The sequence below is a fragment of the Rhodanobacter sp. B04 genome (assembly GCF_002001125.1).
Lineage (GTDB): Bacteria > Pseudomonadota > Gammaproteobacteria > Xanthomonadales > Rhodanobacteraceae > Rhodanobacter.
In genome coordinates this window covers 283,161-340,519 of the sequence record NZ_MUNV01000011.1, presented here as the reverse complement: position 1 = coordinate 340,519, position 57,359 = coordinate 283,161, and the positions used below count along the sequence as shown (strand labels likewise).

Below are 57,359 nucleotides of genomic sequence, written 5' to 3'. Positions count from 1 at the left end.
GCGGCGCCGACCGCTGCGTTGCGCCCTGCGTGCATCCTCTTCCTGCAGTCCCGCCGCATCCAGCATTACGATGCGGGCAAGGTCCCGGGTCGCCGCCGTGGCCAGGATGCGTCCGCGAAACCCCTCACGGACCAGTTTGGGAATCCTTCCGCAATGGTCGAGGTGCGCGTGGGTCAGCAGGAGCACCTCGATGCTGGCGGGATCGAATCCGAAAGGCTCGAAATTGGCCCGTTCCTGTTCGTGGCCTCCTTGGAACAGGCCACAGTCGATGAGTACGCGCCGGTCGCCGAAACTCAGCAAGTGACACGAGCCGGTGACTTCCCTGGCGGCTCCATGGCAGCTGTAGACGATCTTCTCGATGCTCATGCCGTTACCCCGCTGCCTGCTTCGGTCTCACACAGGCTGATTATCGCTGCGGCGACTAGCGTACTGATATCTATCTGCGACGCATTGGTGATGACGCTGTTGCTGGTGACAATCAGCCCTGCTCCTTCGGCCAGCATACTTTCCTGCGCACCCTCGGCGAACAGGCCATGCAGCGCCACGCACACAGGTGGCAAGGATGTCCGTCCACGCAGGCAGCGCAGCGTCTGAACCATGGTCTCGCCGCTGGCGATGATGTCGTCGAGCACGACCGGCGTGTGGTCGCGCCACTTGTCCGTCTCCGGCAGGTGGACCGTCACATCGCGATCGCCATGACGTTCCTTGCGCGCCACCACGCTCGGTGCGCACAGCAGGTTGGACACGGCGGTCACCCATTGCGCACTTTCGGAATCGGGCCCAACGATCAGCGGCATGGTCACATGCGCATCGATCCAGACGGCCAGTTGCGATGCCGCGTGCACGACGTGCGCCATGCGCGGATATACCTCGGCAAGTGTCGCGTAGCGATGCAGGTGTGGGTCCACCGTGACCAGCCAATCGAAGGTGTGACCCAGCCAACCGCCGAAGACCTTGGCGGAAATGGCTTCGCCGGGATGAAAGCGCGTGTCCTGGCGCATGTAGGCCAGGTAAGGCGCGACCAGCCCGACGCGCGCCGCCCCCAGTTCGCGCGCGGTCGCCGCCGCCATCATCAAGGGCAGCAGCTTGGCGTCCGGGTGGTCCAGCGTGCATACGATCACGGCGTCACCGCCTGGAGCTGGCGGTGCCATTTGCACCAGCGTTTCGCCATCCGGGAAATGGTGCAGCAGCAGCTGTCGGCGTTGATAGCCCGCATGAAGCGACAGCAGCTCGGCAAAGGCCTCGTTGCCGGGCATGGCATAGAGCGTGTTCATGAGGACTCCTCGACGCAAACGATGCAGGGATGCCGTGATACGTATTCCATCGCGTAGGCCAGTTCGCCGGGACTTTGCGCATGGAGCGTGAAAAGCGGTTGCCCGGCTGCCACCGTTTCACCGAGATGCGCGTCGAGCGTGAGCCCGGCCAGCGGCGCGGCGGGCGCGCCGGCCAGCTTGGCGACCCGGGACAGGCGGCGGTTGTCGATCGCGCTCACGCATCCCGGCCGTGCAGCCGGAACGGCTTGCTGATAGTCCGCCTTCCCCGGCGTGCGCATACCGCCCTGCGCGGCGCAGATGGCTTGGAAGCGCTGCCATGCCCTGCCCGTCTCCAGACAGGCTGTCGCCATCGCCAGCGAGGAATCGGCGCTCGCCACACCGCCCAGCTCCAATACGGCAGCAGCGACAGTCAGGGCATGTGCCCGCAGATCGACTGGAGCCTGAGGTTCGTTGCGCAGCACCGCCAGGACATCGTGCGCCTCCAGCGCGGGGCCGATGCCCCGCCCTATCGGCTGGGTGCCGTCGCTGATCAACACACGCAGCTGCAAGCCGAACGCGCTCGCCAATTGTCGCAACAAAGTGGCCAACGCCGCTGCTTCGGCTTGGTCGCGCACTTTGGCGGTCGGCCCGACCGGCACGTCAATCACCACGTGGGTGGAACCGGCAGCTATTTTTTTCGACAGCACGGACGCAACCAGCTGCCCCGCACTGTCGACGTCCAGTGCCCGTTCGATGCGGATCAGCATGTCGTCGGCGGGCGCGAGGTTCATGGCGCCGCCCCAGGCGATGCAGCCTCCGCAGGTTTCCACGACGCGGCGTATCTGTGCCTCGTCCAGATCGACGGGCGCCAGCATCGCCATGGTGTCGGCGGTTCCTGCCGCCGAGGTAATCGCACGCGATGATGTCTTGGGTATCGTGAGCCCCAGTTCCGCCGCGATCGCCACGACGATGGGCGTGGTGCGATTGCCGGCGAGGCCGCCGATGCAGTGCTTGTCGACCACCAGCGGTTGCCGCCAATGCAGCTGCGTGCCGGTCTGCACCATGGCCTTCGTCAGTGCGACGACTTCGTCAAGGCTCAGGCGATCAGCGCCTGCGGCGGTGATGAATGCGGCCATTTCAATGCTGGAATAACGATTGCCGACGATGTCCCGGATGATTCCGTGCAGTGCAGCCTCATCCAGCTTCTGGCCATGGATCTTCGCCCGTACCGAAGCCAGCGAATCCACGCTGGGCGGATGGGCGATGATCACCCGCTCGTCGGGGCCAGGCGAGAGGGAGAGCCATGCGGACTCGGACAGCCCGGCTTCGTCCACACCCAGCAGCCCTTCCCGCACGATGTTCAGCGTCGCCAGCACCCGCTGCATCCCGACGCGCAGCTCAAGGCGTGAATGCGCGCCGAACCCCTCGCTGCGGCAAATCGGCGAATCCTTGCTGAGGTAGACCACGTGCTCATGCCCGGTGTCGATGCCGAGCCGACGCAAGTGGCCTGCTTCGAGGCGCGGCCGGGGAAACGTTTCGAACCCTGTGGTTTGAGCGGGCATCTGCATTCAGACTGGCAATAGTGGCGTTTCCCGCAATGTTTACCCCGCTTCGGGGCAAAGCGACTTGACCCCCATCAATTGGAGGCTGTCTGGAGCCCGCATTGACGCAGCTTGAGCGAAGCAATGGACAGGGCCTGAAGGCACCCGGAATGACGCAAAAAAAGAGACCACGTCGAAGTGATCTCTTTTTCCGTACAACCGGGATTGCTAAGCGACGACCAGATTATCGATGACATTCTGCACGCCCGGTGCACTCCACGCCGCCCATTCGACCGCGCTGCGCTCGGCCAACGAATCGACCTCACCGGTTAAGGTCACCGTGCCACCCTTCACGCCAACTGTGATGCCAGTAGTATCGAAATGTGCGCGACGGTACAGCGCCGCCTCGATCTTGGTCTTGACGCCACGCGGCTCGATGCGCGGACGCATGATGATCTTGTTGGCCACACCCTTGACGCCATACAAGCTGCGGACGCTGGCTTCCGCCGCATTTCGAACGAATGCCCATTCGACTTCGCCAGAAAGCGTGACCCAACCGTTTTCGACGACAAGCTTGACCGTATCCTTCGGAATCGAGGCGTTCCAATCGATGGCATTCGTGGCCGCCTTGGCAATTTCCGTGTCGTTGCGTTGATGCGGCCCAGGCAGCACCACATCCAGCTCGACCGCGATGCTCCTGATGCCTGCGACGCGCTGCGCGGCGCGTTCGGCCGCCCACTTCTGCGTATAGCTGTCGACGTGGCCCGACAAGGTGGCCACCCCCTCCGCTACCTCGACACCGATGCGACTGGCATCCACCGAGGGCTCCCAGTCGAGCTCTCTCAGGATGTCTTCTTGAAGTTGACGATCGTTTTTCATGGATTCTTCCTCTAGTTCCACAGGCGGACGTGCCGCACAGATGCATGCAACTCGATGCGAGGCAGGAGGTCGCCATCGATGCGTAGCCACTGTAGAAATGAGGCATATCCATGGGTTGATCCAGGTCAACCTTGCGGCACATTCGAGCGTGCGCTCCGCGAGGGATGTTGATTTCGGTCAATTCGCCATCGACAGAATGGCAGCATGATTTGCCTGCAGCCGTGGCGGTGGACCTTCGATAGCTGCCACGTCCTTATGGCGCGCAAGAGTTCGAACTGTTCAGGGCGCACGCGATCGTGCGTGGCGCATCAGGCTGGATTGACCTACAGGCGGTATGAGCTCATGACCGATGCATCAACGCACACCCGGCTGCCGTGGACGGTCGAGCTTCCCCAGCCACTACGCGATCGCCATGACACCTCCGTCATCATGGCGCTGCAGCGGCGGTGCACCACGCGCCAGATGAGCTCGGCCCCGTTGCCCACGCAGACCTTGTCGGATCTGCTGTGGGCCGCATGCGGCGTGAATCGCAGTGACGGACCATTCGGCACGGTGGGCCGCACTGCGGCTTCCGCCAGCAATTCGCAGGAAATCGATATCTATGTGGCGACTGGCGAAGGCGCCTATCTGTACAGGGCGATCGAGCACGTCCTGGTCCCTGTCGCCACCGGCGATTTTCGCAGCGGCGCCATGACACCTGGCCAGCGCGGCGCGAATGCCGATGTTCCGGTTCAACTGATCTATGTCGCCGACATCCACCGGCTCACCCACACCACCGGTTTTCGCGAACCCGGGCTGCACGACCCGGAGACGCAGAAATCCTATTACTTCGTCGATACGGGCATGATCGCCGGCAACGTCTACCTGTTCTGCGCCGCAGCAGGGTTGGCCGCATGGTTCCACAACTGCGACAGGACCGGCCTGTCACTGCGGCTGGGGTTGCGTGAAGAGCAGCGGGTATTGTTCGCCCAATCGATCGGGTATCCCGGAACATCGGGATCGGGACACGCGGATCGGCCATGAATCTCTCCGGAAACACCGTGCTTATCACGGGCGGGTCTTCAGGGATCGGCTACGCACTGGCCGAGGCTTTTCTCGCCGCAAGCAGTCAGGTCATCATTTGTGCACGCGACCAGGAACGCCTGCTCGATGCAAGGGCGCAGCATCCCTCACTGCACACCTGGGTCTGCGACATATCCAGCGAGGAAAGCCGCAAGAACATGGTCGATTGGGTGGCAGATCGCTTCCCTGGCCTGAATATCCTGGTGAACAACGCAGGGATCCAGCGCGATATCGATTTCACCCATGGCATCGACGACTTCCAGAATGGGGAAAACGAGATTCGGACCAATCTGGAAGCCGCCATCGTCCTGTGCGGACTGGTCATCCCGGTGCTTGCCAGAAACAAGCGGGCCGCCATCGTCAACGTGTCGTCGGGCCTGGGTTTCGTGCCGTCTGCGCGAATGCCCGTGTACAGTGCGAGCAAGGCCGGCCTGCATGCGTACTCGATGGCCATCCGCAAGCAGTTGTCGCCGGTCGGCATCAAGGTATTCGAGATCGTGCCACCGGCCGTCGATACCGAACTCAATCCGCTGGGACGGGCCAAGCGCGGTCATTTCAAGGCTGGTTTGAGCGCCGCCACGTTTGCGGGGTCGGTCATGAAGCAGCTGGAAGACGACAGGTTCGAAATCGGCTACGGCATGACCGAAGGCTTCATCAACGCTTCACGAGCCGAGCTGGACCGGCATTTCGAATCGATGAACGCGTAGTCGTTTGTTGACCGGCGTCAAGGCGCGTGCCTGCCGGAGTCATAGGCTTTGACCATGTGGCCATCATGGTCATTTGGAGAAGCCAACATGTCGAAGACCTGGCTACTGGTCGCCGATGCCGCCAAGGCACGCCTGTTCGAGATACCCCGGAAAGGCGCGGACCTGGCCGAGATCGCGTGTTTTGCCAACCCCAATGCCCGCTCTCCGGGGCAGCATCCCGAACATGGGCGATCGGGACGCACTCATGAAAGCGCAAACTCGGCGCACCACGCCATCGAACCGCATACCTCGCTGCGCGAAAAGCATGCGATGCAATTTGCCGACCAGCTGCGTGATGCCATTCAGCAAGGACGCATAGAGAACCAATACGACCAGCTGGTGTTGATGGCACCGCCGCGATTCCTCGGCATGCTGCGCGACCGCCTCGATGATCAGACGCGGAAGCGCGTCGTCGCCGAGGTCGGCAGCGACCTGCTTGCGCTCTCCCCCAACGAGCTTCGTGCGCACCTGCCGAGTTGAGCCGGCGAATGAGCGCGACCCACGCCAGCATCGGCGCGGTTTTCGATGAAATGCCGTCGATCCATCCGGAGGCTCCATGCCAACCCCCTTGTCACCCCAGCAGCTGCAGAAGATGGACGCCTATTGGCGTGCCGCCAATTACCTGTCCGTCGGCCAGATCTATCTGCGCGACAACCCGCTGCTGAAAGAGCCGCTGAAGCGCGAGCACATCAAGCCGCGCCTGCTCGGTCACTGGGGCACCACGCCGGGCCTGAACATGCTGTACGTGCATGCAAACCGGCTGATCAAGCAAAACGACCTCGACATGATCTTCATCACCGGGCCGGGCCATGGCGGACCGGGACTGGTGGCACAGACCTATCTCGAAGGCTCGTACACCGAACGCTATCCGGCGATCGAGCGCAACGGGGATGGCATGCGGCGGCTATTCCGGCAATTTTCCTGGCCGTACGGCGTGCCAAGCCATGTGTCTCCGGATACCCCCGGATCGATCCACGAAGGTGGCGAACTGGGCTACTCGCTGGCACATGCGTACGGCGCGGCGTTCGACAATCCGGACCTGATCGTCACCTGCGTGGTCGGCGACGGCGAGGCGGAAACCGGAGCGCTGGCGACCAGTTGGCATTCGAACAAGTTTCTCAACCCCGCACGCGACGGTGCAGTGCTGCCGATTCTGCATCTGAACGGTTTCAAGATCGCGAATCCGACCATTCTGGCGCGCATCAGCCGTGAGGAACTGGTGGACTTGTTCCGCGGCTATGGCTACGAGCCGTTTTTCGTCGAAGGCAGCGATCCGGCCGCCGTTCATCGGGATCTTGCCGCCACGCTCGATGAAATCCTCGCCAGGATCCAGGGCATTCAGCAGGCTGCGCGCGCAGTAGGTGCAAAGGTCGAGCGCCCGCGCTGGCCGATGCTGATCTTCCGCACGCCGAAAGGCTGGACCGGGCCGAAGATTGTCGATGGCCTGCCGGTCGAGGGCACCTGGCGTGCGCATCAGGTGCCGATCGCGCAGTTCGACAAACCCGAACACGTCGCACAGCTCGGGGCGTGGATGAAGAGTTATCGGCCGGAAGAACTTTTCGACGGCACTGGCCAGTTCCGCGAAGAGCTCGCCGCCCTCGCGCCAACCGGGCATCGCCGCATGGGCTCCAATCCGCATGCCAATGGCGGGGATCTGCTGGAACCGTTGGTGATGCCGAATTTTCGCGATCATGCCGTGGCCGTCAATGCGCCGGGTACCGTCGAAGCCGAGGCGACTCGCGTACTCGGTGGCTTTCTGCGCGAAGTCATGCGTCTCAACCTGGGCAGCCGGAATTTCCGCCTGTTCGGGCCGGACGAAACCGCATCAAACCGTTTGGATGCGGTTTATGAAGTTACAGGCAAGGAATGGGTGGCTGACATCGATCCGGTCGATGAGCATCTCAGTGCCGATGGCCGCGTCATGGAAGTGTTGAGCGAGCATCTATGCGAGGGTTGGCTGGAAGCCTACCTGCTCAGCGGCCGCCATGGTTTCTTCTCCTGCTACGAAGCGTTCATTCACATCATCGATTCGATGTTCAACCAGCATGCCAAGTGGTTGAAGGTCGCGCGCCATATTCCCTGGCGCAAGCCGGTGGCGTCAATGAATTACCTGCTCACCTCGCACGTCTGGCGGCAGGACCATAACGGCACCTCGCACCAGGACCCCGGCTTCCTCGATATCGTGGCGAACAAGAAATCGGAAGTCGTGCGCATCTACCTGCCGCCCGACGCCAACTGCCTGCTGTCGGTGGCCGATCATTGCCTGCGCAGCCGCGACTACATCAACCTGATCGTGGCCGGCAAGCAACCGGAACGGCAGTGGCTGGACATCGACGCTGCCGCCAGGCATTGCGCCGCCGGTGCCGGCGTATGGGAATGGGCGAGCAACGATGGCGGCGATCCGGATGTCGTGATGGCCTGTGCTGGCGATGTGCCGACGCTCGAATGCCTGGCCGCCGTGACCTTGTTGCGCGGCTTCATTCCCGACATCCGCATCCGCGTCGTCAACGTGGTGGACCTGATGGTGCTGCAGCCGCAGTCGGAGCATCCGCACGGACTTTCGGACCACGATTTCGACGCGCTGTTCACCACGGACAGGCCGGTGATTTTCGCCTTCCATGGCTACCCCGCGCTGATTCACAAGCTGACTTATCGCCGGCGCAACCATGACAACATCCATGTGCGCGGCTACAAGGACGAAGGCACCACCACCACGCCGTTCGACATGGTGGTGTTGAACAGCCTCGATCGGTATCAGCTAGCGCTGGACGCCATCATGCGCGTGCGCCGGTTCGGTGCTTACGTCAAACAGGCCACCGAACGCTACTGGACGATCATGGAACGGCACAAGCTCTATATCAGCGAACATGGCGAGGACATGCCGGAGGTGGCGTCGTGGCATTGGCCAGCAAATGGCGTTGCGGGCGAACCGCCCTCCCATGTCTAGATGATGCGCACACCCCGCGCGGTTCGCATCAGGCTTTCTTGGGCGTATATGAACTGCACCATCCTTTCGCATTGACAGCCTTGCCCGGGAACAGCTGACAAGGGCCATAACCGCCCGCTGCACCTGTGTAGAACTGACAGTTGGCGCAAGTACTCCCGGCTTTATACAGCGAGTTCTTGGTCGCACTTGCATCCTCGACATAACCGAGCGCCTTGGCGGTGGGATCGGAGTCGGTTACGTGCATCAAGTCGGCGGCATGCGCAAACCCGGCAAAGCTTGCCAGCGCGGCCGTTGCGGACATGGCCACCGTCATCTTCAGGAATTGACGGCGGGACGCCGGATCTTTTTCGCGATATGTCATGGGTGTTCTCCATCAATACTCGGTTGACCGGGGCTCTCGCGCACGAGGGCTGGCCCATGCTTCGCGATGGGCTCGACGGCCACGGTATTTGCGTTGCGTCCGTGCTTCATTGATCTGGATCAAGCGCCCCTGTTTGGCCAGGGGCAGACTTCCATGCGGCGACTTTCGCGCCGTGCCCGGTGTCCCGGGCACGCCGTATTGCATCGAACCGTAAACGCATCGGGGAAGAACATGGCAGTCGAAAGCACATCCCTTCGTGACTCCCACGGCCGGACCAGCGGCATCATGCTGGCATGCATTCTTTGTGTGCTTGCGGCACTGATCTTCTTTTCAACACGCGTCCGAGCCGTCCCCGCATTCGCCAGGCAAACGCATCAACCCTGCGTAGCCTGCCATGTGGGCGGCTTCGGACCCCAGCTGACCCCGTTCGGTCGCCAGTTCAAGTTGCTTGGCTACACGCTGAAGGTAGGCAACGATGCCAAGCTGCCTTTGTCGGCGATGCTGATTGAATCGTTCACACAGACTCGGAAGCCCCAGGCTGCACCACCGGCAAGCGGCTTCGGCAGCAATGACAACTTCGAGCTGCAGCAGGCTTCGCTCTTCTTCGCAGGCCCGATCAGCGACCACCTCGGTGCACTCGCGCAGGCAACCTATTCGCAGAACGGCGGCCTGCTCGGGTGGGACAACTCCGACCTGCGCTACGCACGCACGCTGAATATCGGCAGCCACACCGCCATCTGGGGGGTGTCGCTCAACAACAACCCGAGCCTCGACGACGTGTTCAACACCGCGCCGGCATGGCAGTTCCCCTATACGGGACCGGAACTGGCACCCGGCGCACCAGCGGCACCGATCTTGATGGGCGGCCTCGCGCAGCAGGTAGTTGGCATCAACGGGTATGCGCAGATCGATAGTGCGCTGTATGTCGAAGCGGGCGCGTATCGCTCGCTGTCGCCATCCTTCCTGCGCGCCGTCAACGGCGACTTCAATGGACGCCTGGCCGGCATTACACCTTATGCGCGCGTCGCCTACACCTGGAACCTTCCCAACGGGAATCTCGAACTGGGCGGTTTTGCCTTGAACGTGCGGCGAGGCCTGCCGGGCACCAATGCCGCTGGCGATGCCGTGGCGATTCCCGGCCCGACTGACAAGTTTCGGGACTTCGGCATAGATGCCAGCTACCAGTTCCTGAGCGGCGGCGACCACATCTTCACGGTCAATGCGCTCTATCTGGGCGAACACCAGCGACTGGATGCCACCTATGCGGCGGGTGGATCCTCCAATCTGGACAACACCTTGCATGCCCTCAACATCAACGGCAGCTACTGGTACAAGAACACCTGGGGCGCAACGCTCGGCGCGTTCACCAACGATGGCAGCCGCGACGTCACCCTGTACGGCAACAACGGCAGCCCCAATACCAACGGCGGCGTTGCCGAATTGAACTGGAACCCGTTTGGCCAGGCCAGCTCCTGGGCCGAACCCTACGTGAATGTCCGCTTCGGCCTCCAGTACACCTTCTACACGCGTTTCAGCGGGCTCGTATACAACGTGGATGGCGCAGGCCGGAGGGCGACCGACAACAATACGCTCTATCTGTATACGTGGTTGGCGTTCTGACTCATTGATCACCATTGAGCGCGGCTCAAAAGGCGAATACCGGCGGCAAATGCCGCTTCGTGAAGCAGATGCCTCGATGCCGGCCAAGTCGAATCCGATCGCCCGGCATCAAGAGTATGCCGTTGCCGGCTCACCAGGCCATTTGCACCCAGCGAGGAGAGAGGACGTGAAAGACATACTGGCCTACGCCAATAATTTCCAATCATGGTCGCCTGGCATGGAGTACGCGGCACACCTTGCCGCCGCCTTCGACGCGGCGCTGACGGGAATCTACATCGTCCCCTCTCCATTGGTGATGCCTTCCTACGAGGCCCCCGAATTGCTGACGTTCGCCGTCGAAAGCGCCCGCCAGCTGGAGGAGAACGCATGTGCGGCACGGGCCCCGTTCATCGCCTGGGCGAACCAGCTCGGCGTGCAAAAAGCCGCCTGGCAGGTGGCCGAAGGAGATACATCGCATGCATTGGAACACATCGGCAACTGGCACGACTTGCTGGTGCTCGACCGCACCGCCGATCCGCCGCTGGAAAGCGCCTCCTTGGCCGGCCAGATCGTGCTTGCAAGCAAGCTGCCTTGCGTCGTTGTCCCACCAGGAAAAGCCCCATCGCTGTCGCTCGATTGCATTGCCCTGGCCTGGAACGGATCGCCCGAGGCAATCCGCTCCATCCATGCAGCAAGACCCATCCTGGCACGCGCCAGACGGGTGGTGGTATTGCATGGCACACCACGGGTTGCCATGAGCGAGATCAGCTGGAAGCCCGAGTTCGAGCTATCCGACTACCTGCAGCGCCACGGCATTCATGCCGAGGAGCAGCTGCTGATCGCCCATGACGAAGACGCTGGGGCGGCATTGCTCGCCGCGGCGAAAAAAGCCGGAGCCAACATGCTCATCATGGGCGCCTACGGCCGCACCCGTTTCAGCGAGTGGATCTTCGGCGGTGCAACCCGTCACGTACTCAGTCATGCCGACATCGCTGTGTTCATGCGGCATTGATGGGTCCGCCTGATCGAGAGGTCGACTTGATGCCGATCAATGGGGCGACCTCGATGACCTTGCAGAATTGATCCATTCCGAGGTCGAGGTCGCCTGCTGATGAATGCTTCGCCTGCCCTGGTGCAGCCACCCGTCGAGAACCGCACCTTCGACGAGATCGCCATCGGCGACAGCGCCAGCTTGAAGCGCACGCTTGCGCAGCGGGACATCGAATTGTTCGCGGCGATGTCGGGCGACGCGAACCCCGTCGAGACGGATCCTGCCTACGCGCGCACGGATGTGTTTCACCATGTGATCGCCCATGGCATGTGGGGCGGCGCGCTGGTCTCCACGGTGCTCGGCACTCAGCTGCCCGGGCCCGGCACGATCTATCTTTCGCAGGATCTGCGCTTCCTCGCACCGGTCAGCCTGGATGACACGATCACCGTCAGTGTCGTCGCCAGGGACAAGGATCCGGCGACGCACCGCATCACGTTCGACTGCCGCTGCAGCAACCAGCACGGTCAGGACGTGATACTCGGCACCGCCGTCGTGCAGGCGCCGGTCGAGAAGATCTGCCTTGCGTGCGAGACGCTGCCGGACATACGCATCATCGCTCATGCGCGCTTCCATGCACTGATCGCGCGCGCCACCGGCGGCAAGCCCATGCCCACCGCGATTGCCCATCCATGCGATGAGGCATCGCTTGTCGCAGCGATCGAGGCGGCAAAGGCGGGACTTATCGTGCCGATCCTGGTCGGCCCCGCGACGAAGATCCGCGCTGCCGCCCAGCGTGCCGGCCTGGAGATCGGCAGCTATCGCCTGGTCGATGCGCCGCACAGCCATGCCGCGGCGATGCAGGCGGTGGCGCTGGTACGCAACGGCGAGGCCGGGTTGTTGATGAAAGGCGCCCTGCATACCGATGAACTGATGCACGCCGTGGTCGCCGCCGACTCCGGATTGCGCACCGCGCGCCGGCTCAGCCATGTCTACCTGATGGATGTTCCCGATTACGCGCGCCTGCTGCTGGTCACCGACGCCGCGATCAACATCGTGCCGTCACTGGCCGACAAGCGCGACATCATCCAGAACGCCATCGACCTGGCCCGGATCCTGGGCGTGGCGACGCCGCGCGTGGCCGTCCTGTCGGCGGTGGAAACCGTCAATCCCGCGATCCCCTCGACGGTGGATGCAGCTGCCCTATGCAAGATGGCCGAGCGCGGCCAGATCGAGGGCGGCATTGTCGACGGCCCATTGGCTTTCGACAACGCGGTCGACATGGATGCGGCACGCCAGAAGGGTATTGTTTCGCCGGTCGCCGGCAACGCGGATATTCTGGTGGTTCCCGACCTGGAGTCGGGCAACATGCTGGCCAAGCAACTGACCTTTCTGGCCGACGCGGATGCCGCCGGTGTGGTGATGGGTGCCCGCGTGCCGATCATCCTGACCAGCCGCGCCGATGCGCCGCGCGCACGCATCGCCTCCTGCGCGGTGGCGGTACTCGTGGCCCGGGCACATGCCGGAACCTTCACCGCAGCGGAGCAGTGAGCGATGCCCAAGGCGATACTCACGCTCAATGCAGGCTCCTCCAGCATCAAGTTCGCGCTCCATGAGCTCGACTCCGGCATGGTGCTGCAACAGGTGTCGCGTGGCCAGATCGAAGGCATTGGCATCGCCCCGCATTTCATCGCGCAGGCCACGGATGGCACCGTGTCGAGCGAGTACCGCTGGCCAGCGGGCGCCGCGCTGGAGCACGAGGCCTTGCTCACGCCACTGCTTGCCTGGGTCACCGCGCATCTGGGGCAGGAGGCGCTGTGCGCGGTCGGGCATCGTATCGTCCACGGCGGCAGCGCCTACGACCGTCCGGTCTATCTGGATGCAAACGTATTGGACGAGCTGGCAAAGCTGACGCCACTCGCCCCCTTGCATCAACCTCACAACCTCGCGGCAGCACGCGCGATGGCACAGCTGCGACCGGATCTTCCGCAAGTGGGGTGCTTCGATACCGCGTTTCACCATGGCATGTCGGCGGATGCGACACGGCTGGCCTTGCCGCGCAAGTACGCGGACGAGGGCGTGCGACGCTATGGATTCCATGGGCTCTCCTACGAATATATCGCCGGCCGTTTGCGCGAGCAGGCTCCAGGATTGGCGGCCGGCCGGGTGATCGCGGCGCATCTGGGCAACGGGGCCAGTCTGTGTGCCATGCACGACGGCCACAGCGTCGACACCACGATGGGATTCACCACGCTCGATGGACTGGTGATGGGCACGCGTTGCGGCAACCTGGATCCCGGTGCGATGCTCTATCTGCAGCAGGCCCACGGCCTCTCCGCAGCCGAGGTCGAACACATGCTGTATCACGACAGCGGGCTGTTGGGCGTATCCGGCATCAGCAGCGACATGCGCACGCTGCTGGCCAGTGACGATGCCCGTGCGCGTGAAGCGATCGATCTTTTCGTGTTCCGCATCGCACGCGAAGCCGGCGCGCTGACAGCCACCCTCGGCGGCATCGATGCCCTGGTCTTCAGCGCAGGCATCGGCGAGCACGCGGCACCGATACGCGCTGCCGTCTGTGCCAAGCTAGGCTGGCTGGGGATCGCGTGCGACGCGGCAGCCAACAGCCGCCATGCCGCGCTGATCAGCACCTCGAACAGCCGCGTGCCGGTGTACGTCGTCCCCACCGATGAGGAGGCGATGATCGCTTCGCATACGGCGCAAGTTCTGCAAAGCATGCCGTCATCTGCTTCAGACTGTCATCAAAGTGGCTGCTGACCACCGAGCAGCCTGAAGGTGGCCTCCGCCGGGTATCGGTCATCAGATGGTCTTGGAATAGCATGTCATCTGCATTCCATGTTGCAGGTACTTGTCGAAGCACATCGCGATGTTGCGAAGCAATAGTCTGCCGCGCGGCGTCACCTGGATGAGCTGCTCGTCCATCGCGAGCAGCTCATCCCTGCCGAGCGCATCCATGCGCGCCAACTCGTCGGCGAAATATTCGTCGAACGTTATCCCGTGACGGCTTTCGAAGCCCCGCTTGTCAAGCCGGCCATGGCACATGAGCTCGTTGATCACGTCCCGACGGATCAGGTCGTCACTGTCCAGGACCAGCCCCTTGGCGACCGGAGACAGGCCGCTGTCCAGCGCGGCATCGTACATTGCGAGGTCACGCTCGTTCTGGCTGTAGGTATTGCCGATGCGGCTTATCGCGCTGACGCCGAGACCGACGATGTCGCAGTGCCCATGTGTGGAATAGCCCTGAAAATTGCGCTGCAGCGTCCCTTCCCGTTGCGCGCGCACCAGTTCGTCGCCGGGTAGCGCGAAGTGATCCATGCCAATGAAGACGTAGCCGGCGGCGAGCAGCTGCTGCATCGCGTTGCCGAACAACGCCAGGCGTTCGGCGGGATCGGGCAAATCCGCCGTTGCGATCCGCCGTTGTGCCTTGAACACCGTCGGAAGATGCGCGTAACCATAAAGCGCCAGGCGGTCGGGTCTCATCCCGATCACTTCGGCCACGGTCCGCTCGAACGACTCCGGCGTCTGCTTCGGCAGGCCGTAAATCAGGTCGACGTTGATCGACTCGAAGCCCGCGCAGCGGGCGACCTGCACAAGCTCGTGGGTGCGTTTTGCCGCGTGCACTCGATTGACCGCCAGCTGGACCTGCGGATCGAAATCCTGGATGCCCAGGGACATCCGGTTGAATCCCAGCTTTGCCAGCTCGCGAACATAGTCGTCTTCAGCGTGGCGTGGGTCGATCTCGATCGCGAACTCCCGCCGCTCTTCCCGCTCAAACCGGAAGTGTCGTGCAAGCCATTCCATCAATGTACGCATCTGGTCCAGGTCGAGGAAATTGGGAGTGCCCCCACCCAGATGGATCTGGCTGACACGGCGCCCCGGCCCGAACAGCGGCGCCATCCATGCCGCTTCGCGCTGAAGCCAAACCACATACTGGTCGGCTCTGTGCTGATCCCGGGTAATGACCCGGTTGCAGCCGCAGTAAAAGCACGGACTGCGGCAAAACGGCACGTGCACATACAGCGAGAGCGGCCGCGACGGATCGTCGGCGTTGGATGTCGCGATCGCGTGGCGCAGCGATGCCGCTCCGAAATCGCCGCGGAACTGCGGTGCGGTGGGATAGCTCGTATACCGAGGTCCGCTGGCGTCGTAGCGCGCGATCAGCTCGGCATCGAACTCGGGGACGGCGAATGCAGGATTCATGCAGTCATCATCGGCCGATGTCCGCTTCCCTTTTTGATTTCAGTCAAGTCAGGGCTGCTCCGAATCAGTTTTTGCCGTCATTCCGACCACCCCTAACGCACCTTGTCACGCGCAACCTTGCGCTGCTTCGGGGAGCGTGCTGGCGATACCGCGACGGGGCTGCTCGACTCTCTTGGATCGTCCTGCCTGGAATGCACCTTGCTGCCCATGCCCAGCATCGCCAAGGTGAGGACTGCCCATGCATTGAGGTAGTACGCATAGGGGTTGGCGGCTGCGGTCATCCATGTCGACATGAGGTCGCCAGCATTGGCGACAGGATTCGTCCAGCCAAGCGTGGGCGATGCGAAGGGACCGATCTGGCTGCCGATCAGGGCAAGCAGATCCGGTGGCTGGAAGGCGAACGGTACAAAGGGCATGGCGCACATGACTTGTCTCCTCGCAATGGATGCCCACCGTCCATGGGCTCTTTCGGTTCGATGGGCCTTGCCGGCAGGCACATGGCAAGGCAGCTTTCAGTACATGTGCTGACCGCCGTTCATCGCGACATTGCTGCCAGTCATGAACGCCGCCGCATCAGTGCAGATAAAACCGACCAGCGCGGCGATTTCCTCCGGTTGGCCCAGCCGCCCCACCGGAATCAGCGGAATGATCTTCGTCTCCAGCACCTCCCTGGGCACCGCCGACACCATATGCGTCGCGGTATAGCCGGGCGACACCGTGTTCACCGTGACGCCATGCCGCGCGACCTCCAGCGCCAGCGACTCGGTGAAGCCATGGATACCGGCCTTGGCCGCCGCGTAATTGCATTGGCCGAACTGGCCTTTGGTGCCGTTGATCGAACCGATATTGACGATGCGCCCCCAACCCCGCTCGACCATGCCGCCGCAGAACTGCTTGGTGACGTTGAACATCGAATCGAGATCGGTATGCATGACGGCGTCCCAGTCATCCTTGCTCATCTTCAGGAAGCGGCCGTCGCGGGTGATGCCGGCGTTGTTGACCAGGATGTCCACCTTGTAGCCATCCTGCGCAACCGCCTCGGCCATGCACTGGCACGAGGCAAACTCGGCGACATCCACCGGATAGGCCTTGTACTGGTATCCAAGTGCAGCCTGATGTTCCAGCCAGCTGCCGACGTGGTCGTTGTGGGGCGAATGCGTCACCAGCACGGTATGGCCGGCATCGTGCAAGACCTTGGCGATCGCTTCGCCGATACCACCCATGCCGCCGCTCACCAGCGCCACATGATTAGCGGTCATGGCCTGTTTTCCCGGCAGCCGCGTTGGCGAACATCTTGAAGAAATCGTTCAGCGATTCGTTGAACGAGGTCGCGCCTTCCGCGCCACCCAGTGCTTTGCTGGTTTCGCGCTGCCAGATCAGAAGCGCATCCTGCAGACCGGCCAGGAACTTGCTCTGATTGGTGACGGCGGTCTGCGCGATCGCCTGCGCGTCGCCGACCTCCTGCTGCATCCGGCGCAGGAAGGTCTCACCAGGAATCGCTGCCAGCGACTGCCAGTCCTCGCCGACCGACAGCTTGTCGATTTCCTGCTGCGATTCGGAAATGCTTTCGTCGACTTCCTGGTCGAACGTATCCAGCCAGCGCCGACCACACTCCTTCAGCAATTTGTTGGTACGCAGCGCGAACTCCGCATTGGCTTTGTACAGTTCAAACGGAACCTGGGTTGGGGTGCTCATGACAGCTTCCTCGTAAGATTGCGAGCATCCCTGCGGTGAATGTCATGCCGCGGTTCGGCATGACTGGAATGCCGCGCGACATGCGCGGGCGACCAAGGATTTACTTCTCCATGACGTAGTGGCCGGGCGCTCGCGGAAGGTTCTCCTCGCCACTTCCCGGCAGTCCCATCCGGGGTGGCGATTGCGGCGCGCCTGAATGAGCCTCCAGCCACTTCGTCCATGCCGGCCACCATGAGCCTTCGGTGGGCTGCGCCTGCGACAGCCAGGTTTCCGCCGCCAGCGTCGGTGCCTCGCGCAGCCGCACGCACGCTCGATAGCGGCGTCCGGGGTGGCCCGGTTCGCTGACAATGCCGGCGTTATGGCCGCCGCTGGTCAGCACGAAGGTCACCTCGTCGGTGAACAGATGATGGACCTTGTAGACCGAATGCCAGGGTGCGACATGATCGGTTTCGGTGGCGACACAGAACACCGGTACGGTGACGTCCTTCAATTCGACCGGTTTGCCGCCCACCTGGTAACGCCCTTCGCCAAGGTCGTTGTCGAGATAGAGACGGCGCAGGTATTGCGAATGCATGGTGGCCGGCATGCGCGTGCTGTCGGCGTTCCAGGCCATCAGATCGTTGGCGGCCCGGCGCTGCCCGAGCAGATAGTCGTTGGTCATGCGCGACCACAGCAGATCGTAGGAGCGCAGCATCTGGAAGGCGCCGGCCATCTGCTTCGCGGTGAGGTAACCGGCCTGCCCCATCTGGTCTTCCAGCAAGGCAACCTCGCTCTCGTCGATGAACAACGACAGTTCGCCGGGCTCGGCAAAATCGGTTTGCGCCGCCAGCAGGGTCAAGCTCGCCAGCCGCTGGTCGCCATCGCGCGCCATCGCGCCCGCGGCAATCGACAACAGCGTGCCGCCCAGGCAGTAACCGGCCGCATGCACGCGCTGTCCAGGCACAATCCTGCCGATCGCATCGAGCGCGGCATGGCTGCCGAGGTTCAGATAGTCGTCCATCGACAGACCGGCATCCGAACGGTCGGGGTTCTTCCACGAAATGCAGAAAACCGTATAGCCCTGGGCCACCAGGTAGCGGATCAGGGAATTGTGCGGCGACAGGTCGAGGATGTAGTACTTCATGATCCAGGCCGGCACGATCAGGACCGGCTCCGGACGTACTGCCTCCGTCGTCGGTACGTACTGGATCAGCTCGATCAATGCATTGCGCAACACGACCCGGCCCGGCGTCACGGCAACATCGCGACCGACAACGAATGACTCGCCACCCGCCTCCGGCATCCCGCTGATGTAACGCATCGCGTCGTCGAGCCAATTCAGCGCGCCACGCACCAGATTGCGGCCACCCTCTTCCGCGGTGCGCTTGAGCACGACCGGATTGGTCGCGAGGAAATTGCCCGGCGAGCCCATGTCCAGCCATTGCCGCGTCACGAAGTCCATCACGTCCTGGTGGTGATGCGAGACTCCACGCACATTCGTGACGGCCTCATGCCACCACTGCTGCTGCAACAGGAATGACTGGTGCAGCCAGTTGAAGGGCCATTGCCGCCATTCGGCCTCGGCAAAACGCCGGTCGGTCGCCGGCGGCAATGTGCACGGCGACACTTCGCACGGGTCGCTCAGCGCGCACGACACCAGATAGGCATGCAGTCGCTGCGCCTGCTCCAGCTCCAATTGCAAAAGATCCATCCGCTTGCCGGGCGAGCGCATCAGATGCAGCAGCCAGTCGGCAAACGCCAGATACAGCGACTCCATCGACAGCGAGGCCGTCCACCTTGCCTGCAGGGCGTGCACGGGCGGGTCCAGCGTCATGGCAGCGGGCACTTTCAGGTGAGTCACGTCACACTCCGTCATGTCGAGCGGACGATGCCATTGGCAGGAACCGGTCTTGTTGACCAAGGTCAAGCGGATGCCACGCGGCCCTAGCCGCGGAAGATATCGAACGGCTCGACCTTCAGCACCTTGCGGATGCTGATATAGCTCGACACCGCGGCAATCAGCACCACCATGCCCAACGCCAGCCCGAGGTTGGCCATGGTGACCAGCGCCGCATAGTCGGGCAGCCGGGCCTTGGCCAGGGCGATCAGCGCGGTGCACAGTCCGATCCCCAGGCCGTAGCCGGTCAGGCTGGTAAAGGTCACCTGGAACAGGATCATGTAGGTCAGCTCGTAGCCCTTGGCGCCGATCGCCTTCAGCGCGCCGAACTTGTCCAGGTTTTCCAGCACAAAGGTGTAGAAGGTCTGCGCCGAGATCGACAGGCCGACGATGAAGCTGATGATGGTCATCAGCATGATATTGGTGCCGATGCCGGTCTGATATTTGTAGAAGTCGGCGATACGCTGGTCGAACTCGTCCTTGGTAAGCGCCAGATAGCCCAATTGCGCGACCTCCTTCTTGATTTCCGGAATATCGCCAGGACTTTTCGGCTCGATCAGGATGTAGGAAATCGTGAAACGCGTACTGGGGATGTATTCGATGGCGCGGCTATAGGTGGTGTATAGCGTCGGCACGCCGAACAGGCCGAAGGAATTCACCTTGGCGATGCCGACCACCACGCCGCGGTTGTCGTTGAGCTCGAATTCCTGCCCCAGCCCAGGGCTGCCCAACTTGCCGTACTCGGCGTCGTCGACCACGAAGAAGCCGTTGTCGGCGTAGATGTCCTCGACATGGCCCTGCTCCAGCCTGGGGCGGCCGACCAGGCTGGTATCGTCCAGCCCCATCACCGTTACCGCCTGATACGTGCCGCTGCGCAATTTGACCAGGGCGCCGCCGGAGTACAGCGGCACGGCATAGTGCACCCCGTCGATGCTGCGCACCGCATCGAGCAGGTAATCGGGCATCGGAATGCTGCTGGCAACCGTCTGCACCGCGGGATCCATGACCCACACGGAAGCGCCCACATTGGTCACCGTGGACGCCGAACGCGACAGGATGCCGGCGAACAACGAGGTCATCATCACCATCAGGAACACCGCGAAGGTGATGCCCAGCAGCAAGGCCGAAAACTTGCCGCGGTCGTTGACCAGCAACTTATAGGCGAGCTTAAAGATTCCCGCGTATTTCATGGCTGCGCCCTGCTCGCCTGCGTCACGTGCGCCGATGGCGGCATCGCCTCGGCATGCGGCGCTTTCCACCAGCCGCCGCCAAGCGCCACGTACAGCGCGACGGTGTCCTGATAGCGCTGGGCCAGGCTCCGCACATAGGCCAACTTGCTCTGCCGGTATTGCACATCGGCGACCAGCACATCCACGTAGTTCACCAAGCCGGCCGCATAGTTGGCCTGGATCAGGGCCAGCGCCTGCGCGGCATCGCGTGCGGCCTCGTCATCGGCCTGCAAGGCTTCCGCATCGTGCTGCAGCGCCTTGAGCACGTCGGCGACCTGTTCGAATGCGGCGAGCACGGTGCCGCGATAGTCCTGCAACGATTTCTGGTAGGCGTCGATCGCCGCCTTGCGGTTGTACCAGTGCGTGCCACCCTGGAAAACCGGCAGGTTGATATCTGCCCCTGCGCTCCAGTACTGGTTCTGGCCTTTACCGAGCGCACCGGCGGCATTGGCGGCCGATCCGCCATCGCCGCCCAGGGTGATGCTCGGGAACATCGCAGCCGTGGCAACGCCGATTTCGGCACTGGCCTCATGCAACTGTGCTTCGGCGGCGAGAATGTCCGGCCGCTGATGCACCAGATCGGAAGGCAGGCTGACCGGCAGGCTGGCAGGGAGATGCAGCGCTTCGAAGCGCAAGGCGGGAAGCTGCGACTCGCCGGCGCTTTGCCCCAATAAAGCGTGCAGCAGGTGGTCCGCCTGATCGCGTTTCAGTTCCAGCGACGCCAGTTGCGCCAGGTTCGATGCGCGCGCGCTGCGCAGGGCGAGCAAATCGCCGTAAACCTCGGCGCCCGATCGTATGCGTGTATCGAGCAGCCCGAGTTGCTGCGTCTGCAGCGATACCAAGCCATGCATCACGTCGATTTCGTCCGCATAGGCCTGGCGCGCGATCGCGGCATTCACCACATTGCCGGTCAAGGTCAGGTAGGTGCCTTCCATGGTGTAACGCTGCATCTCCACTTCGGCGTGCAGGCCTTCCACCGTCCTGCGTTCGCCGCCGAACAGATCCAGCGCATAGCTGACGGTGGCGCTGAGGGTGAAGAGATTGAAGATGCTGCCGATGCCATGCTGGCCGAGCATGGAAGGAGATGGCCGCTCGCGCGTGGCATCGGCACCGACACCCAGTTGAGGGAAGAAAATGCCTTGTCCCGCGCGCAGGTTGTCCTGGCTTTCGCGCAGACTGGCCTGGGCCGACTGCACGCTCGGATTGCCGGCGATGGCCGTGCCGACCCATTGATCGAGTTCGGCTGAGCCGAACAGGTGCCACCAATCCGCATCGGGCGACTGCAGCAGATCGAAATGCTGGGTCTGCCCGATCGCCGTCACGTCCCCCGGCAGGTCGCCGCGCGGCAGGTAACGCGCACCGGCCGGCGCGGGCGGTCTCGTGAAGTCCGGCCCGACTGCGCAGGCACCCAGCAGAAAAACCAGGCCCGAAGCCGCAAGACTATTTTTCAGCCACGTAGACATCGACCAGTTGCCCCGGATAGATGGCCGCATCGGCGGGTTTCCTGAAGCGGAAGATGATCGGCAACACGCGCAGGTCCACGCGCTCCAGGCGCTGGTCGGAGAGTTCGATCTTGGGCGTCACATACGGCTGCATGCGCACGAATTCGAGCGGAATCTTCAGCTTGGTGCCGCGCACCGACATCTGCGCCTTCATGTGCATCGGCGAGGGCAGCCGGTCGAGCAGGATTTCGTCGATGAAGCAGCGCACGGACAGGTAGTCTTGCGGACCACCCATCACGATGATCGGGTCGTAACCCTGGGTATAGGCGTCGTATGCGCCTTGCGCCGACACGTAGCTCCCCGGTGCCGTATTCATGGCCAGCACGATGCCGTCGGTCGATGCGCGTATCGTGTATTTCTGCAGCAGCGCGTCGGAAGCCTGATACGCCTGCTCCAGGGCGTTGTATTGCATCTGCTGGTTGCGGATGTCGTAGCTCCACGCGCCAGCCTTGGTCAGTTCGTATTGGCGGCGTGCAAGACCGAGATTGGCCTTGGCGACCTCCAGTGCATCCCTGTCGTTGTCGAGCGTGTCCTTGCTGACCGAACGCGGGTCGATCGCATAGGAATGACGCTGCTTCTCGAAGGTATCGCTGGCCGTTTTCTGGCTGGCCTCGGCCTGCACAACCTGGGCGGCGGCGACCGCCAGCGTTTCCCTGCGTGGCTGCGCCTGCAATTCCTGCAGCGTGGCAAGTGCCGCGTCGCCCTGACGCTTCTGTTGCTCGGCCAGAGCCAGTTGCACCGAGTTGTCGATCACCAGCAAGGGCTGCCCGGCGGCGACATGATCGCCTTCGTGCACCATGATCTGCGTGATGCGACCGGACACATCCGGATAGATGTTGATGTTCTCGCCGCTGCCCTGGGAGCTTTCCACGATGCCATTGGCGTAGATGCCATTGGCATAGGGATTGGTGGCGGGACTGAACACGGGCGCTTGGGCCGGTTGTTCCCGGCCATAGAAATAGGCGCTGGCGATCGCCATCAGGGCACCGAGTGCCGCCACCAGGAAAATGATGCGGTTTCTCATAAGGTCTTCTCCGTCCCTGCCGTGATGCATCCGTCTTCCATGTGCACGACGCGATCCGCGAATTCGAGAATGCGCGCGTCATGGGTGACGATCAGGACACAACGGGTGGGATTGAGCACGTGCTCGCGCACGAACTGCACGATCATGCGGCCGGTATCGCCATCAAGCGACGCGGTTGGCTCATCGAGTATCAGCAATTCCGGATCACCAACCAGCGCACGAGCGATGGCGACACGCTGCTGCTCGCCGCCGCTCAGCTTGACCGGCGGCAATTGCCCACGGCCCTTCAGGCCGACGATGGCCAGCATCTGCTCGCCCTTGTCCAGCGACGCATTCCAGTCCTCCCGGCGCAGCACCAGGGGAATCGCCACGTTCTCTGCCGTGGTGAGCTTGGGAAACAGATGAAAGTCCTGAAACACGAAACCGATCGTCCGGAGCCGGAATTCGGCAAGATCGTCGGCATCGAGCTGCCACAGGTTGGCGCCCTTGACCGTCACGCTGCCCGAACTGGGCCGCAGGATGCCCGAGATCATGCTGAGCAAAGTCGTCTTACCGCTGCCTGACGGACCAACGATGAAAAGCATCTCGCCGTAATGCGCTTCAAAGGTCGCCCCGCGCACGGCCAGCGTCGCGGCAGCCCCTTCGCCGAACGACTTGGTCAGACCGGTAGCTTGAATGGCCGCGTTTTCCATGCTGCGACTTTAGGCAGCCGCGGGCCTGCCCCATTTGAGCGAAGTCAATTGAATTCGCATTCAAGTTGCCGCGTGCATCAGGCAGCTACTGCAAGCCAACCGGCGCTAGCGTATGCTCTGGTCGGAGTGTTCCGTTGAATCAGGCACCACGGGGGATCGGAGTTTCAGATGGCCATGTCGCTTAGTCCTGCGTCGTCTGCGATGGCGCCGACACATCTGCTGGTCGTTGATGACGATACCGAGATTGCCCAGATCCTCAGCCGCTACTTCGGCAGCCATGGCTTTCGTGTCAGCACGGCCGGTGACGGTGCCCAGATGCGCCGCGTTCTGGACAGCGAAGCCGTGGATATCGTCATGCTCGATCTGGGGTTGCCTGGCGAAGATGGCTTCACCCTCACCCGCCATCTGCGTGAGCATTGGCATGGCCCGGTGATTATCGTGACCGGACGCGGCGAGTCGGTGGATCGCGTCGTGGGCCTCGAGCTCGGCGCGGACGACTACGTCACCAAACCGTTTGATCTGCGCGAGTTGCTGGCACGCGTGCGCAGCGTCCTACGTCGCACTGCACCGCCAGCCAAGGCATCAGACGTCAAAGCAGGCCATCCCTGGCGTCTGTCGTTCGATGGCTATGTGCTCGATCCGCGATCGCACACCTTGTCCGGACCGCAAGGCGAACCGATTCTGCTGACCAGCGGCGAATTCACGTTGCTCGGGGTTTTCGTGGAACACGCCAATCAGGTCCTTACCCGCGACCAGTTGATGACGCATATCCATGGCCGTGATGCGGGACCGTTTGATCGTTCGATCGACGTGCAGATCGGCCGCCTGCGCCGCAAGATTGAGCCCGATCCCGCCCGTCCTCAACGGATCAAGTCGATCCGTGGCACGGGCTATCTGTTTTCGTCGACGGTCCAGCGGGTATAAGGCAGCGCCATGTTCAGCAAGCAAGCTCCGGACGCGAACCTGTTCCGTTCATTATTCGAGATGGCACCGGACGCGATGATCGTGGTCGATCGGCAGGGTGTCATCGTGCTGACCAATGCGCATGCGGAGCGCCTGTTCGGCTATGGAGCAGGTACGCTTGCCGGTTTGAAGGTGGAAGCGCTGCTGCCGGCGGCGCTGCGGCAAGCGCACATCGCACATCGCACCCATTACATGTCCAACCCGCGCGAGCGTCCGATGGGCGCCGGCTACGAGCTGACCGGCGTACGCGCTGACGGCCAATCCTTTCCCGTGGAAATCGGCTTGAGCCCGGTCGCTGCATCGATGGGAACGCTGTATGCAGCATCGATCCGCGATATCTCCGAAACGCAGCGTGCACGCCAGGCCCTGGAACGCGCCCGCTTTGACGCTGCCATGGCCCAGATGGGTCGGCGTCTGCTTGAGGCCACGCATCACAAACAAGCCATCGGCGAAATGCCCGAGTTGGTGGCAACTACCCTCGATATTCCCGCAATGGCGATTCTGCTGACCGACCCGCGCCATGTCCGCTTGCAAGTCCCCGCCTCGATGGGTCTGCCTCAAGCCGTGCTGGAGAGCTTGTCGGGCGATCCCGCGCTGCATGCCATGACACGTAGCGCGACGCCGGATGTCGATGATCAACCACCCGCGCAAGGCGCCGTCATCGAAAGCCTTCGCCGCATATGCCCTTCCTTGAGCGGCGATTACCAAGACGCCGCTCTCGTGTTTTTGCCCGATAGGCATGGACCCTTGGGGCTGCTGTTGGCGCTGGCTCGCCAGAAGGGCTATTTCGACCGGGATCGACTGAATTTTCTACAATCAGTCGCGAACATTCTGGCCGCATCCATTCAGCGTGAACGCAGTGAAGAACAGCTGGCACATGCGCAGCGCCTCGATGCGCTCGGTCAGCTCACTGGCGGCATTGCGCATGATTTCAACAATCTGCTGACGGTGATTTCCGGCAACCTGCAGCTGCTGGAGGCCGACATGCCGGACGATCAGGCAACGCGGGAAACCGTCGAAAGCGCTTCACGCGCCGTCGAGCGCGGTGCGGCACTCACCCGCAAACTGCTTACCTTCTCACGCCGCCAGCATCTGTTGCCGCATGCCGTCCAAACAGTGCAATTGCTGGCCGATCTGAGCGACATGCTGGGCCGTACGTTGGGCGAACGTATCGTGGTGACCGCCGAGTGCGCCAAAACTACGCCTGCGGTATACGCGGATTCGGGAGAACTGGAAGCGGCATTGATCAATCTGGCACTCAACGCGCGCGATGCGATGCCGCGCGGTGGACGCCTTTCCATGGTGGCGCGTGCCTACAACATCACGCATGCCGAAGATGACGCCAGGCTTGCGCCCGGCTCCTACGTCGTCTTTACCGTAACCGATAACGGCGCAGGCATTGCGCCGGAGGTCCTGACGCGTGTGCTGGAGCCGTTTTTCACGACCAAGGACGTCGGAAAAGGCAGCGGACTCGGCCTGAGCATGGTCTATGGCTTTGTGAAGCAGTCCGGCGGCCATCTGCATATCGAGAGCCAGGTGGGCAACGGCACGCGTGTTCAACTTTTCCTGCCGGCCGCTGCAAAGACGACCGGCGAGGAGGTTGCCTCGACGCCACTGCGCCACGGTCACGAGTTTGTACTTGTCGTGGAAGACGAACCGGAAGTGCGGCGTATCGCCGTCTCCTTCCTGCGCACGTTGGGCTATACCTCGTTCGAAGCCGACAACGCTGCGGCGGCGCTCGAGCAACTGGCGAAGCATCCGGATATCGATCTGCTTTTCACGGATATCGTGCTGGGCGGGGACATGACGGGTTTCGAACTGGCGGCGAAGGCACGCGAGCACTATCCACATCTACCCATCCTTTTCACTTCCGGCTACGAATACGCCGCGATGGACATCGAGACCGATGCCTTCGGTGCCTTCGAATTGCTGCGCAAGCCTTATCGCTGCGAGCAACTTGGCGCGGCCATTCGCCGCGTGCTCGATCACGACAGCAGTGCGGTGATTCCGCTCAATTCAACGTGGCGCTGATCCCCGCCATCGAACGCAACCCATCGGCATCCAATACATGCACCTCGCGACGCTGCACGTCGATGTAGTTCAGGTCATGCAGGCGGGACAGCGCGCGGCTCACCGTTTCGTGTTTCAGGGCCAGGAAGCTGGCCATGTCGACCCGGCTCATGCGCAGGATGAAGTGCCTGGCGCTGTAGCCCAATCGCGCGTAGCGTGCGGCCACATCCAGCAGGAAGGCTGCGACACGGCACTCGGCCGCCAGGGTGCCAAGCATCAACATCCATGAACGATCACAGCGGATTTCCGCGGCCATGGCCGCGGTCAGGTGCGATTGCAGCTCCGGGATATGCAGACAGGCGCGCAGCACCGCTGGATAAGGCAGTTCCCAGGTTTCGCTGTCTTCCAGGGCGATCACATCGCTGGCATAGGTTGTCAGGCCGATGGATTCGATACCGATCAGATCGCCGCGCATGCGGAATCCGGTCACCTGTTCACGGCCATCGGCAGCCAGTTCACTGGTTTTATAGGAGCCCACATGCACCAGGTGGATCGCATGGAACGGCTGGCCGGCGTGATAGATGCTCTGCCCCGCGGCATGTTTGCAACGACGGACTGGCACGTGTGCGCGAATCGCTTCGATATCGATGTCAGGCTCATCAATATTGCCACGGATTGCCATGGCCACGGAGCCATAAGGCTTGTTTGCCAAAGTGGCGCGAACGTCGGATGCCAACGCTGTCATGACACTTACCCCGGCAAGCAGTCCTGCTTGACTGCGGTGCCAACTCTAGGTCGGGCTCGTAACGGCAGTAGTTCGGGCCGGTAACGCTTTGTAACGGTTTGTAACAGCGCCGCGGCCACCTTCCATACTTGACGCGGGTCAAGCCAGCAATGTGGCGCCGGTCTAGGATGAGTGGCGTATTTCAGCCTGGAGATGGCCATGCGCGCCGCCGATATCGGGACATCCCGCGTCGTTCAATTGAACGAGTCGTCCACCATCTGCGAGGCCGCCCGCACCATGCGTCAGCACGATGTGGGATGCGTGGTGACCATGAAGAACACCCTGGCGGGCATGCTGCCCAGTGGCGTTGTGACGGACCGCGATCTGACCATCCGTTTCCTGGCCAACGACATTGGCCAGGAAAAAACCTTGCGCGATATTCAATCCACGCCGCTGGTGACTTGTCATGCGGACACGACAATCGACGAAATCATCGGCATGATGCTGGGCAGCGACGTCCGTCGCATGCCGATCGTGGACGACCAGGACCAACTGATCGGCATCGTGAGCCTGGATGATGTGATGGCTGCGCTGGCCGAACTGATGCAACGCGTCTCTTGTGCGCTGACCGGGTCGCGGGAACTCGACTGAGCCGTTTTCCACCATGTGCCGTAGTGCATTCAGCCACGCGGGCCACCATGCTCCCCGCCATGCCAAAGCCTTTCAAGACACGCAGTGAAGATCGAGTGTCAAGTTGGATGCTTCGTTGCAGCGCGCGAGGCTTGCTTGAAGCACGGTACGCTCAATGCGCCAGAAGCACCGGCAATTCGGCATGCTGAAGCACATGACGCGTCGTGCCGCCCAGGATCAGCTCACCCACTCGCGAATGACCCCATGCCCCCATCACCAACAGATCTGCGCGCATCGCCGCGGCCTGCTTGAGCAGCGCTTCGCCAGCTTTTGTCGTCGATGGAAACGGTAGCGTGGAGTGCAATTTGACGCCTTGCCTCGTGAGCCAGTCATGCACCGGCAGCGGGGGCGGCGTGATGCCGGGCAATCCCTCGCTTGCGCCATCGACCAGGCAGACCGTTTCGGCCTCGCGCAGAAGCGGTAAGGCGGCACGCAATGCGCGCATGGATTCCTGCGTGCTGTTCCAGGCCACCAGGATTCTTTCCTGACGCAAGCTGCCATCCCACCTGGGCGGAACCAGCAGCATCGGCGATGCCGCCGCAAGCAAGACGCGCGTCATGTAATCCATGCCCGGGGGATAGCCGGCCTCGCGATTCGGCAAGCGGCTTACCGTGATATCCGCCATGCACGAACGTCGCGCCAGCGCCGGCACATAGACACCACGGATCACTTCCCAGCCACCCTGGACGCCATGTTCGCGGCATTGATCCGACCACCAGGCAGCGCATTGCCTGGCTTCGTACTCCTCCGTCTCCAGCACGGCCATGACATCGGGCATGGCCATGGACGACGGAAACACCTCGACGATGTTGAGGCCCGTCGCATAGGCGCCATGGCGGCTCGCCAGCGCAAGGCCCGTTCGCACCACGGGATTGTCGTTGCTCATCTCTTCTGTGTTGATGAGGATTTCCAACATGGCGGCGCACCGTGACTGAATTCGTTGCATCAACACTCATCCCGGCATTACTCATGCGTCTTGATCTGGGTCAACCGCTATCGACGCAGCCCGGACAAGCAGGCAGCAAAGGCCGCGATCTCTGTTTCACTTGATCGGCGTCAAGTGCCCGCGGGCGCCGTCTCGCTAAAAGGTAAGTGCAGCCCTGGCAAAGGGCTTCCTACCACGCTGCGAGGTTTTCGCCATGTCTGCCACCGCAAAACAACCGCCGGCCGTTCTTGAAGGTGATCACTGGATCGAATCACTGCGCGACGGAACGCGAGTGCTGGTGCGCCCGTTGCAGCCGAAGGATCGTGCCATGGAAGAGGAGTTCATCCGGCGGCTCTCGCCCGAGGCACGACGCTTCCGCTTCCTGGGCGATTTCAAGGAGCCTGGCAAGGCTCTGCTCGACCATCTGATGCATGTCGACTATGTCCACGACATGGCTTTCGTGGCGATGGCCCACGACAACGGCCAGCTGCGTGAAGTCGGCATCAGCCGCTATGCGACCACCGGCGACAGCAAGCAATGCGAATGCGCCATCACGGTGGCTGATGACTGGCGAAATCGCGGCCTGGCCGTACTCCTCATGCGCCATCTCATCGATGTGGCGCGCAAGCAAAAGCTGACCCGGATGTTCTCGATCGACGACGTCAACAACGAGCCCATGCGCGAACTCGCCAAATATCTTGGCTTCACGCACGAAGCACATCCGGAAGATCCGCGCTCGGTGGTGTATTCGCTGGCCCTGTGAAAGCCCGTGCATTCCCTTGCAGGAGGTATCGCCATGCTCGCCAATCAATCCGATGAAACATCCCGCGCGAGGTCGACCGTGGCGAGGCGCACGGCACTGCAATTCAACGACATCCTGGCCATGGTCACATCCACTGGGCCATGGAGTGCGGCGCTGCTGACCGCCATCGATCTCGCGGCGCGTTGGAATGCCCATGTCACTGGCTGCTACGTACCCAGCAGCCTGCGCGACCAGCGTGCTTGCGAATCCGACCCTACGGTGATGAGTCTGCTGACCGATGGGGAGTACACGTATTCGGACGAATCCGCCGCCTTTCATGCCTTCGCCAAGGAACTCGGTGCGCAACACACCTCATGGGTCGTGACGCATACGTCGATCGCGCCTACCTTGCGCAAGCTCGGCGCCTGGCACGACCTGGCCGTCATCGAGCGTGACATGGTCGGTGAGACAGGCGTGTTCGATATCCTCGGCGAAGGCATGTTGAGCAGCCACGTGCCCTGCCTGGTGCTGCCTCCACGCTGGGACGATGTCGTCAGCTTCGATCGCATCGTGGTCGGCTGGAACGGCAGTGTCGAAGGCACCCGCGCCCTGCATAGCGCGTTGCCGCTGCTTCAGCTCGCCAAGCAGGTGATCGTGGTCAACGGTGAAGTGCGCATGCCTTACCACGACCAGGTCGGCGTGACGGAGCCAGACCCCATTGCCTACCTGAGGCATCATGGCATTGCCGCAAAGCCGCATTGCATCAGCGTACCGGCGATTGAAGCCGGCAAGAGCCTTCTTCAAAAAGCGCACGAGGTGCGAGCAGACCTGCTGGTGATGGGTGCCTACGGGCATTCGCGTATCCGCGAGCGGGTGCTCGGCGGTGCGACCCGGCATGTCATGGCGAACGCTGATATTCCCGTCTTCATGCAACACTGATCCGGCGAGAATGACGCCTTCGCCAGGCAGGCGGTCGGCGCTGTGGCCTGCGGCGATGACATGCCATCCCGGGCGCAATCCACGCAGCAGCGATGACACCCTGCAGTATCGCGACCTGCAAAAGCATCGGGAGAAACCGGGGTTCACCCTGCTGACGCCTGGCGATCAGTGCTGCAGCAGCAACGGTATCTTCGAGTTCTCGAGCATGCACCTGAACACACCGCCCGCCACGCGTTCGCGAAGCCGCGAATGGCTGAATGCGCCAAGCACAAACAAATCCGCACGAAGCTGTTGAGCCTCCCATATCAAAGCGCCCCCGACGATCGCCGCATCACTGTCAAATCGGCGCCGACGGGCCGTTACACCGTGCTGCGCGAGAAACCGAAAGGGATCGAACCTGGGCAGATCGGCATCGACATCGCCCTCCCCGTCGGCCCCATCCATGATCCAGACCTCTTTGGCATCCAGCAGGAATGGCAGTGCTGCGTGAATGGCGCGGGTAGCCTGAGGGCTGCCATTCCAGCCGACCACGATGCACTCGAAGGGCGGCAAGCCTGTGCATGGCTTCGGCAGGAGGATGCAGGGCAGTCGGCTGGTCCACAAAAGATGGGTCAGGAAGGTCAGCAACTCGTTTGCTTGCATCATGTCGCTTTCAACCACCGCCAGATCGTGCCAGGCGGCGAGCTGCGTGATGGCGCCTTCAACATCTGCCTGCACCACAGCCCAGTTCGTCTTGGCGACGCGGTTTTGGCTGGCAAAGAGCATGAAGTCGGGCGCGCTCGGCGTATCGAAAAGAACTTCGCCACGACCCGGCGTGTGGATCGTCGACTCGACATCCGGCACACTCAAATCACGCAGACAGGGATCCACGTAGCAGCCTGTCAGTACCGAACCATAGTGCGAAGCCAACGAAGCGCCCATCGCCGCAGCTGGGCTCCAAGGGGTGCCTGACGTCAGAAATGCCACGATATTTGCAACCGGCATCGGGCCGCGTGCACGCGACTTTCCATCATCCGCGGTTGGCTGCTCTGGCAATTCGGCCATCATGTCTCTCCGCTTGTGCGGCATCCCGACTCGACGCCGATGGCAACCCGGCATCGCCCTTCACTTCACACCGCAGCAAGTCGTTCACTGCTGCCTGGACTCATTGAGGATGCGTTGTGTCTCCGGCGATAGTCGCTTGACGAAATCGCAAGCGTTGGCGCGAGCCTCGGGCGAAACGGGCAGTGAAAGCGCTCTCGCTCCGCCTGGAAACACCTCGGCCCCCAGCATCCTCTGCATCCAAGTCGACTTGGCATCGCCGATCGCCTCGGTGGCTTGATGAAGATCGCTGGGCGACATACCTTTTCTGCTCCATTCCGGGAGGGCTCACGATCGGGCCCATCCATGTCCGGAGACTACGCGGCCCCGGGAGCGCGCTGGTTGATCTCGATCAACTGCCCGCATCGACCGGATTGACGCCCGCGCAAACAGACCGCGAGTTCGTGCTTGTCTGGCCTGTCGATGCAGGGCATTCGACGCTCCACGAGCACCGGTCGATTCCTGCCGCCACGCACCCTGCTCAGCGAGCCACACCGTGATTTCGTCCTGTCATCCGCCGGAATCTCCAGGCGAGTCGCGGTACCGGGAGTTCACTCGCAACCGTCACATCAGTGGCACACAAGCAGCGGGATGTCGGCGCAACTCAGTACCTTGTTGGCTTCGCTGCCAAGCACCAGGTCATCCCATCCCGTGCGGCCATGCGTGCCCATCACGATCAGGTCGCAATCGTAGCGTCGGGCCGCAGCAATGATGGCGCTATAGGGACGATGATCGAAGGCGTAGTCGCCTTCGAACGGCACGTCGGCCTCTCTCGCCAGTGCGTGGATCGCCTCGAGCTTCTGCTGCGCGCACTTGACCGCTTCCTCGCGATAGCCATCAGGAGCATGCCGGATCAGATCCGAAAAATAGGCGACGACCGCCAGCGGCGCCAATACATGATAGGCATGCACACGCGCACCGGTCTGTTTGGCCAGCGCGATGCCCAGGCGCGCGGCGCGCAGCGACTGATCCGAGCCGTCGGTAGGCAGGAGGATATTCTGGAACATCGGATACCCCGAAGTTGGGCGAAACGTTGTTTACTTGCGTGCGTCGTTGACCAGGCTGACCACCAGCGCGATCGAGCAGATACCGCCGATCCAGTCCGTCGCTGACCAGATGGATTCGTTGCCCCTGACCATGCTGATCAGGGCGCTGCTTGCTGCAATCAGCAAAAGGCAGGTCGACAGCATCGAAAACGCAGGTGTGGATGACAGGCTTTTCACGGCGCGCCTCGCCTGGATGCCCGCGCGGCGACATGTGAACGCTCGCCTGATGCATCCTTGCTCCTCACCGGCACCGGCTTGAGCGCGTATCCGATGCGCTGCGGGCAGAACAGATCGTCCATGCCGGCTCGAAGCCGCCAGCAAAAACGTTCGCTCACGCCGACAGCACGCGTTGCGGATCCCTGAAGTTTCAGCATGTTCATCACGGCTTGCCTTTCTGCTCAACCCGGCGACAGGTTACGCAAGCCGTCCAAGCATCATCTTGATGCTGATCAATTGATCGGCACCATTTCCCCTGCCCAGGCGCGGCACGGAATCACTCGATGACTTGACCGCGATCAATATCGCGGCAACTGCGCGGAACATCATGAAACCCGCCACGCCTGAGCACAGGCGCAACATCACCAAGACCTTGAGGGCCTTATCCATGCTCGCTGCAACCGCCATGCGCCACGAATCCACCGGCGTGCAGCCGAAGCCGCTATTCCGGCACCTGCTGCTCCCGATCGACGGATCGGATCTCTCGCTGCGAGCCTTCGGCATGGGCCTGGAGCTGGCGAAGACGTTCGGCGCCAAAGTGCTGGCGTTGCACGTAGTGCCGCCGTTCAACTCCATCGCCTACATGACTGAACTTCTCGCCACGGCAGAGCTGAGTTTCAGCCAGCAGGCGGTGCAAACCGCTTCGCGTTACCTGGACGAAGCCAAAAAACTGGCCAAGGCCGCGCAGGTACCCTGCGAATGCCACTACGCCTTCGGTGAACGCCCCCATCAAGCCATTGTGGAGGCGGTCAACGAATACCATTGCGACCTCATCGTCATGGCCACCCATGGCTGGCATGGCCTGAACCGGCTGATGCTGGGCAGCGAGACGCAAAAGGTCCTGCTGCAAAGCAAGGTTCCGGTGCTGGTCTGCCGGTAATCCAGGAGCGGCGCCGCACGGGCCGCGCGCGCGACGAACTGGCCAGTTGCCTGGCCTGCCGTCAGGTTTGGACATGCAAAATCACAGCCCCGCGCTTGCGCGGGAATGCGCTGCCCACGCTGCGCGTCCATTCCCCCGTGCCATGAATGGAATGGGCTGCTCCCGACGATGGATGCGCCTGACAAGGCGAAGTGCCACTTGACCGTACGTTCGATCAGCGACCGAAGATGATTTCCTTGCCTTCGTGGTCGCGGTCCCAGCCGCGCAGCTGGTCGCGGATGTGGGCGATGCGTTGGCGGCCGAGCGCGTTGCGTTCTTCGTCGAGTACGTGGCCATCCAGCAGTTCGGCCAGGCGCTGTGCCGTGGGCAGCATCGCGTCCCACGCATCCAGTGCCGGCAGGGGACCAGGCAAGGTCATGAAGAAGCTCACGCCGGGGGTGTGCAACGCATCCAGCCGGCCCAGGTCGAAATTGCCTGGCTTGAGCATGTTGGCCACGCTGAAGATCGGACCCAGTTCGCGCTTGCCGTCGAGCAGGCGGTGATAGATGCCCATGTCGCCGAATTCGAGGCCGGCTTTTTCGGAAGCCACGACCAGATCCGGGCCATTGAAGTGCGCTCCCTCGCGCGCCACCACAAACAGCGTGACGATGCGCTCAACCGGTAGCTGGCTCGGCCGGCGCCCGAGGTCCGAGCGTGGCGGGACCCTCGGGGCGGCGGTCGTCGCTGGCGCAGCCGCCGGCATGCCCGCGGCAGCTGTTCGCGGCGCCGGTTCATCGGAACTGGGCGCACGCAAGGCATCCACGATGGAAGCCGCATGGCCGGCCAGGGCCGGACGTTCCGCTGCAGACTGCTTTGGCGCCGTTCCATGACGCTCGCCGGAGAGCGTGGCACCCAGCCGCTCGAGTTCCTCGCGCAGGCCGATTTCCAGCTCACCCTGCTGCAGTTCGGGGGCATCCGGATGGCGGCCGCCGTGTCCCGCACGGTCGAGCGCGCTGAACACCGGATCGTCGGCCAGGCTGGGGTTGTCGCCCAAGGTGGGCTCGCGCCGTTCGCCAAGGTGCTCACTGGGGGCAGGACGACGCTTGCCCTGTTCCTTCTTCGGCTGGCCGAACAGCCAGATCAGCGCCAGCACGATCAGGCCGACGATCAGCAGCGGAACACCGACAGCGGCGTTCCAGGCGAAGGCGAGCACGGGTTGCATCGTCATCATGAGTTCCTCAGGCAGCGCCTGCCAGTTTAGCCGCTTCGGCCAGATCCACCTGCACCAGTCGCGACACGCCCGGCTCGCGCATGGTGACGCCGCACAGCTGGGTGGCCGCTTCCATGGTGGCCTTGTTGTGGCTGATGAAGATGAATTGCACCTTCTCGCTCATCTCGCGCACCATGCTGGAGAAGCGGCCGACGTTCGCTTCGTCCAGCGGCGCATCGACCTCGTCGAGCAGGCAGAACGGCGCAGGGTTGAGGCTGAAGATCGCGAACACCAGCGATACGGCGGTCAGCGCCTTCTCGCCGCCGGACAACAAGGTGATGTTGGAAACGCGCTTGCCGGGCGGGCGCGCCATGATCGACACGCCGGTGTTGAGCAGGTCGTCGCCGGTCAGTTCGAGGTAGGCATGGCCGCCGCCGAACAGGCGCGGGAACAGTTCCTGCACGCCGGCGTTGACCTTGTCGAAGGTTTCCTTGAAACGCTGGCGCGTCTCGCGGTCGATCTTCTTGATCGCGCCCTCCAGCGTTTCCATCGCGCTGACCAGATCGGCCAGCTGGTTGTCCAGATAAGTCTTGCGCTCGCTTTGCTCGGCATGCTCCTGGATCGCGGCGAGGTTGACCGGCTCCAGCCGCACGATCTTCTGGCCAAGGTCGACGAGCTGCTGACGCCACTGGTTGGCGTCGATGTCCTCGGCCAGTTCGGCCAGCAGGGTTTCCAGTTCCAGGCCCGAGGCGGCGATCGCCTGGGCCAGTTGATCGGCACGCAGCTGCAGCGCCTGCGCGGCGAGGCGCTTCTCGGACAGGCTCTCGCGCAGGGTGGACAGGCCCTGCTCCGCCAGATGGCGTTGCTGTTCCAGCTTGCGGAAGGCGATATCGCAGTCTTCCAGCGCGCGACGCGCCTCCACCAGCTGCTTGTCGACCAGCAGGCGCTGGTCCAGATAGGTCTGGCGCTCGGATTCCAGCTCCGCAATCGGATCGGAGCCGGCAGCAAGTTGTTCGGTGATCTCGTTGCGGCGCGCCTCGATCTGGCGCAACTGGGCATCCATGCGACCCAGCGCCTGCTCCAGTGAAGCCAGCGAGGAGCGCTTGGATTCCAGTGCCAGTGCCAGCGAGTGCGACTGGTCGGCGGCTTCGCGTGCATTCATGCGCGCTTCCTCGCGCGCTTCCAGCAAGGCACGGCGCTCGTTTTCCAGCTCACGACGCTGGTCTTCCAGGTCGCCCATCAGGCCAACCGATTCGTCCAGTCGCGCGCGCGCGTCGCGGGTCTGACCTTGCAGTTCATCGAGCTGGGTGGCCAGATCGTTCAACTCGCCGGTGACTTTCTCGGCGCGGGCACGGGCTGTCTCCAGTTTGCCGCGATGGCTCTGCAGCTGCCCGGCCAGCTCGGACTGGCGCCGATGCGCCGCGTACAGCTCACGCTGGGCGTCGTCGCGGGCACGCTCGGCCTCGAATTTGCTGGTACGCAAGGTATCCAGACGTTCGCTGGATTCTTCCAGCTGCGCTTCCAGCGTGGCGATCTGCTCGGCCAGCAGGCGGATCTCGCGTTCACGCGCCAGCACGCCGACCTGGCTGCTCTGCGCCCGGCGCACGCGCGCCCAGCCAGGACCCAGCCATTCGCCGTTGCGCGTGATCACCGACTGGTACGGTGCCAGTGCGGACAGCGATGCTACCCGCTGATGGGCGTCGGCAAGCGATTCGGCCGTCAGCACATGGCCGAGGATCGCCAGCGCCGCAGCCGGTCCGCGCACATGCGCAGCGAGCGTGCCGGCGGTGTTGGCACCGCCATCAGCGACATCGAGCAGTGCGACGTCGGCGTTCTCCAGCGCATGGAATTCGCCGGCCATGGCATGCGCGCCGTCGACCAGCACGCTATCGATGAAGCCGCTCAAGGCGGTTTCCACCGCGGTCTCCCAGCCGGCCTCGACCTGCAGCGATTCACCCAGGCGGCGCGACTTGTCCAACCCGAGCCGGCTCAGCCAGCCGCTGGCGGCGCTTTCTTCCTGGCCGAGCGCGGCGTGCTGCAGTGCTTCCAGCGAAGCCTGCCGACCGCGCGCGGCCTGCAACTGCTGGCGCGCCTCGTTCAGCGCCGACTGCACCTGGCGTTCCTCGTCCTGCACTTTCTCGTGGCTGGACTTGTGCTGGTCGAGCAGGCTGCCGAGGGCTTCGACGCGTTCGCGCTGGGTGTCGTGTTCGTTGTGCAGCTGTTCGCCGGCAGCATCCAGCGCAGCCACGTCGGTGGCTTTCTGCTCGGCTTCCAGCGCCTCGCGGCGCCGGGACAGGTCGATGCCCTGGCGGTCCAGGTAGTTGAGCTTGGTGCGCTCCACCTCGGCCGCGCGGTTGGATTCGCCGGCGTTGCGGGTGTGGCTGTCCCAGCGCTGCTGCCAGTCGGCCAGTTTGGCCTCGGTACTGCGCTGTGCCTCGGCGGTGTCGTCCTGCATCTGCTGCAGGGCTTCGAGCTTGGGTTCGCCCTCGGCCAGCGCCATGCGCAGGGTTTCGATCTGCTCGCGATCGGTGGCGATGTGCGCGGCCAGCTCGGCGTGCTCGCGCTCGGCGTCGCCATGCGCGCGCTGCAGCCGATCGGCATTCTCGCGGTTGTGCCGCACCTGCTGCTCGACGCGGGCAATCTCGGCGCCGACCTTGTAGACGTCGGCCTGCACCGCATTCAGATGCTCGCTGGCATCGGTGTGGCGCTCGCGCACGCTTTCCAGCTGCGCCTCGATCTCGCGCTGGCCGGCCAGCTGTTTCTCGATCTCGATCTCGGCGGCGGACAAGCCTGCGCCTTCGCCGTCGTGCTGGCTTTTCAGGCCGCGGTATTCCAGTGCCCGCAGCTCGGCTTCCTTGCGCGTCTGCTCTTCCTTCAGCGCCTTCCAGCGCTCGGCGGCACGCGCCTGGCGGTTGAGGTGTTCGAGCTGCTTGTCGACCTCGTCGCGCACGTCGCGCACGCGGTCGAGGTTTTCGCGGGTGGCCTTGATGCGGCTCTCGGTTTCCTTGCGGCGCTCCTTGTACTTGGAGATGCCGGCGGCCTCCTCCAGATGCATGCGCAATTCTTCCGGATGCGCGTCGATGATCTGGCTGATCATGCCCTGCTCGATGATCGAGTAGCTGCGCGGGCCCAGGCCGGTGCCGAGGAACAGGTCGGTGATGTCGCGGCGGCGGCAGCGCGCGCCATTGAGGAAGTACGCGGACTGGCCGTCGCGGGTGACCTGGCGCTTCACCGAGATCTCGGCGTATTGGCCGTACTCGCCCTGGATGGAGCCGTCGGCATTGTCGAAGATCAGCTCGACCGTGGCCTGCCCCACCGGCTTGCGCGAATTGGAGCCGGAGAAGATCACGTCGGTCAGCGAGTCGCCGCGCAGGCGGCTGGCCGCGCTCTCGCCCATCACCCAGCGGATCGCGTCGATGATGTTGGATTTGCCGCAGCCGTTCGGGCCCACCACGCCGATCATGTTGCTCGGCAGGTGCAGGGTGGTCGGGTCCACGAAGGACTTGAAACCGGCGAGTTTGATCGTGCTCAGGCGCATACGGGACTTCGGTCAACGGATCGCGACAGTATAAGGCACGGCGGATTTCCCACATTCCGCGACCGGGGCGCCCCAACCGGATTGCCGGAACCCGGCGGCCTCAATTCAACCCCTGCCTGGTGACAGGTTGCTCCGCTCATGCGGTTCCACGTAGCTGGCGTCGCCAACGCGGCACCTTGACACGCTGCCCGAGATCAGCAGTGGGCGACAGGCCTGTGCTCACCTCGAGGGCACGTGGGCGTCGATCGACAGCGCGTGGATACCGTTGTCCATCAATCCATCCAGTGCGGCATAGACCATGCGATGGCGCTTGAGCGGCAACATGCCGCCGAACGCGGCACTGACGATGCGCACGTGATAATGCCCCTTGCCCGCATTCGCATGGCCGGCATGCTTGTGGCCTTCGTCGGACACTTCCAGCTCGACCGGTAGCAACGCCTCGGCAAGCCGGCGGCGGATTTCCTCGACCATCGCCGCGCTCACGGCAGCGTCTTGCGGAATGGCTTGACCGTGACATGGGCGTACACGCCGGCTGCCACGTAGGGATCGGCCCCTGCCCAGGCTTCCGCCTCGGCCTGCGAGGGGAATTCGGCGATGATCAGGCTGCCGGTGAAGCCCGCCGGGCCGGGGTTCTCCGATTCGATCGCCGGGAAGGGCCCGGCCAGCAACATGCGCCCTTCGTCCTGCAGGGCGTTGAGCCGGCCGAGATGCGCCGGGCGTGCGGCCAGGCGCTGCTCCAGCGAGCCGGGACAATCTTCCGCGATGATCGCGTACCACATGATGGACAGACTCGCGCAGCAGGTAGAATCTGCGGATTCTAGATGAAATCGCCCCGACGCAAGCCCATCGGCCGACCTTGCATGAAGGAATCGCTTGAACATGACCGGTGATCGGCACGATCGGCTGAACGAGTGCGAATCGCTGCGCGGCATCGCCATCACCCTGGTTTTCTTCTACCACTTTCTCGGCTCGCTGCGCGGTTATGCGCCCGATCCGCACGCACATTTCGCCACCGCCCTGCTGTTCGGTGGCAGCACTGGCGTGGATCTGTTCTTCGTCCTGAGCGGCTTTCTGCTGTCGTTGCCGTTTTTTCGCGGAAGCCCGCTGGCGCTCGGGCAGTTCTTCGGCAATCGCGCACTGCGCATCCTGCCCATGTACTACCTCGTGGTACTGGCCGGCGCAGCGTGGAGTGGCGACTGGCAGGCCGCGCTGCACGCAGCCGTGTTCCGGGACATCGGCCTCGCCACCCTGCCCCCGTTCGGCATCGTCTGGTGGAGCCTGGTGGTCGAAGTGCAGTTTTACCTGGCACTCCCTATCCTGGTCTGGCTCGCCCGCCAGCGCTGGGGGCGCATGCTGCTCGTAGCCGCACTGGCATGCCTGTGCGTGTGCTATCTGAAAACCGCCTCGCCGAGCGCAATCGGATTCTGGGCCGACCAACGCAACTCCCTGCTGGGCCGCTGGCCACAGTTTGCGGTGGGCATAGCTGCGGCGTGGCTGCACCACCACCATGGCGCTGCGTTGCGTGGCATGGACCGCAAGAAGCGTCTCTGGCTGGGCACGCTCGCTGCAGTTGGCGCACTGGTGCTGCTCGATGCGATCACGCTTCGCGGCCTGCGCCTGTTAGGTGTTTTGCAGTTCGTGTACTGGTACAAGCATTACCTGTACCTATCGATCCTGTGGGCGGTATTCCTGATCGCGGTGATCGACCTGCAGCCGGTTTTCCGCACGCTGGTGGTCAATCCGCTGCTGCACCGGATCGGCCTGTGGTCGTATTCGATCTATCTGTGGCACGCCGTGTTCATCATTGCGGTCGTGTTGCGGCTGGACATCCAGCCGTCCGAGGCACGGCTGGCCGAGCATCTGCCCGACTTCATGCTGTTCATCTACATCGCCGGTGCCACGTTGCTGGTTTCGGCGACGACCTATCATCTGGTCGAGAAGCCGTTCCTGCGGCTGAAGCAGAGGAGGTTCCTGCTGATCGGCCAGGTACGCGAGGACGCGATGTGACGCACGACATGCCTTCAACATGGAAGCGCATCGCAACGCGGTAGCCGCGTCACGATGGCTGCGCCATGGCCGCTCAGGCCTCCGGGCGCATATACGGAAACAGCAGCACGTCGCGGATCGACGCTGCATCGGTCAGCAGCATCACCAACCGGTCGATGCCGATGCCGAGGCCACCTGTCGGCGGCAGGCCCACTTCCAGCGCGCGGATGTAGTCGGCATCGAAGTGCATCGCCTCGTCGTCGCCGGCATCCTTGGCGTCGACCTGGGCCTGGAAACGTGCGGCCTGGTCTTCCGGGTCGTTCAGCTCGGAGAAGCCATTGGCGATCTCCTTGCCGTTGACGAACAGCTCGAAGCGGTCGGTGATGCCCTGGTCGGTATCGCTCTCGCGCGCCAGCGGCGACACCTCTACCGGATGCTGCGTGATGAAGGTCGGCTGGACCAGGGTATGCTCGACCGTCTTCTCGAAGATTTCCAGCAGCAGCTTGCCCCAGCCGTAGCCTGGCTTGACCTGTGCGCCGAGCCGCCTGGCGTGCGCCGCCATCGCCTCACGGTCGCGCAACTCCTCGCGGCGAATCTGCGGATTCAGCTCCAGCACCGCGTCTTCCATGCTCCAGCGACGGAACGCCGGGCCGACATCGATAGCGGCGCCGTCCCAATGCAGCTGGGTGCTGCCGATCACCGCCTTCGCCGTATCGCGGATCACGCCCTCGGTGAGATCCATGATCTCGGTGTAGGTGGCGTAGGCCTGGTACAGCTCCAGCATGGTGAATTCGGGGTTGTGCCGGGTCGACACGCCCTCGTTGCGGAAGTTGCGGTTGATCTCGTAGACGCGGTCGAATCCGCCGACGACGAGACGCTTGAGGTAAAGCTCGGGCGCCACGCGCAGGTAAAGGTCGAGATCCAGCGCGTTGTGATGGGTGACGAACGGCTTGGCCGTGGCGCCGCCGGGGATGATGTGCATCATCGGCGTCTCCACTTCCATGAAGCGGCGGCTCGGTGCTTCCAGCCACTGGCGCATGAAGCCGATGATCTTCGAGCGCTGCATGAAGGTGCGGCGCGCCTCCTCGGTGACGATCAGGTCGACGTAGCGCTGGCGATAACGCTGCTCCACGTCGGCCAGACCGTGGAACTTGTCCGGCAGCGGACGCAGGCTCTTGGTCAGCAGGCGCAGGCCGTCGACCTTGACCGACAGCTCGCCGGTCTTGGTACGCATCAGCAGACCCTCCGCGCCCACGATGTCGCCGACGTCCCAACCCTTGAATGCCTCGTAGGTTTCGCCCAGCGTGCCCTGGTGGATGAACAGCTGGATGCGCCCGCTGAAGTCCTGCAGCTGCACGAAGCTGACCTTGCCCTGCACGCGTTTGAGCACGATGCGGCCGGCCATCTTCACCCGGCGTGCCGCCGCCTCGATCACTTCGGCCGTGTGCACGTCCTTGTCGGCGAACTCGGCCTGCAGGTCACCGGAAAAACTGTCGACCTTGAAGTCGTTCGGGAACGCGATGCCCTGCCCACGCAGCGCATGCAGTTTTTCGCGGCGCTCGGCGACAAGTCGATTGACGTCCGGCTTGTTCTCGTCGATGGGCAGGGTGTCGGCCGATTCACTCATGGGGATTCCGTTGCTGTCGGCGCTCGCGCCAGGTGGCGGACGCTTTTCTGTTTATGGTTTGGGTTGCAAACAACATGGGAGGATTTTTTCGGAACGGTAGCGCCGTCAATCGTCCTTGTGAAGCACATGCTTGACCGCGTGCCTGGTCGCATTCCAACCGTCGCGCGCGCCGTGGCCGACGGCGAGACCGGCCTTCTTCGCGCCGTGCCCGATGCCGAGGCCAGCCTCTTTCCCGGCATGCCCGACCGAGACGGCGACGTGCTTGGTCACGTGACCGACATCGCGAGCGCCGTTGGCGACGCCGTGGCCGACGGCCTTGGCATCCTGCTTGACGCCCTGGCCGGATGAGCTCTGCTGCGCCCCAGCCGTGCCATCGAACGCTGCAAGCGCGGCGAATGCGACAAGGATTGCGCAGATTTTCTTGCTGTTCATGCCGGGATTCCTCGTCGGTGATCGAGCCGATTCAGCGTATCCGTACTCACGCATCGATGCGCTTGGCGCCCGCTTCCAGGCCGGATTTCAGGCTGGCCTCGATGAATTCGTCCAGATCGCCATCCAGCACCTTCTGCGTATCGGTGCGTTCGATGCCGGTGCGCAGATCCTTGATGCGACTCTGGTCGAGCACGTAGTTGCGGATCTGGCTACCCCAGCCGATGTCCGACTTGGTGGCTTCCAGCGCGTCCTTCTCAGCGTTGCGTTTCTGCAGCTCGAGTTCGTACAACTTGGCAGCGAGCATCTTCATCGCCGTATCGCGGTTCTGATGCTGGCTGCGACCAGTTTGGCAGGCCACCACGGTATTGGTCGGGATATGCGTGATGCGCACGGCCGACTCGGTCTTGTTGACGTGCTGGCCACCGGCACCGGACGAACGGTACACGTCGGTGCGCAGGTCGGCCGGATTGATCTCGATGTCGATGTCGTCGTCGACTTCCGGCGACACGAACACCGAGGTGAAACTGGTATGCCGGCGGTTGTCCGAATCGAACGGACTCTTGCGCACCAGCCGGTGCACGCCGATCTCGGTCTTCAGCCAGCCATAGGCGTAGTCACCTTCCACGCGGAACGTGGCGGACTTGATGCCGGCCACGTCGCCGCCGCTGACTTCCATCAGCTCGGTCTTCCAGCCGCGCGACTCGCACCAGCGCAGGTACATGCGCAGCAGCATCTCGGCCCAGTCCTGCGCCTCGGTGCCGCCGGCGCCGGCCTGGATGTCGACGAACGCATTGGTGGCGTCCATCTTGCCGGAGAACATGCGCTGGAACTCCAGCTTGCTCACCTGCGCGTCGAGTTTGGCCAGGTCGCCGACCACCGAGTTGGCGGTGTCCTCGTCGCCATCGGCAACAGCCATCTCCAGCAGGTCGCCGGCGTCGGTCAGACCCGCGGTCAGCGTGTCGATGCCATCGACGATGGCATGCAGGCGGGCGCGCTCGCGGCCCAGTTCCTGTGCACGCGCCGGATCGTCCCAGACGTTCGGGCTCTCCAGTTCGCGGCTTACTTCTTCCAGACGTTCGCTTTTTGTAGCGTAGTCAAAGATACCCCCTAAGCGACTCGACGCGGCCCCGGAGGTCCGCGATCTGCGCGAGGATCGGATTGATTTCGATCATGGTTGAACCAATTGAAGTGGCAGGCGTTGGAAAACGCCGTCGGTAAAGCGCTACAGGATAGCAAACCGCTCAAGCCAGTGCGTGGCTGTGCACGCCGCGCACCGCACGACCGGACGGATCGGCCGTGTTCGCGAAGGCGGGATCCCATGCCAGCGCCGCCGGCGAGGAACAGGCGATCGACTTGCCTCCCGGCACCGTGGCCGCACAGGCTTCGCCGGGAAAATGCTGTTCGAAGATGCGCCTGTAGAAATACGCCTCCTTGGTCGCTGGCGTGTTGAACGGGTAGCGTGCCGCTGCCGCGGCGAATTCGCGATCGCTGACCGCCTGTTCGGCATGCGCCTTCAGGCCGTCGATCCAGCTGTAGCCGACGCCGTCGCTGAACTGCTCCTTTTGCCGCCACAGGATCGAGTCCGGCAGTGCGCCCGTGAACGCCTCGCGCAGCACCGCTTTCTCGATCCGTCCTTGCCCTGCCATCTTGTGCCTCGCATCCAACCCCATCGCCACGTCGATGAATTCCAGGTCTAGGAACGGCACGCGCGCTTCCACGCCCCAGGCCATCATCGCCTTGTTCGCGCGCAGGCAGTCGTAGCTGTGCAACGCATCGAGCTTGCGCACGGTCTCCTCGTGGAACGCCTCGGCGGACGGTGCCTTGTGGAAGTACAGGTAGCCGCCGAACAACTCGTCCGAGCCTTCGCCGGACAGCACCATCTTCACGCCCATAGCCTTGATCCGACGCGCCAGCAGGTACATCGGCGTGGCGGCGCGGATGGTGGTGACGTCGTAGGTCTCGATATGCCGGATCACCTCCGGCAGCGCGTCCATGCCTTCCCAGAACGTGTAGACGAAGCCGTGATGCACCGTGCCCAGCGCATCGGCGGCGATCTGCGCGGCCGCCAGGTCCGGCGAGCCGTCCAGCCCGATCGCGAACGAGTGCAGGCGCGGCCACCAGGCCTCGGTGCGATCGCCTTCCTCGATGCGATGCCGGGCGAACTGCGCGGCGCAGGCAGCCACCAGCGAGGAATCCAGCCCGCCTGAAAGCAGCACGCCGTAAGGGACGTCCGTCATCAACTGACGATGCACGGCCTGCTCGAAGGCCCGACGCAAGGCCGGCGCCGCGACCTCGTGGCCTTGCGTATGCGCGTAGTCGCGCCACGGCTTGTGATAGTAGCGGCGCAATTCGCCCTCGACACTGTCGTACACATGGCCTGGCGGAAACGGCGCTACGTCAGCGCATACGCCCACCAGCGCCTTCATCTCCGAAGCTACGCACAAGCGGCCCTCAACATCGTGCCCCCAGTACAACGGGCAGACCCCGATCGGATCGCGAGCGATCACGTGACGCCTAGCTTCGCCGTCCCACAAGGCAAACGCGAAGATGCCGTTGAGCTTGCCGACCAGATCGGTGAGGGATCCGGCTGTGCCCTGCTCGCGATACAAGGCATTGATCACCTCGCAATCCGAGCCGGTGGTGAAGTCATAGCTGCTGTGCGCACGCAGCTCCTGGTGGTTGTAGATCTCGCCGTTCACCGCCAGGGCCAGCGCACCGTCACGCGAACGCAGCGGCTGGGCACCACTGGCTGGATCGACGATGGCCAGCCGCTCGTGCACCAGGATCACCCCGGCGTCGACGTACACCCCGCTCCAGTCCGGCCCGCGATGGCGCTGGCGCTGCGACATTTCCAGCGCCTGCCGGCGCAACGTGGCCAGGTCGTCGCCCGGCTGCAGGTCGAACATTCCGAAGATCGCACACATGCTTGCTGTCCTTTGGGTTGGATATTTCTTTGGTTGAAAAGTCCGGTCCTGGATGGCCGGTTTGGCATTTTGCGAATGAATTCGCATGAAACAAAAAGCAGAAGGCCCGCACTGGGCGGGCCTTCTTCGCGTATGTTTCTGCAAACCTGAAGCTACGCGAGAGCCCGCCAACAGTTGGCGTTATTGTTCGCGCGATTGTTATTGTTGCCAGCCGGCACAAGGCTCCGCGCGGAAGGCGCGGTAGCGGTCTGGGGGTTGGCAATCATCGGATGCATGGTTCGACTAGAACAGATTGGACGTCCATCCGCAAGTGACTGGATGGGTGTTCCTTCAAACCGACGGTTCGGTGATCCAGCGTGTCGCCTCGTCCAGCTGGTTCAGGTGGAACAGGCGGATCTCGGCGGGGAGCATGAAGCTCATCGCCGCCGTGGTCGTGCGCAGCCAGGGCACGTCGCTCACCAGCGCCACACGATCCCAGCCACTGAAGTGGCGCATGCCCATCTTGACGTCGTCCCACATCGCGCCGGGATCGAACCCGGTGAAATCCTCGGCGGTGACATACAACACGCGCAACTTGCGGTTGAGCGCGAATGCCGCCTCGACATCCGGCACGATGATGTTCTCGTAGTCGGCCGCCGTGACCTGGCCGTGAGCGCGGAAACCCAGCGTGCCTGGCGGCAGTCCCTCGATCTGTGCGATCACCAGCGTTCTCCGTTGATGGGTTGGCTATCAGCATGATCCGCATCGCGTGAAAAACGTGCGAGCGGATCAGGCGGAGGAATCAGTCCACCAAGATCAGGTCGACTCGATGTGCCGCAACAGCAGACGTGGCGTTTCCCGCCCCTGCCAGTCGTTGATGCCCAGTTCGTAGACCGCACGCAGCAGCGACGGCGGTGGCTGACCGTGATAGGCGTTGAACATCACCGCATCATGCACGCTGCCGTCGCGCGGGTCGCGCAGCTGCAGGCGCAGGTGCCTTTCGCCCATCACTTTCCAGCTGTTGCATGCGAACAGGTTCTCGAACAGCGGTTCGGGGAAAGCCTGACCCCACGGGCCAGCCTCGCGCAGTTGCCGGGCCAACTCCAGCGAGAGCGCCCCCGCTGGCAGTTCGCCGTCGGTATAGAGCACCGCCTGCAGCCGCTCGGCGTCGATCAGTTCGCGTGCGATCGCGTCGAACGCTTCGGCGAAGCGCGGGTAGTCGCAGGTCCTGAGACTCAACCCGGCCGCCATCGCATGACCGCCAAAGCGTTCGATCAGGCCCGGCTGGCGTGCGTCGATCGCGGCCAGCGCGTCGCGGATGTGGAACCCGGCGATCGAACGCGCCGAACCGCGCAGGCTGCCGGTGTCGTCCTCGCTGGCCGGCGCGAACGCGATGACCGGGCGATGCAGGCGATCCTTCAGCTTGGAGGCGACCAGGCCCACCACGCCGGCATGCCAGCTCGGCTCGTACAGCGCCACGCCGATCGCGTCGATGTCGGTCATGCCCGCCACCATCTGCTCGGCCTCGGCCACCATCGACGCCTGCAGGTCGCGGCGTTCCAGATTGATCGCGTTGAGTTGCCCGGCATGGCGGCGTGCCTGCGCCACGTCGTCGGTGAGCAGGCATTCGACGCCCAGGCGCATGTCCTCCAGCCGTCCCGCCGCATTGAGGCGCGGGCCGACGACGAAGCCGAGGTCGCTGGAGCACAGCGTCGCCACACTGCGCCTGCCGGACTCGACCAGCGCGCTGATGCCGGCACAGGCGCGACCGCTGCGGATGCGCTGCAGGCCGGCCTCGACCAGCACGCGGTTGTTGAAATCCAGTGCCACCAGATCGGCCACTGTACCCAGTGCGACCAGGTCGAGCAGCACCGACAGGTCGGGTTTGGTGTCACCGAAGGCACCCTGCTCATGCAACCGCGCGCGCAAAGCCAGCAGCAGATAGAACATCACGCCGACCCCGGCCAACGCCTTGCTGGGAAAAGCATCACCGGCAAGATTGGGGTTGACCATCGCATCGCAGGCCGGCAACTGCTCGCCGGGCAGGTGATGGTCGGTGACGATGACGCGGATACCGCGTGCCTTGGCCGCCGCCACGCCGGCCACGCTGGCCACGCCGTTGTCGACGGTGACGATCAGTTGCGGTGTCGGCTGGAGTGATTCGACCAGCGCAGGGCTCAGCCCATAGCCGTGGACGAAACGATTGGGGATGGCATAGCTGACCCGCTGCGCACCAAGCATTCGCAGCCCACGCACGGCCACCGCGGTGCCGGTGGCACCGTCGCAGTCGTAATCGCCCGCGATCAGGATGATCCAGTCGCTGCGGATGGCCTCGACCAGCAGCTCGACAGCCTGCGCCATGCCACCCAGCGTCTGTGGCGACAGCAGCCGGGCCAGCCGGTGCTCGGCCAGACTGGGATCCAATACACCGCGGGCAGCGTAGACCTGCTGCAATACCGGATGCACCGAGGCTGGCCAACCGCTGGGCGCGCCCTTGCTCTCGCGTCGGCGCACTTGCAGCGCGCTCAACGCCCTGCTCCGCGCCAGAAGCGCCAGCGATGCCAGGGTTTGCGCTGCCAGCGCTCGGCGCTGGCGAAATGCAGCACGACCGGCTGCCGATCGAACAGCGGCTGCAGCGCCGCCCACCAGTGCGCTGCGATCTCGTCAGCCGGCAGATCCTGCAGGTCGATCAGCCAGCCGGCGCTGGCGGCGGCCACGGTGTCGACGGTGCGTGCCTGCTGCGCGACACCGGCGTGTCCAGCCAACGCATGCAGCAGCAGGTCGTCGCTGATCACGCCATGCAGATCACTGTGCAGCGGTCCCGGCAGACGGCCGCCGCCCCACAGCCACAGACTGTTGACCGGCGCCAGGCCACGTGCACGCCGCTGTGCATTCAGTGGATGCTGGTGCAGCAGCACCTGGATCTCGTTGAGCAGCACGCGCCAGCGGCGCCCTTCCGCACCGGCAGGCAGGTGCTGCGAAAGGTCCTCGCCCAGCGCCTGCTCGGGTGCGGCGAAGGCTGGTAAAGGCGTGCCCGGCGGCAACCTCAGATGCCAGCGATCCGGCGTGGAAATATCCAGTCGCAGACCGGCTTCGTCGAATACCGGCAACAACGCGGCGGCCAGCGCCTGCGCTTCGGCCATCTCCAGTTGCAGCCGACCGCAGGCCAGCAGCCGCACGCCGTTCATATCCGGCTGTACCCAGGCTGGGTCGGCCGCCAGCCAGGTAGCATCACCCGCATCGCCGGCGAGAAATTCGCGGGTCAGCGCCGCTGCCGGCAATGCCGCATCGACGCCCTGGAAATGCTCGCCGAGGCCACCGAGATAGCCGGCCGCACCCTCGGCCAGGCGATCGGCGCGCGCCAGCAGCTCGCGCAGCGGATGGCCCGGTTCGACATGCGTCGACGCGGGCAGCCACAACGACAGCGATGGCTTCGCGCCGGCGGGCATGCTCAGGCTTCCAGTCGCTCGTACAGTTCCAGCCATTCCGCATCCAGCGCTTCCTTCTCGCGGCGCAGTTCGGTCTGGCGCTGTCCCAGCCGCATCATTTCCTGGGTGGGGCCGTTGTACGTGGCCGGATCAGCCAGCTGGCTCTCCAGCGCGGCCAGTTCGGTTTCGATGCTGGCCGTGCGGGTCTCGATCCGCTTCACCCGCTGGCGCGAGTTCTTCTCGTTCTCGCGCTGGGCGGCCGCGTTGCGGCGGCGCTCTTCGGGCGTTTCCTCCGGCACGATCTTGATCACCGGCTTGGCCGCTGCACCAGCCTTGGCGGCCTTCTTGTTGGCCGCGCCGCGCGTTTTCAGCCAGCGTGCGTAATCGTCCAGATCGCCGTCGAAGCTTTCCACCACGCCATCGGCAACACGCCAGAAACTGTCGCAGACCATACCGAGCAAGTGCCGGTCATGCGAAACCAGCACCAGCGCACCGTCGAAGTCGGCCAGCGCATCGGCCAGCGCCTCGCGCATGTCGAGGTCGAGATGGTTGGTCGGCTCATCCAGCAGCAACAGGTTCGGCTTGTCCCACGCGATCAGCGCCAGCGCCAGACGCGCGCGCTCGCCGCCGGAGAAACCGTCGACCGACTCGAACGCGCGATCGCCGGCGAAATTCCAGGTGCCGAGGAAGTCGCGCATGACCTGGGTGGCCACGCCCGGCGCCTTGTCCATCAGGTGATCGAGCGGACTGGCGCCTTCGCGCAGGCTCTCCACCGTGTGCTGGGCGAAATAGCCGATCTTCAGGTCCTTGTGCACCTTGCGCTCGCCGCTGAACGGCTCGAGCTCGCCGACCAGGGTTTTCACCAGGGTGGATTTGCCGGCGCCGTTGGGACCAAGCAGGCCAATCCGCTCGCCCGCTTCCAGGCTGAAGCCAACGTCGCGCAGGACAATGTTGATGCCATCGCCGTCCCGGCTCGGGTAGCCAGCCGTGATGTCTTCCAGCTGCAGCATCGAATCGGGCAACCGACCCGGCGCCGGAAACTGGAAACTGAAGGGTCGCTCGGCACGCACCGCCTCGGTGCCGGCCAGCTTCTCCAGCCGCTTCATGCGCGACTGCGCCTGCTTGGCCTTGCTGGCCTTGGCCTTGAAGCGGTCGACGAAGGACTGCAGGTGCGCCCGCTCGGCCTGCTCGCGCTCGTGCGAGATCTGCTGCTGGCGCAATTGCTCGGCGCGCAGGCGTTCGAACGCGCTGTAGTTGCCGGTATACAGCTTCGCCTTGCCGTCGTTGAGGTGCAGCGTGTGGGTGATCACGCCGTCGAGGAATTCGCGATCGTGCGAGATGATCAGCAAGGTGCCCTGGTAGCGGCGCAGCCATTCTTCCAGCCACAGCACGGCGTCGAGGTCGAGATGGTTGGTCGGCTCGTCGAGCAGCAGCAGATCGGACGGACACATCAGCGCGCGCGCCAGGTTCAGGCGCCCGCGCCAGCCGCCGGAAAATTCCTTGACCGCGCGCTCATGCGTTTCCGGCGGAAAGCCCAGGCCATGCAGCAGGCGGCCGGCACGGGCGCGACCGTCGTAGCCGTTCAGCTCCTCGATGCGGTGGTGCGCTTTCGCCATCGCCTCCATGTCGCCACGTTCGCCGGCGTCGGCCTCGTCGCGCATCGCCTCGGCCAGTTCCTCGTCGCCACCCAGCACGTAGTCGATCGCGGCATCCGGCAGCGCCGGGGTTTCCTGCGCCACCGAGGCGAGCCGCAGCTTGCCTGGCATGTCCAGTTCGCCGGCATCGCTTTCCAGTTTGCCCTGCAAGGCGGCGAACAGGCTGGACTTGCCGCAGCCGTTGCGGCCGATCACGCCCAGGCGCCACCCGCTCTGGATCACCAGATCGATATCGGAAAGCAGCAGCCGGCTGCCGCGGCGCAAGGCAAAATGTCGAAAGGAAATCATGAAAAACAGTATCCAAACCGGGCGGGCAATCGCCCGCAGCCGCCCATGATAGCGGTGATGGCGCTATTCTCGACGAACCGGCTGGTTATGCCCGCGCGATGGCCGAATGCCCAACCCATCGCAAACGGCACGAACCGGCACGGCTATAGTCGACATTATGCTTGCCACAACGTGGCGTAGCCTGGGTAGTTCTGCTACAACGACGCCGCATACAGCCTTGTCTGGAGAGGGGAGCCATGGTCAAGTTCACGTACAGTCTGCCGATCGTCGCCATGCTGGTCGCTGGCGCCGCCTTTGCCGCTCCGCAGACCGCCGTCGCGGCCGGTGGCGACAGCCTGCTGATCCATCGCGTGCAGGAAGAAAAGGGCATGAACCTGCCCAGCCGCGGCATGAGCATGGCCCAGGTCGAGCGAACCTGGGGCACGCCACAGCGCAAGCTGTCGCCACGCGGCGGCGATACCGCGAAGCACCCGCAAATCAACCGCTGGGAATACTCGAATTTCATCGTGTATTTCGAGCATGAGCACGTGATCCACTCGGTGCTCAACACGCCAGCCGGCAACAACACCAACCCGACCGCCGCCAACTGATCCCGTCCTGATCCGGTTTCCGACGACGCGGCCGGCGGTGACACCGGCCGCGTTTTTGTGTGTGCGACGATCACCTCGTCGTACAATTCGCAGTCCGGTGCTAAGTCCCGGCACCCCCGACTGCATGAGACACCCCGCATGACCAACCCCTCTTTGCGCCTGCCGGCGGAATGGGAACCGCAGGCCGCGGTACTGATCGCGTGGCCGCACGCCGACACCGACTGGGCCGAACGCCTGGCCGCGGTGGAAACCACCTATGTGGCGCTGGCGGCTGCCGTAACGCGCTTCCAAGCGCTGATCATCGTGGTGGCTGACCCCGCCCTGCAGACTCACGTCGAGGCCCAGTTGCACGACGCCAAGGTCGACCTGGCCCGTATCCGCTTCGTCGTACTGCCGTACGACGACACCTGGCTGCGCGATTCCGGCCCGATCACGCTGAAAGCCGGCAAAGATGGATTCCAGCTCACCGACTTCCGCTTCACCGGCTGGGGCGGCAAGTTCGGCGCCGAACAGGACGACGCGCTGATCGCCGGGCTGGTCGACGCCGGCGTCCTCGGCCATGCCACGCACAAACGCATCGACTGGGCGCTGGAAGGTGGCGGTATCGAGAGTGATGGCGCGGGCACCGTACTCACCACCTGGCGCTGCCTGGTCCAGCGTCACCCCGAGCAGTCGCGCGAGGAGATGAGCGCGATCCTGCGCGACAGCCTGCACGCCACGCGCGTGCTGTGGCTGGATTACGGCTACCTCGAAGGCGACGACACCGACGCGCATATCGACACGCTGGCGCGCTTCGCGCCGGACGAGCGCATCGTGTTCCAGGCCTGCGATGACCCCAACGACCTGCATCACGACGAATTGCAGCGGATGGCCGGCGAACTGGCCGCCTTGCGCACCGTCGACGGCCGCCCGTACGAGCTATACCCGCTGCCGTGGGCGAAGCCCATTCTCGACGAAGGTCGCCGGCTTGCCGCTTCCTATGCGAACTACCTGATCGTCAACGGCGCCGTGCTGGTGCCGGCCTATGGCGACCCGGCCGATGACGAGGCCGCACGCATCATCGGGACGGCCCATCCGGGCCGCGAGATCGTGCAGGTGCCCTGCCGTCCGCTGATCTGGCAGAACGGCAGCCTGCATTGCATCACCATGCAGTTGCCGGCCGGCCTGGCCTGAGGTTTGGCGGCATCCGCTAAACTTCGCGGGTTGCCCATACGAACAGCCAAGTCAGGATCGAAGCCGATGACCCGCAAGACCCTCAAGGTCGCCCTGCTGCAGGAAACCGACCGCGGCAGCCGCGACGCCAACCTCGACGCGATCGAGGCCGGCCTGCGTGAAGCGGCCGCCGCCGGCGTCGAGCTGGTGCTGCTGCAGGAGCTGCACAACGGCCCGTATTTCTGCCAGCACGAATCGGTCGAGGTCTTCGACCAGGCCGAGACGATCCCCGGTCCCGGCAGCGCGCGCATCGGCAAGCTGGCCGAGGAGCTGAAGCTGGTGGTGGTCGCCTCGCTGTTCGAGAAGCGCGCCACCGGGCTGTATCACAACACCGCGGTGGTGTTCGACCGCTCGGCCGCGATCGCCGGCAAGTACCGCAAGATGCACATCCCGGACGATCCGGCGTTCTACGAGAAGTTCTACTTCACGCCGGGCGATCTCGGCTTCGAGCCGATCGACACCTCGGTCGGCCGGCTCGGCGTGCTGGTGTGCTGGGACCAGTGGTATCCGGAAGCGGCGCGACTGATGGCGCTGGCCGGTGCCGAACTGCTGCTCTATCCCACCGCGATCGGCTGGGACCCGAACGATGCGCAGGCTGAAAAAGATCGCCAGCGCGACGCATGGATCACCGTGCAACGTGGCCACGCGGTAGCCAACGGCCTGCCCTTGCTGTCGTGCAACCGCACCGGCTACGAGGCTGATCCCTCCGCTGTTGGCGCCGGCATCCAGTTCTGGGGCTCCAGCTTTGTCGCCGGTCCGCAGGGCGAGTTCCTGGCGCAGGCTGGCACCGGCGGGCGTGAGCTGCTGCTGGCCGAGGTCGACCTGGCGCGCAGCGAGCACGTGCGGCGGATCTGGCCGTTCCTGCGCGATCGCCGCATCGACGCCTATGCCGACCTGCTCCGGCGTTTCCGTGACTGAGGCCGCATACCCGCGCGGCTTGTTCCGCATGGCCAGCGTCCCCATGCTTGGATTTCCCACTGAGACCGGCCTGCTGATCGCATGAGTGTTCCCGAAACCGACCTTGCCCTGTTGCCTGCCTTGCAGGGCCAGCCGATCGAGCGCGTGCAGCGTGACGGTGTGGAGTATGTGGTGCTCGGCACCGCGCATGTCTCCCGCAGCAGCGTGGACGCCGTCGAGGCACTGCTGGCACACGAGCATTTCGATGCGGTGGCGATCGAGCTGTGCGACAGCCGCGCGCAGAGCATGCGCGATCCGGAAGCGTTCAAGCAGATGGATCTGTTCAAGGTGATCCGCCAGGGCAAGGCCGGCATGGTCGCCGCCAGCCTGGTGCTGTCGACCTTCCAGAAGCGCCTGGCCGACCAGTCCGGCATCCAGCCCGGTGCCGAGATGAAGGCAGCGATGGACGGGGCCGACCAACGCCATCTGCCGGTCTGGCTGATCGACCGCGAGGTTGGCACCACGCTCAAGCGGGCCTGGCACAGCGTCGGCTTCTGGCAGCGCTTCGGTCTGCTCGGTGGTCTGCTGGCCAGCGTGTTCGAGCGTGAGGAAATCGAACAGGGTGAGATCGAGAAACTGAAACAGGGCGACTTGCTGGAAAGCGCGTTCAGCGAATTCGCCAGCGAATCGAAGCCACTGTTTCAAAGCCTGATCAGCGAGCGCGATGCATTCATGGCCGCACGCCTGCGCCAGGACGCTGCCCGCTCGGCGACCGGCGAACCGCGACGCGTGCTGGTGGTGATCGGTGCCGGCCATCTCAAGGGCTTGTGCGAACTGCTGCGCACCGGGCAGGACGACCCGGCCACCAAGGTCGCCGAACTGGCCGCCACGCCGCCCAAGGCACGCTGGCCGAAATGGCTGGCCGCGGGCGTCGTGCTGCTGGTGTTTGCCGCGATCGCTTTCGCCTTTCATCGCAATGCCGCGTTGGGTACCCAGGCACTGACCGCATGGGTGCTGTTCACCGGCGGCTTTGCCGCACTCGGTGCCGTGGCCGCCGGCGGCCACCCGCTCAGCATCCTCGCCGCCTTCATCGCCGCACCGATCAAACCGTTCCGCCCCGGCATTCCTGCCGGCGGCATCAGCGCGATGGCGGAAGCCTGGGTCCGTCGCCCGCGCGTGGTCGATTTCGACAGCCTGCGCGATGACATTGTGCACTGGAGCGGTTGGTGGAAGAACCGCGTCGCGCGCACCCTGCTCAACTTCTTCCTGGTCAGCGTGGGCACGATCATCGGCGAGTACAGCGCCGGCATCCACATCGTCAAGAGCCTGCTCTGACCTGCAGGTTGCAGGCGGCACACATGCTACGATTCGCGCCGCCTGCAGCCCCGTCTGCCGTGCGCTCGAACATCCGGCCCGGATGGCGAAACTGGTATACGCAAGGGACTTAAAATCCCTCGGCCGCAAGGCTATGCGGGTTCGACCCCCGCTCCGGGCACCAACACTTCCGAAATATCTTGCACTCAAGAGTCCGCCGGTAGCGGCGGCCTCTGCATTCACCCTTCAGTAACGGTTTTTACATCATGCTTTCTCCTCGTCCAACCAGCGTGGAGGTCGTCATGGGAATTCTGGATACCTTGGGTGAAGTTGTTGGTGCGGTGGCAGCTGTGGAAGGCGCAGAGAAGCTCGATCCGAATGCGGGACTTCTGACGAAAGGCATTGCTGCGGTTGCCGGCTTCAAGGGTGCCGGTGCGCTTGAGGAATTGGTCGGGAAGAAGGAAGGTGAATCGGCCGAGGCGGATGCCCAGGCCGCCGATCCGCAAGCCTGATATTTCCACGGCCCCATTTCGGGGCCCACCGCCTGAAAGCAAAAGGGTCGCCGGGTGCGGCCCTTTTGCGTGGTGTGGCCAGGGCATGGATCGACAGGCAGGCTGGGCCATGTGAGATGCACAAGCCGTGGATTTGCATGCGATGTCGACATGCGACAATGAGACTCCACGCAGGCAATCCAGCAACCGCCCATGACCGCCTCCAAAGACGCATTCCGACGTTTTCAGGAAGAACTCGCCGCACTCGACAACAAACATGAGCAACTGCCATCGAAGGCATCCGGCGGCACGAAAATGGACCAGGCAAAGTCCGAATTCCTGGCGCTGCAAAAGCGTCACAAATTGACCGTCGCCGATGTCGTGGCCTTTTTCCCGGAGGAAGAAGGCATTGCTTATTTGCAGCAACTCATTTCCGCGAACGAAGCAAAATCCTCACGTGTGAAGAAGCGCTGACAGCCTGTCAGGCTTGCGGCGAGGCCTGCGCCGACGATGGCCGCACTGGCCCATTGCCGATCGGCCAGCCGATCCCATGGCGCCGGCTGATCTCAGCTGGCCCGTATCGCCGTGGAGAAATCGTCTCCCGAGCTGCTTCTTGCCTTCTCGGTGATGCGGCTGCGCTGTCGCAGTTCCGCGATCGGCACGCTTCGATCCAGCGCGCCCACCTTGTAGAGGTACTCCGGCAGGTAGCCGGTCAGCAGCAGGCGGATGTCGCGTGGCAGGCCCGGCTCGATCTGTTTGGCCATGCGATAGACGATGGTCGTGCAGTTCGACGTGATGGTGTTGTAGAAGGCCGGCGTCACGGCCAGCGTGTTCGCGCCCCTTACGTAGGAAAGGAACAGCGCGCGCATGGCCGCCCTGTCCATGCGCAGCGGATACAGGTAATCGTCCTCGCCACGTACATTGGTGCGTACACGGATGATGTCGCGCTCATCGGCCGCGACCAGGATGGTTTCGAACTGCTTGAAGAAACCGCCGATTGCCGAATACTGCTGGCCGCGCTTCTTGCGGATCTCCACCGAGAAAACCACGTGGCTGCCGTCGTCGAAGCCGAACGAGATCATCGCGTGCGCGATTGCCGCGCTGCCCCAGTACGACAGCACCGCATCGGCCGTGGCCAGATGATCCAGGTCGTAGCGACGGGTTTCCCAGCGGGCGTCGTAGTCGTCGTCGGTGCGCCAGTTGAAGTTGCGCACGTTGTTCAAGGTGACTTGACTGCCCTGCACCGTGCCGGTGAGCAGATGGGAAACATCGTCTGCCCAGGTCCGGTTGTTGGATGGCGCGATACTGGCCCACCAGCACAGCAGCACCGCATAGATCACGGCATAGAAGCCAGCTGGCAGCCAGCTGCGCCGGTTGACCGCCAGGGTGACCAGTGCGATCACGCCAACCATCCAGATCGCGCTGCCGATTGTCCGTGTGATGATGCTGCCCGGCAGCTGGTACCAGAGCGCGAGCGCGCCCCACGCGCCCGAACAGCATGTGACCAGCGCAACCAGGGCGATGAACGCCATCCTGCCGATCGTGCGGAGCTTCTTCAGCATGTTTGTTCCCGCCAGGTCGGCCAATGCTCCAAGCGTGCAGCTTTGGCCACGCGAACACAACGCCAGGCGGCCGGCTCCAGTCGCCGCGGATCGGCCGTCATGCATGGAGTCGTCGGGATAACCCACGATGGCTACAATCCCGCAACCACCCGGCTGAATGGACAGGACGCAGCATGAAACGTGGAACGCGCACCTGGATCATGCGATGCGCCGCCCTAGTCGTGCTGCTTTGCCTCAACGCCTGTGCGATGGTCGGGGTAAGCCGCGTCAAGACGCACGACTACATCAACGAGCGGCGTGCCGATGTGATCGGTGCCAATCGGCTGAGCGACCGTACGGTACAGGCGCTCAATGTCGTTGCCTTGACTGTCGACAGCTGCAAGCGCGAGTTTGCCGCCTGCACGGATACCGTGGCGC

The 57,359-nt window shown here is 63.6% G+C and carries 55 protein-coding genes and 1 tRNA gene (2 of these 56 cut by a window edge); 23 read left to right on the top strand and 33 right to left on the bottom strand.

Annotated features, from left to right (window positions below):
- The 4 genes from B0E46_RS10925 to B0E46_RS10910 form a co-directional block, all read right to left on the bottom strand.
- Positions 1–366, bottom strand: the 5' end (the start) of a protein-coding gene (locus B0E46_RS10925) for an MBL fold metallo-hydrolase (protein WP_077555793.1). The gene continues 1,083 nt to the left of window position 1, outside the view; 366 of the gene's 1,449 nt are visible here — the first part of the coding sequence; the start codon lies at positions 364–366; its stop codon lies off the left edge, out of view.
- The gene (locus tag B0E46_RS10920; RefSeq protein ID WP_077555792.1) at positions 363–1,274 is read right to left on the bottom strand and encodes a ribose-phosphate diphosphokinase; all 912 of its coding nucleotides are present in this window, start codon (positions 1,272–1,274) and stop codon (positions 363–365) included. Before B0E46_RS10920 ends, B0E46_RS10925 begins: the two co-directional genes overlap by 4 nt.
- A complete protein-coding gene (locus tag B0E46_RS10915) occupies positions 1,271–2,755 on the bottom strand; it encodes a thymidine phosphorylase family protein (RefSeq protein WP_254425120.1) in 1,485 nt (494 codons plus the stop codon). Before B0E46_RS10915 ends, B0E46_RS10920 begins: the two co-directional genes overlap by 4 nt.
- Before the next feature lie 267 nt (positions 2,756–3,022).
- A complete protein-coding gene (locus B0E46_RS10910; protein WP_077555827.1) occupies positions 3,023–3,673 on the bottom strand; it encodes a BON domain-containing protein in 651 nt (216 codons plus the stop codon).
- 204 nt (positions 3,674–3,877) lie between these two features.
- Here B0E46_RS10910 and B0E46_RS10905 point away from each other — a divergent pair, with 204 nt between their 5' ends.
- The 4 genes from B0E46_RS10905 to B0E46_RS10890 all read left to right on the top strand — a co-directional run bounded on the left by B0E46_RS10905 (position 3,878) and on the right by B0E46_RS10890 (position 8,428).
- A complete protein-coding gene (locus B0E46_RS10905) occupies positions 3,878–4,696 on the top strand; it encodes a nitroreductase family protein (protein WP_077555790.1) in 819 nt (272 codons plus the stop codon).
- Positions 4,693–5,442 (top strand): SDR family NAD(P)-dependent oxidoreductase, encoded by a 750-nt coding sequence (locus tag B0E46_RS10900; RefSeq protein ID WP_077555789.1) that lies wholly within the window; start codon positions 4,693–4,695, stop codon positions 5,440–5,442. The genes B0E46_RS10905 and B0E46_RS10900 overlap by 4 nt, the downstream gene beginning before the upstream one ends.
- 87 nt (positions 5,443–5,529) lie before the next feature.
- The gene (locus tag B0E46_RS10895) at positions 5,530–5,961 is read left to right on the top strand and encodes a host attachment protein (protein WP_168171185.1); all 432 of its coding nucleotides are present in this window, start codon (positions 5,530–5,532) and stop codon (positions 5,959–5,961) included.
- 76 nt (positions 5,962–6,037) lie between these two features.
- The gene (locus tag B0E46_RS10890) at positions 6,038–8,428 is read left to right on the top strand and encodes a phosphoketolase family protein (protein ID WP_077555787.1); all 2,391 of its coding nucleotides are present in this window, start codon (positions 6,038–6,040) and stop codon (positions 8,426–8,428) included.
- Between the two features lie 28 nt (positions 8,429–8,456).
- Here B0E46_RS10890 and B0E46_RS10885 read toward each other — a convergent pair whose 3' ends face one another.
- A complete protein-coding gene (locus tag B0E46_RS10885) occupies positions 8,457–8,789 on the bottom strand; it encodes a high-potential iron-sulfur protein (protein WP_077555786.1) in 333 nt (110 codons plus the stop codon).
- A 396-nt stretch (positions 8,790–9,185) separates the two neighbouring features.
- Here B0E46_RS10885 and B0E46_RS10880 point away from each other — a divergent pair, with 396 nt between their 5' ends.
- From B0E46_RS10880 to B0E46_RS10865, 4 genes are all read left to right on the top strand, one after another.
- Positions 9,186–10,409 (top strand): cytochrome C, encoded by a 1,224-nt coding sequence (locus B0E46_RS10880; protein ID WP_077555785.1) that lies wholly within the window; start codon positions 9,186–9,188, stop codon positions 10,407–10,409.
- Positions 10,410–10,575: 166 nt separating this feature from the next.
- Entirely contained in the window at positions 10,576–11,400 is an 825-nt protein-coding gene (locus B0E46_RS10875) for a universal stress protein (RefSeq protein WP_077555784.1), read from the top strand.
- Positions 11,401–11,499: 99 nt separating this feature from the next.
- Complete coding sequence (locus tag B0E46_RS10870) at positions 11,500–12,927, top strand: bifunctional enoyl-CoA hydratase/phosphate acetyltransferase (RefSeq protein WP_077555783.1); 1,428 nt, start codon at positions 11,500–11,502, stop codon at positions 12,925–12,927.
- A 3-nt stretch (positions 12,928–12,930) separates the two neighbouring features.
- Positions 12,931–14,154: an acetate/propionate family kinase gene (locus B0E46_RS10865; protein ID WP_077555782.1), complete on the top strand. Its 1,224-nt coding sequence runs from the start codon at positions 12,931–12,933 to the stop codon at positions 14,152–14,154.
- A gap of 42 nt (positions 14,155–14,196) precedes the next feature.
- On the opposite strand, the gene hemN is transcribed toward B0E46_RS10865, so the two are convergent.
- The 9 genes from hemN to B0E46_RS10820 all read right to left on the bottom strand — a co-directional run bounded on the left by hemN (position 14,197) and on the right by B0E46_RS10820 (position 23,615).
- On the bottom strand, positions 14,197–15,597 hold the full coding sequence (gene hemN, locus B0E46_RS10860; RefSeq protein WP_077555781.1) for an oxygen-independent coproporphyrinogen III oxidase: 1,401 nt from the start codon (positions 15,595–15,597) through the stop codon (positions 14,197–14,199).
- 92 nt (positions 15,598–15,689) lie between these two features.
- Positions 15,690–16,022 (bottom strand): hypothetical protein, encoded by a 333-nt coding sequence (locus B0E46_RS10855; protein ID WP_077555780.1) that lies wholly within the window; start codon positions 16,020–16,022, stop codon positions 15,690–15,692.
- A gap of 87 nt (positions 16,023–16,109) precedes the next feature.
- Positions 16,110–16,856 (bottom strand): acetoacetyl-CoA reductase, encoded by a 747-nt coding sequence (gene phbB, locus B0E46_RS10850; RefSeq protein ID WP_077555779.1) that lies wholly within the window; start codon positions 16,854–16,856, stop codon positions 16,110–16,112.
- Positions 16,846–17,292 carry a hypothetical protein gene (locus B0E46_RS10845; protein WP_077555778.1) on the bottom strand — a complete coding sequence of 149 codons (447 nt, stop codon included), beginning with the start codon at positions 17,290–17,292 and terminating at the stop codon, positions 16,846–16,848. The genes phbB and B0E46_RS10845 overlap by 11 nt, the downstream gene beginning before the upstream one ends.
- 100 nt (positions 17,293–17,392) lie before the next feature.
- Positions 17,393–19,132 carry an alpha/beta fold hydrolase gene (locus B0E46_RS10840; RefSeq protein WP_254425119.1) on the bottom strand — a complete coding sequence of 580 codons (1,740 nt, stop codon included), beginning with the start codon at positions 19,130–19,132 and terminating at the stop codon, positions 17,393–17,395.
- An 83-nt stretch (positions 19,133–19,215) separates the two neighbouring features.
- Positions 19,216–20,358, bottom strand: a complete 1,143-nt coding sequence (locus tag B0E46_RS10835) for an ABC transporter permease (protein ID WP_077555777.1) — start codon at positions 20,356–20,358, stop codon at positions 19,216–19,218.
- Complete coding sequence (locus tag B0E46_RS10830) at positions 20,355–21,860, bottom strand: efflux transporter outer membrane subunit (RefSeq protein WP_139350507.1); 1,506 nt, start codon at positions 21,858–21,860, stop codon at positions 20,355–20,357. The genes B0E46_RS10835 and B0E46_RS10830 overlap by 4 nt, the downstream gene beginning before the upstream one ends.
- Entirely contained in the window at positions 21,838–22,923 is a 1,086-nt protein-coding gene (locus B0E46_RS10825) for a biotin/lipoyl-binding protein (RefSeq protein WP_077555776.1), read from the bottom strand. Before B0E46_RS10825 ends, B0E46_RS10830 begins: the two co-directional genes overlap by 23 nt.
- Complete coding sequence (locus B0E46_RS10820; RefSeq protein WP_077555775.1) at positions 22,920–23,615, bottom strand: ABC transporter ATP-binding protein; 696 nt, start codon at positions 23,613–23,615, stop codon at positions 22,920–22,922. Before B0E46_RS10820 ends, B0E46_RS10825 begins: the two co-directional genes overlap by 4 nt.
- Positions 23,616–23,789: 174 nt before the next feature.
- Here B0E46_RS10820 and B0E46_RS10815 point away from each other — a divergent pair, with 174 nt between their 5' ends.
- Together B0E46_RS10815 and B0E46_RS10810 are read left to right on the top strand one after the other, a co-directional pair.
- A complete protein-coding gene (locus B0E46_RS10815) occupies positions 23,790–24,539 on the top strand; it encodes a response regulator (RefSeq protein ID WP_217316339.1) in 750 nt (249 codons plus the stop codon).
- 9 nt (positions 24,540–24,548) lie between these two features.
- Positions 24,549–26,609 (top strand): PAS domain-containing hybrid sensor histidine kinase/response regulator, encoded by a 2,061-nt coding sequence (locus B0E46_RS10810; protein ID WP_077555774.1) that lies wholly within the window; start codon positions 24,549–24,551, stop codon positions 26,607–26,609.
- Here the strand turns inward: B0E46_RS10810 and B0E46_RS10805 are convergent.
- A complete protein-coding gene (locus B0E46_RS10805; protein WP_168171184.1) occupies positions 26,590–27,210 on the bottom strand; it encodes a helix-turn-helix domain-containing protein in 621 nt (206 codons plus the stop codon). The genes B0E46_RS10810 and B0E46_RS10805 overlap by 20 nt on opposite strands.
- 321 nt (positions 27,211–27,531) lie before the next feature.
- Here B0E46_RS10805 and B0E46_RS10800 point away from each other — a divergent pair, with 321 nt between their 5' ends.
- Positions 27,532–27,963, top strand: a complete 432-nt coding sequence (locus B0E46_RS10800) for a CBS domain-containing protein (protein WP_168171183.1) — start codon at positions 27,532–27,534, stop codon at positions 27,961–27,963.
- Between the two features lie 151 nt (positions 27,964–28,114).
- Here B0E46_RS10800 and B0E46_RS10795 read toward each other — a convergent pair whose 3' ends face one another.
- Positions 28,115–28,918 (bottom strand): universal stress protein, encoded by an 804-nt coding sequence (locus B0E46_RS10795; protein WP_168171182.1) that lies wholly within the window; start codon positions 28,916–28,918, stop codon positions 28,115–28,117.
- Positions 28,919–29,141: 223 nt separating this feature from the next.
- Between B0E46_RS10795 and B0E46_RS10790 the strand changes: the two genes are divergently transcribed.
- Both B0E46_RS10790 and B0E46_RS10785 read left to right on the top strand, forming a co-directional pair.
- Positions 29,142–29,690, top strand: a complete 549-nt coding sequence (locus tag B0E46_RS10790; protein ID WP_077555770.1) for a GNAT family N-acetyltransferase — start codon at positions 29,142–29,144, stop codon at positions 29,688–29,690.
- 33 nt (positions 29,691–29,723) lie between these two features.
- Positions 29,724–30,608: a universal stress protein gene (locus tag B0E46_RS10785; protein WP_077555769.1), complete on the top strand. Its 885-nt coding sequence runs from the start codon at positions 29,724–29,726 to the stop codon at positions 30,606–30,608.
- 165 nt (positions 30,609–30,773) lie between these two features.
- Here the strand turns inward: B0E46_RS10785 and B0E46_RS10780 are convergent, their stop codons facing one another.
- From B0E46_RS10780 to B0E46_RS17330, 4 genes are all read right to left on the bottom strand, one after another.
- Positions 30,774–31,655, bottom strand: a complete 882-nt coding sequence (locus B0E46_RS10780) for a universal stress protein (protein WP_139350506.1) — start codon at positions 31,653–31,655, stop codon at positions 30,774–30,776.
- 602 nt (positions 31,656–32,257) lie between these two features.
- Entirely contained in the window at positions 32,258–32,695 is a 438-nt protein-coding gene (locus B0E46_RS10770; protein WP_077555766.1) for a universal stress protein, read from the bottom strand.
- A gap of 30 nt (positions 32,696–32,725) precedes the next feature.
- Positions 32,726–32,911, bottom strand: a complete 186-nt coding sequence (locus B0E46_RS17335; protein ID WP_139350505.1) for a hypothetical protein — start codon at positions 32,909–32,911, stop codon at positions 32,726–32,728.
- Entirely contained in the window at positions 32,908–33,114 is a 207-nt protein-coding gene (locus tag B0E46_RS17330; protein WP_139350504.1) for a hypothetical protein, read from the bottom strand. Before B0E46_RS17330 ends, B0E46_RS17335 begins: the two co-directional genes overlap by 4 nt.
- A gap of 125 nt (positions 33,115–33,239) precedes the next feature.
- Here B0E46_RS17330 and B0E46_RS10760 point away from each other — a divergent pair, with 125 nt between their 5' ends.
- A complete protein-coding gene (locus B0E46_RS10760; protein WP_254425118.1) occupies positions 33,240–33,830 on the top strand; it encodes a universal stress protein in 591 nt (196 codons plus the stop codon).
- Positions 33,831–34,044: 214 nt separating this feature from the next.
- Here B0E46_RS10760 and zipA read toward each other — a convergent pair whose 3' ends face one another.
- From zipA to B0E46_RS10740, 4 genes are all read right to left on the bottom strand, one after another.
- A complete protein-coding gene (zipA, locus tag B0E46_RS10755) occupies positions 34,045–35,037 on the bottom strand; it encodes a cell division protein ZipA (protein WP_077555823.1) in 993 nt (330 codons plus the stop codon).
- 10 nt (positions 35,038–35,047) lie between these two features.
- A complete protein-coding gene (gene smc, locus B0E46_RS10750) occupies positions 35,048–38,557 on the bottom strand; it encodes a chromosome segregation protein SMC (protein WP_077555764.1) in 3,510 nt (1,169 codons plus the stop codon).
- A gap of 219 nt (positions 38,558–38,776) precedes the next feature.
- The gene (locus B0E46_RS10745) at positions 38,777–39,028 is read right to left on the bottom strand and encodes a BolA family protein (protein ID WP_174567077.1); all 252 of its coding nucleotides are present in this window, start codon (positions 39,026–39,028) and stop codon (positions 38,777–38,779) included.
- A gap of 8 nt (positions 39,029–39,036) precedes the next feature.
- The gene (locus B0E46_RS10740; protein ID WP_077555762.1) at positions 39,037–39,336 is read right to left on the bottom strand and encodes a YciI family protein; all 300 of its coding nucleotides are present in this window, start codon (positions 39,334–39,336) and stop codon (positions 39,037–39,039) included.
- A 100-nt stretch (positions 39,337–39,436) separates the two neighbouring features.
- Here B0E46_RS10740 and B0E46_RS10735 point away from each other — a divergent pair, with 100 nt between their 5' ends.
- Positions 39,437–40,564 (top strand): acyltransferase, encoded by a 1,128-nt coding sequence (locus B0E46_RS10735; protein ID WP_077555761.1) that lies wholly within the window; start codon positions 39,437–39,439, stop codon positions 40,562–40,564.
- 73 nt (positions 40,565–40,637) lie between these two features.
- Here B0E46_RS10735 and lysS read toward each other — a convergent pair whose 3' ends face one another.
- The 8 genes from lysS to B0E46_RS10695 form a co-directional block, all read right to left on the bottom strand.
- A complete protein-coding gene (lysS, locus tag B0E46_RS10730) occupies positions 40,638–42,170 on the bottom strand; it encodes a lysine--tRNA ligase (protein ID WP_077555760.1) in 1,533 nt (510 codons plus the stop codon).
- A 105-nt stretch (positions 42,171–42,275) separates the two neighbouring features.
- Complete coding sequence (locus B0E46_RS10725; RefSeq protein WP_077555759.1) at positions 42,276–42,602, bottom strand: hypothetical protein; 327 nt, start codon at positions 42,600–42,602, stop codon at positions 42,276–42,278.
- 46 nt (positions 42,603–42,648) lie between these two features.
- Positions 42,649–43,774 (bottom strand): peptide chain release factor 2 gene (prfB, locus tag B0E46_RS10720; RefSeq protein WP_139350503.1). Its coding sequence is split into 2 segments (ribosomal slippage): positions 42,649–43,698 and positions 43,700–43,774, totalling 1,125 coding nucleotides; the frame shifts between segments, so codons are not numbered across the junction.
- Between the two features lie 69 nt (positions 43,775–43,843).
- Positions 43,844–45,526, bottom strand: a complete 1,683-nt coding sequence (gene asnB, locus B0E46_RS10715; RefSeq protein WP_077555757.1) for an asparagine synthase B — start codon at positions 45,524–45,526, stop codon at positions 43,844–43,846.
- A 330-nt stretch (positions 45,527–45,856) separates the two neighbouring features.
- Positions 45,857–46,228, bottom strand: a complete 372-nt coding sequence (locus tag B0E46_RS10710) for an STAS/SEC14 domain-containing protein (protein WP_077441625.1) — start codon at positions 46,226–46,228, stop codon at positions 45,857–45,859.
- Positions 46,229–46,321: 93 nt separating this feature from the next.
- A complete protein-coding gene (gene recJ, locus B0E46_RS10705; protein WP_077555756.1) occupies positions 46,322–48,034 on the bottom strand; it encodes a single-stranded-DNA-specific exonuclease RecJ in 1,713 nt (570 codons plus the stop codon).
- Positions 48,031–48,954 (bottom strand): phosphoglycerate mutase, encoded by a 924-nt coding sequence (locus B0E46_RS10700; RefSeq protein ID WP_174567072.1) that lies wholly within the window; start codon positions 48,952–48,954, stop codon positions 48,031–48,033. The genes recJ and B0E46_RS10700 overlap by 4 nt, the downstream gene beginning before the upstream one ends.
- Positions 48,955–48,956: 2 nt before the next feature.
- Positions 48,957–50,876, bottom strand: a complete 1,920-nt coding sequence (locus B0E46_RS10695; protein WP_077555755.1) for an ATP-binding cassette domain-containing protein — start codon at positions 50,874–50,876, stop codon at positions 48,957–48,959.
- A 236-nt stretch (positions 50,877–51,112) separates the two neighbouring features.
- On the opposite strand from B0E46_RS10695, the gene B0E46_RS10690 reads away from it, so the two are divergent.
- The 7 genes from B0E46_RS10690 (at position 51,113) to B0E46_RS10660 (ending at position 55,854) form a co-directional block, all read left to right on the top strand.
- A complete protein-coding gene (locus tag B0E46_RS10690; protein ID WP_077555754.1) occupies positions 51,113–51,466 on the top strand; it encodes a hypothetical protein in 354 nt (117 codons plus the stop codon).
- Positions 51,467–51,604: 138 nt separating this feature from the next.
- Positions 51,605–52,639, top strand: a complete 1,035-nt coding sequence (locus B0E46_RS10685; RefSeq protein ID WP_077555753.1) for an agmatine deiminase family protein — start codon at positions 51,605–51,607, stop codon at positions 52,637–52,639.
- 66 nt (positions 52,640–52,705) lie between these two features.
- Positions 52,706–53,596 (top strand): carbon-nitrogen hydrolase, encoded by an 891-nt coding sequence (locus B0E46_RS10680; protein WP_077555752.1) that lies wholly within the window; start codon positions 52,706–52,708, stop codon positions 53,594–53,596.
- A gap of 81 nt (positions 53,597–53,677) precedes the next feature.
- Entirely contained in the window at positions 53,678–54,910 is a 1,233-nt protein-coding gene (locus B0E46_RS10675; RefSeq protein ID WP_077555751.1) for a TraB/GumN family protein, read from the top strand.
- Positions 54,911–54,986: 76 nt separating this feature from the next.
- Positions 54,987–55,073 (top strand) — tRNA-Leu (locus B0E46_RS10670).
- A 118-nt stretch (positions 55,074–55,191) separates the two neighbouring features.
- A complete protein-coding gene (locus tag B0E46_RS10665) occupies positions 55,192–55,401 on the top strand; it encodes a hypothetical protein (protein ID WP_077555750.1) in 210 nt (69 codons plus the stop codon).
- A 192-nt stretch (positions 55,402–55,593) separates the two neighbouring features.
- Entirely contained in the window at positions 55,594–55,854 is a 261-nt protein-coding gene (locus B0E46_RS10660) for a hypothetical protein (protein WP_077555749.1), read from the top strand.
- A 92-nt stretch (positions 55,855–55,946) separates the two neighbouring features.
- Here the strand turns inward: B0E46_RS10660 and B0E46_RS10655 are convergent, their stop codons facing one another.
- Positions 55,947–56,942, bottom strand: coding sequence for a DUF4105 domain-containing protein (locus tag B0E46_RS10655; protein ID WP_077555748.1), 996 nt, complete (start codon positions 56,940–56,942; stop codon positions 55,947–55,949).
- Positions 56,943–57,115: 173 nt separating this feature from the next.
- Between B0E46_RS10655 and B0E46_RS10650 the strand changes: the two genes are divergently transcribed.
- On the top strand, positions 57,116–57,359 hold the 5' portion of the coding sequence (locus B0E46_RS10650) for an alpha/beta fold hydrolase (protein ID WP_077555747.1). Its footprint extends 1,652 nt past the window's final position; 244 of the gene's 1,896 nt are visible here — the first part of the coding sequence; the start codon lies at positions 57,116–57,118; the stop codon falls past the right edge of the window.

Coding starts and splice junctions, on each gene's coding strand:
- B0E46_RS10825 (WP_077555776.1), bottom strand. CDS start 22,923: ATGAGAAACCGCATCATTTTCCTGGTGGCGGCACTCGGTGCCCTGATG.
- B0E46_RS10865 (WP_077555782.1), top strand. CDS start 12,931: ATGCCCAAGGCGATACTCACGCTCAATGCAGGCTCCTCCAGCATCAAG.
- B0E46_RS10855 (WP_077555780.1), bottom strand. CDS start 16,022: ATGTGCGCCATGCCCTTTGTACCGTTCGCCTTCCAGCCACCGGATCTG.
- B0E46_RS10830 (WP_139350507.1), bottom strand. CDS start 21,860: ATGTCTACGTGGCTGAAAAATAGTCTTGCGGCTTCGGGCCTGGTTTTT.
- B0E46_RS10820 (WP_077555775.1), bottom strand. CDS start 23,615: ATGGAAAACGCGGCCATTCAAGCTACCGGTCTGACCAAGTCGTTCGGC.
- smc (WP_077555764.1), bottom strand. CDS start 38,557: ATGCGCCTGAGCACGATCAAACTCGCCGGTTTCAAGTCCTTCGTGGAC.
- hemN (WP_077555781.1), bottom strand. CDS start 15,597: ATGAATCCTGCATTCGCCGTCCCCGAGTTCGATGCCGAGCTGATCGCG.
- B0E46_RS10745 (WP_174567077.1), bottom strand. CDS start 39,028: ATGGTCGAGGAAATCCGCCGCCGGCTTGCCGAGGCGTTGCTACCGGTC.
- B0E46_RS10905 (WP_077555790.1), top strand. CDS start 3,878: ATGATTTGCCTGCAGCCGTGGCGGTGGACCTTCGATAGCTGCCACGTC.
- phbB (WP_077555779.1), bottom strand. CDS start 16,856: ATGACCGCTAATCATGTGGCGCTGGTGAGCGGCGGCATGGGTGGTATC.
- B0E46_RS10870 (WP_077555783.1), top strand. CDS start 11,500: ATGAATGCTTCGCCTGCCCTGGTGCAGCCACCCGTCGAGAACCGCACC.
- B0E46_RS10740 (WP_077555762.1), bottom strand. CDS start 39,336: ATGTGGTACGCGATCATCGCGGAAGATTGTCCCGGCTCGCTGGAGCAG.
- B0E46_RS10920 (WP_077555792.1), bottom strand. CDS start 1,274: ATGAACACGCTCTATGCCATGCCCGGCAACGAGGCCTTTGCCGAGCTG.
- B0E46_RS10695 (WP_077555755.1), bottom strand. CDS start 50,876: ATGATTTCCTTTCGACATTTTGCCTTGCGCCGCGGCAGCCGGCTGCTG.
- B0E46_RS10900 (WP_077555789.1), top strand. CDS start 4,693: ATGAATCTCTCCGGAAACACCGTGCTTATCACGGGCGGGTCTTCAGGG.
- B0E46_RS10735 (WP_077555761.1), top strand. CDS start 39,437: ATGACCGGTGATCGGCACGATCGGCTGAACGAGTGCGAATCGCTGCGC.
- B0E46_RS10885 (WP_077555786.1), bottom strand. CDS start 8,789: ATGACATATCGCGAAAAAGATCCGGCGTCCCGCCGTCAATTCCTGAAG.
- B0E46_RS10725 (WP_077555759.1), bottom strand. CDS start 42,602: ATGAACAGCAAGAAAATCTGCGCAATCCTTGTCGCATTCGCCGCGCTT.
- B0E46_RS10770 (WP_077555766.1), bottom strand. CDS start 32,695: ATGTTCCAGAATATCCTCCTGCCTACCGACGGCTCGGATCAGTCGCTG.
- B0E46_RS10895 (WP_168171185.1), top strand. CDS start 5,530: ATGTCGAAGACCTGGCTACTGGTCGCCGATGCCGCCAAGGCACGCCTG.
- B0E46_RS10910 (WP_077555827.1), bottom strand. CDS start 3,673: ATGAAAAACGATCGTCAACTTCAAGAAGACATCCTGAGAGAGCTCGAC.
- B0E46_RS17330 (WP_139350504.1), bottom strand. CDS start 33,114: ATGAACATGCTGAAACTTCAGGGATCCGCAACGCGTGCTGTCGGCGTG.
- B0E46_RS10785 (WP_077555769.1), top strand. CDS start 29,724: ATGCTCGCCAATCAATCCGATGAAACATCCCGCGCGAGGTCGACCGTG.
- B0E46_RS10680 (WP_077555752.1), top strand. CDS start 52,706: ATGACCCGCAAGACCCTCAAGGTCGCCCTGCTGCAGGAAACCGACCGC.
- B0E46_RS10890 (WP_077555787.1), top strand. CDS start 6,038: ATGCCAACCCCCTTGTCACCCCAGCAGCTGCAGAAGATGGACGCCTAT.
- B0E46_RS10780 (WP_139350506.1), bottom strand. CDS start 31,655: ATGATGGCCGAATTGCCAGAGCAGCCAACCGCGGATGATGGAAAGTCG.
- zipA (WP_077555823.1), bottom strand. CDS start 35,037: ATGACGATGCAACCCGTGCTCGCCTTCGCCTGGAACGCCGCTGTCGGT.
- B0E46_RS10675 (WP_077555751.1), top strand. CDS start 53,678: ATGAGTGTTCCCGAAACCGACCTTGCCCTGTTGCCTGCCTTGCAGGGC.
- B0E46_RS10665 (WP_077555750.1), top strand. CDS start 55,192: ATGGGAATTCTGGATACCTTGGGTGAAGTTGTTGGTGCGGTGGCAGCT.
- B0E46_RS10790 (WP_077555770.1), top strand. CDS start 29,142: ATGTCTGCCACCGCAAAACAACCGCCGGCCGTTCTTGAAGGTGATCAC.
- lysS (WP_077555760.1), bottom strand. CDS start 42,170: ATGAGTGAATCGGCCGACACCCTGCCCATCGACGAGAACAAGCCGGAC.
- B0E46_RS10845 (WP_077555778.1), bottom strand. CDS start 17,292: ATGAGCACCCCAACCCAGGTTCCGTTTGAACTGTACAAAGCCAATGCG.
- B0E46_RS10835 (WP_077555777.1), bottom strand. CDS start 20,358: ATGAAATACGCGGGAATCTTTAAGCTCGCCTATAAGTTGCTGGTCAAC.
- B0E46_RS10810 (WP_077555774.1), top strand. CDS start 24,549: ATGTTCAGCAAGCAAGCTCCGGACGCGAACCTGTTCCGTTCATTATTC.
- B0E46_RS10800 (WP_168171183.1), top strand. CDS start 27,532: ATGCGCGCCGCCGATATCGGGACATCCCGCGTCGTTCAATTGAACGAG.
- B0E46_RS10660 (WP_077555749.1), top strand. CDS start 55,594: ATGACCGCCTCCAAAGACGCATTCCGACGTTTTCAGGAAGAACTCGCC.
- B0E46_RS10795 (WP_168171182.1), bottom strand. CDS start 28,918: ATGTTGGAAATCCTCATCAACACAGAAGAGATGAGCAACGACAATCCC.
- B0E46_RS10690 (WP_077555754.1), top strand. CDS start 51,113: ATGGTCAAGTTCACGTACAGTCTGCCGATCGTCGCCATGCTGGTCGCT.
- asnB (WP_077555757.1), bottom strand. CDS start 45,526: ATGTGTGCGATCTTCGGAATGTTCGACCTGCAGCCGGGCGACGACCTG.
- B0E46_RS10815 (WP_217316339.1), top strand. CDS start 23,790: ATGTCGCTTAGTCCTGCGTCGTCTGCGATGGCGCCGACACATCTGCTG.
- B0E46_RS10685 (WP_077555753.1), top strand. CDS start 51,605: ATGACCAACCCCTCTTTGCGCCTGCCGGCGGAATGGGAACCGCAGGCC.
- B0E46_RS10655 (WP_077555748.1), bottom strand. CDS start 56,942: ATGCTGAAGAAGCTCCGCACGATCGGCAGGATGGCGTTCATCGCCCTG.
- B0E46_RS10700 (WP_174567072.1), bottom strand. CDS start 48,954: ATGCCCGCCGGCGCGAAGCCATCGCTGTCGTTGTGGCTGCCCGCGTCG.